At 70.1% G+C, this 56,724-nt stretch carries 51 protein-coding genes, 2 tRNA genes and 1 pseudogene (1 of these 54 only partly in view); 22 read left to right on the top strand and 32 right to left on the bottom strand.

The features are described from left to right. The 3 genes in view from AQJ91_RS08675 to AQJ91_RS08665 are tightly spaced (at most 6 nt apart) and all read right to left on the bottom strand, a layout consistent with a single transcriptional unit that may run on beyond the window. Window positions 1-966, bottom strand: partial view of a cystathionine gamma-lyase gene (locus AQJ91_RS08675; RefSeq protein WP_067018169.1) — the 5' portion only. 189 nt of this gene lie to the left of the window's left edge; 966 of the gene's 1,155 nt are visible here — the first part of the coding sequence; its start codon is at window positions 964-966; its stop codon lies beyond the left edge, outside the window. After that, on the bottom strand, window positions 963-1,451 hold the full coding sequence (locus AQJ91_RS08670; RefSeq protein ID WP_067018167.1) for a low molecular weight protein-tyrosine-phosphatase: 489 nt from the start codon (window positions 1,449-1,451) through the stop codon (window positions 963-965). Before AQJ91_RS08670 ends, AQJ91_RS08675 begins: the two co-directional genes overlap by 4 nt. A 6-nt stretch (window positions 1,452-1,457) precedes the next feature. Beyond that, window positions 1,458-1,835 (bottom strand): phage holin family protein, encoded by a 378-nt coding sequence (locus AQJ91_RS08665; protein WP_067018165.1) that lies wholly within the window; start codon window positions 1,833-1,835, stop codon window positions 1,458-1,460. Between the two features lie 60 nt (window positions 1,836-1,895). On the opposite strand from AQJ91_RS08665, the gene AQJ91_RS08660 reads away from it, so the two are divergent. The 4 genes from AQJ91_RS08660 (at window position 1,896) to AQJ91_RS08645 (ending at window position 4,292) form a co-directional block, all read left to right on the top strand. Continuing rightward, the gene (locus AQJ91_RS08660; RefSeq protein ID WP_067018163.1) at window positions 1,896-2,213 is read left to right on the top strand and encodes a cupin domain-containing protein; all 318 of its coding nucleotides are present in this window, start codon (window positions 1,896-1,898) and stop codon (window positions 2,211-2,213) included. 164 nt (window positions 2,214-2,377) lie between these two features. Then, window positions 2,378-2,590, top strand: coding sequence for a DUF5326 family protein (locus tag AQJ91_RS08655; RefSeq protein WP_067018161.1), 213 nt, complete (start codon window positions 2,378-2,380; stop codon window positions 2,588-2,590). 355 nt (window positions 2,591-2,945) lie between these two features. Next, complete coding sequence (locus AQJ91_RS08650; RefSeq protein WP_234381933.1) at window positions 2,946-3,755, top strand: IclR family transcriptional regulator; 810 nt, start codon at window positions 2,946-2,948, stop codon at window positions 3,753-3,755. A 99-nt stretch (window positions 3,756-3,854) separates the two neighbouring features. Next, window positions 3,855-4,292: an SsgA family sporulation/cell division regulator gene (locus tag AQJ91_RS08645; RefSeq protein ID WP_067018159.1), complete on the top strand. Its 438-nt coding sequence runs from the start codon at window positions 3,855-3,857 to the stop codon at window positions 4,290-4,292. 176 nt (window positions 4,293-4,468) lie between these two features. Here the strand turns inward: AQJ91_RS08645 and AQJ91_RS08640 are convergent, their stop codons facing one another. After that, window positions 4,469-6,259, bottom strand: a complete 1,791-nt coding sequence (locus tag AQJ91_RS08640) for a YibE/F family protein (RefSeq protein WP_079084778.1) — start codon at window positions 6,257-6,259, stop codon at window positions 4,469-4,471. A 253-nt stretch (window positions 6,260-6,512) separates the two neighbouring features. On the opposite strand from AQJ91_RS08640, the gene thiC reads away from it, so the two are divergent. Next, window positions 6,513-8,321 carry a phosphomethylpyrimidine synthase ThiC gene (thiC, locus tag AQJ91_RS08635; protein ID WP_067018157.1) on the top strand — a complete coding sequence of 603 codons (1,809 nt, stop codon included), beginning with the start codon at window positions 6,513-6,515 and terminating at the stop codon, window positions 8,319-8,321. Window positions 8,322-8,430: 109 nt separating this feature from the next. Here the strand turns inward: thiC and AQJ91_RS08630 are convergent, their stop codons facing one another. The 3 genes from AQJ91_RS08630 to AQJ91_RS08620 form a co-directional block, all read right to left on the bottom strand. Next, window positions 8,431-9,297 carry a hypothetical protein gene (locus tag AQJ91_RS08630; RefSeq protein WP_067018155.1) on the bottom strand — a complete coding sequence of 289 codons (867 nt, stop codon included), beginning with the start codon at window positions 9,295-9,297 and terminating at the stop codon, window positions 8,431-8,433. 193 nt (window positions 9,298-9,490) lie between these two features. Further along, window positions 9,491-10,582 (bottom strand): metallophosphoesterase, encoded by a 1,092-nt coding sequence (locus AQJ91_RS08625; protein ID WP_067018153.1) that lies wholly within the window; start codon window positions 10,580-10,582, stop codon window positions 9,491-9,493. A gap of 257 nt (window positions 10,583-10,839) precedes the next feature. Beyond that, window positions 10,840-11,952 (bottom strand): LacI family DNA-binding transcriptional regulator, encoded by a 1,113-nt coding sequence (locus tag AQJ91_RS08620; RefSeq protein ID WP_067018152.1) that lies wholly within the window; start codon window positions 11,950-11,952, stop codon window positions 10,840-10,842. A 402-nt stretch (window positions 11,953-12,354) separates the two neighbouring features. Here AQJ91_RS08620 and hisC point away from each other — a divergent pair, with 402 nt between their 5' ends. From hisC to AQJ91_RS08590, 6 genes and pseudogenes are all read left to right on the top strand, one after another. Next, window positions 12,355-13,434, top strand: a complete 1,080-nt coding sequence (gene hisC, locus AQJ91_RS08615; RefSeq protein ID WP_067018150.1) for a histidinol-phosphate transaminase — start codon at window positions 12,355-12,357, stop codon at window positions 13,432-13,434. Window positions 13,435-13,705: 271 nt separating this feature from the next. After that, window positions 13,706-15,214: a cytochrome ubiquinol oxidase subunit I gene (locus tag AQJ91_RS08610; protein ID WP_067018148.1), complete on the top strand. Its 1,509-nt coding sequence runs from the start codon at window positions 13,706-13,708 to the stop codon at window positions 15,212-15,214. 20 nt (window positions 15,215-15,234) lie between these two features. Further along, on the top strand, window positions 15,235-16,245 hold the full coding sequence (gene cydB, locus AQJ91_RS08605; RefSeq protein ID WP_067018146.1) for a cytochrome d ubiquinol oxidase subunit II: 1,011 nt from the start codon (window positions 15,235-15,237) through the stop codon (window positions 16,243-16,245). A 63-nt stretch (window positions 16,246-16,308) separates the two neighbouring features. Continuing rightward, on the top strand, window positions 16,309-19,806 hold the full coding sequence (gene cydD, locus AQJ91_RS08600) for a thiol reductant ABC exporter subunit CydD (RefSeq protein WP_234381931.1): 3,498 nt from the start codon (window positions 16,309-16,311) through the stop codon (window positions 19,804-19,806). A 95-nt stretch (window positions 19,807-19,901) separates the two neighbouring features. Further along, window positions 19,902-20,403, top strand: a pseudogene (locus tag AQJ91_RS08595) (GAF domain-containing protein); the annotation flags it as partial. Between the two features lie 237 nt (window positions 20,404-20,640). After that, the gene (locus AQJ91_RS08590) at window positions 20,641-21,687 is read left to right on the top strand and encodes a M23 family metallopeptidase (protein WP_067018705.1); all 1,047 of its coding nucleotides are present in this window, start codon (window positions 20,641-20,643) and stop codon (window positions 21,685-21,687) included. A gap of 71 nt (window positions 21,688-21,758) precedes the next feature. Here AQJ91_RS08590 and AQJ91_RS08585 read toward each other — a convergent pair whose 3' ends face one another. The 7 genes from AQJ91_RS08585 to AQJ91_RS08555 form a co-directional block, all read right to left on the bottom strand. After that, window positions 21,759-22,646: an HAD hydrolase family protein gene (locus tag AQJ91_RS08585; protein WP_199847878.1), complete on the bottom strand. Its 888-nt coding sequence runs from the start codon at window positions 22,644-22,646 to the stop codon at window positions 21,759-21,761. A gap of 79 nt (window positions 22,647-22,725) precedes the next feature. Further along, the gene (locus AQJ91_RS08580; RefSeq protein ID WP_067018143.1) at window positions 22,726-23,628 is read right to left on the bottom strand and encodes an LLM class flavin-dependent oxidoreductase; all 903 of its coding nucleotides are present in this window, start codon (window positions 23,626-23,628) and stop codon (window positions 22,726-22,728) included. A gap of 118 nt (window positions 23,629-23,746) precedes the next feature. Then, window positions 23,747-24,295, bottom strand: coding sequence for an RNA 2'-phosphotransferase (locus tag AQJ91_RS08575; protein WP_067018141.1), 549 nt, complete (start codon window positions 24,293-24,295; stop codon window positions 23,747-23,749). Window positions 24,296-24,416: 121 nt separating this feature from the next. Beyond that, the gene (locus tag AQJ91_RS08570) at window positions 24,417-25,355 is read right to left on the bottom strand and encodes a MerR family transcriptional regulator (protein ID WP_067018139.1); all 939 of its coding nucleotides are present in this window, start codon (window positions 25,353-25,355) and stop codon (window positions 24,417-24,419) included. Next, window positions 25,352-26,218 carry a metal-dependent hydrolase gene (locus AQJ91_RS08565; RefSeq protein ID WP_067018137.1) on the bottom strand — a complete coding sequence of 289 codons (867 nt, stop codon included), beginning with the start codon at window positions 26,216-26,218 and terminating at the stop codon, window positions 25,352-25,354. Before AQJ91_RS08565 ends, AQJ91_RS08570 begins: the two co-directional genes overlap by 4 nt. Next, window positions 26,215-27,978, bottom strand: a complete 1,764-nt coding sequence (locus tag AQJ91_RS08560) for an SDR family oxidoreductase (protein ID WP_067018135.1) — start codon at window positions 27,976-27,978, stop codon at window positions 26,215-26,217. Before AQJ91_RS08560 ends, AQJ91_RS08565 begins: the two co-directional genes overlap by 4 nt. Beyond that, a complete protein-coding gene (locus tag AQJ91_RS08555; RefSeq protein ID WP_234381924.1) occupies window positions 27,975-28,853 on the bottom strand; it encodes a M24 family metallopeptidase in 879 nt (292 codons plus the stop codon). Before AQJ91_RS08555 ends, AQJ91_RS08560 begins: the two co-directional genes overlap by 4 nt. A gap of 254 nt (window positions 28,854-29,107) precedes the next feature. Here AQJ91_RS08555 and AQJ91_RS08550 point away from each other — a divergent pair, with 254 nt between their 5' ends. The 6 genes from AQJ91_RS08550 (at window position 29,108) to AQJ91_RS53430 (ending at window position 33,338) form a co-directional block, all read left to right on the top strand. Further along, window positions 29,108-30,073 (top strand): ABC transporter ATP-binding protein, encoded by a 966-nt coding sequence (locus tag AQJ91_RS08550; protein WP_067018133.1) that lies wholly within the window; start codon window positions 29,108-29,110, stop codon window positions 30,071-30,073. After that, the gene (locus AQJ91_RS08545; RefSeq protein WP_067018131.1) at window positions 30,063-30,989 is read left to right on the top strand and encodes a hypothetical protein; all 927 of its coding nucleotides are present in this window, start codon (window positions 30,063-30,065) and stop codon (window positions 30,987-30,989) included. Before AQJ91_RS08550 ends, AQJ91_RS08545 begins: the two co-directional genes overlap by 11 nt. Next, on the top strand, window positions 30,986-31,897 hold the full coding sequence (locus tag AQJ91_RS08540; protein ID WP_067018129.1) for an ABC transporter ATP-binding protein: 912 nt from the start codon (window positions 30,986-30,988) through the stop codon (window positions 31,895-31,897). The genes AQJ91_RS08545 and AQJ91_RS08540 overlap by 4 nt, the downstream gene beginning before the upstream one ends. 10 nt (window positions 31,898-31,907) lie before the next feature. Further along, complete coding sequence (locus AQJ91_RS08535) at window positions 31,908-32,627, top strand: ABC transporter permease subunit (RefSeq protein ID WP_067018126.1); 720 nt, start codon at window positions 31,908-31,910, stop codon at window positions 32,625-32,627. 91 nt (window positions 32,628-32,718) lie between these two features. Continuing rightward, the gene (locus AQJ91_RS08530) at window positions 32,719-32,958 is read left to right on the top strand and encodes an SGM_3592 family protein (protein ID WP_067018124.1); all 240 of its coding nucleotides are present in this window, start codon (window positions 32,719-32,721) and stop codon (window positions 32,956-32,958) included. 274 nt (window positions 32,959-33,232) lie between these two features. Continuing rightward, window positions 33,233-33,338, top strand: a tRNA-OTHER gene (locus AQJ91_RS53430). A 40-nt stretch (window positions 33,339-33,378) separates the two neighbouring features. On the opposite strand, the gene AQJ91_RS08525 is transcribed toward AQJ91_RS53430, so the two are convergent. The 9 genes from AQJ91_RS08525 to AQJ91_RS08485 all read right to left on the bottom strand — a co-directional run bounded on the left by AQJ91_RS08525 (window position 33,379) and on the right by AQJ91_RS08485 (window position 43,154). Then, on the bottom strand, window positions 33,379-34,185 hold the full coding sequence (locus tag AQJ91_RS08525) for an HAD family hydrolase (protein WP_067018122.1): 807 nt from the start codon (window positions 34,183-34,185) through the stop codon (window positions 33,379-33,381). Continuing rightward, the gene (gene serS, locus AQJ91_RS08520) at window positions 34,182-35,459 is read right to left on the bottom strand and encodes a serine--tRNA ligase (protein WP_067018120.1); all 1,278 of its coding nucleotides are present in this window, start codon (window positions 35,457-35,459) and stop codon (window positions 34,182-34,184) included. The genes AQJ91_RS08525 and serS overlap by 4 nt, the downstream gene beginning before the upstream one ends. Before the next feature lie 553 nt (window positions 35,460-36,012). Beyond that, on the bottom strand, window positions 36,013-36,945 hold the full coding sequence (gene pheA / locus AQJ91_RS08515; protein ID WP_067018118.1) for a prephenate dehydratase: 933 nt from the start codon (window positions 36,943-36,945) through the stop codon (window positions 36,013-36,015). 70 nt (window positions 36,946-37,015) lie between these two features. Continuing rightward, complete coding sequence (efeB, locus tag AQJ91_RS08510; protein ID WP_067018116.1) at window positions 37,016-38,314, bottom strand: iron uptake transporter deferrochelatase/peroxidase subunit; 1,299 nt, start codon at window positions 38,312-38,314, stop codon at window positions 37,016-37,018. Between the two features lie 8 nt (window positions 38,315-38,322). Further along, a complete protein-coding gene (locus tag AQJ91_RS08505) occupies window positions 38,323-40,275 on the bottom strand; it encodes a copper resistance CopC/CopD family protein (protein ID WP_067018114.1) in 1,953 nt (650 codons plus the stop codon). A 14-nt stretch (window positions 40,276-40,289) separates the two neighbouring features. Beyond that, a complete protein-coding gene (locus tag AQJ91_RS08500; protein WP_067018112.1) occupies window positions 40,290-40,739 on the bottom strand; it encodes a copper chaperone PCu(A)C in 450 nt (149 codons plus the stop codon). Then, window positions 40,736-41,389 (bottom strand): SCO family protein, encoded by a 654-nt coding sequence (locus AQJ91_RS08495; protein WP_067018110.1) that lies wholly within the window; start codon window positions 41,387-41,389, stop codon window positions 40,736-40,738. The genes AQJ91_RS08500 and AQJ91_RS08495 overlap by 4 nt, the downstream gene beginning before the upstream one ends. Window positions 41,390-41,484: 95 nt before the next feature. Continuing rightward, window positions 41,485-42,219, bottom strand: coding sequence for a YcnI family copper-binding membrane protein (locus tag AQJ91_RS08490; protein ID WP_067018108.1), 735 nt, complete (start codon window positions 42,217-42,219; stop codon window positions 41,485-41,487). Between the two features lie 140 nt (window positions 42,220-42,359). After that, window positions 42,360-43,154, bottom strand: coding sequence for a hypothetical protein (locus AQJ91_RS08485; protein WP_067018106.1), 795 nt, complete (start codon window positions 43,152-43,154; stop codon window positions 42,360-42,362). Window positions 43,155-43,356: 202 nt separating this feature from the next. Between AQJ91_RS08485 and AQJ91_RS08480 the strand changes: the two genes are divergently transcribed. Then, a complete protein-coding gene (locus tag AQJ91_RS08480) occupies window positions 43,357-43,803 on the top strand; it encodes an ATP-binding protein (RefSeq protein WP_067018104.1) in 447 nt (148 codons plus the stop codon). 32 nt (window positions 43,804-43,835) lie between these two features. Here AQJ91_RS08480 and AQJ91_RS08475 read toward each other — a convergent pair whose 3' ends face one another. The 3 genes from AQJ91_RS08475 to AQJ91_RS08465 form a co-directional block, all read right to left on the bottom strand. Then, on the bottom strand, window positions 43,836-44,369 hold the full coding sequence (locus AQJ91_RS08475; RefSeq protein ID WP_067018102.1) for an ATP-binding protein: 534 nt from the start codon (window positions 44,367-44,369) through the stop codon (window positions 43,836-43,838). Window positions 44,370-44,608: 239 nt separating this feature from the next. Continuing rightward, window positions 44,609-46,108, bottom strand: coding sequence for an aminopeptidase P family protein (locus AQJ91_RS08470; RefSeq protein ID WP_199847877.1), 1,500 nt, complete (start codon window positions 46,106-46,108; stop codon window positions 44,609-44,611). Window positions 46,109-46,201: 93 nt separating this feature from the next. After that, window positions 46,202-47,713, bottom strand: coding sequence for a PP2C family protein-serine/threonine phosphatase (locus AQJ91_RS08465; protein ID WP_199847890.1), 1,512 nt, complete (start codon window positions 47,711-47,713; stop codon window positions 46,202-46,204). Window positions 47,714-48,216: 503 nt separating this feature from the next. On the opposite strand from AQJ91_RS08465, the gene AQJ91_RS08460 reads away from it, so the two are divergent. Together AQJ91_RS08460 and AQJ91_RS08455 are read left to right on the top strand one after the other, a co-directional pair. Further along, window positions 48,217-48,882 (top strand): bifunctional DNA primase/polymerase, encoded by a 666-nt coding sequence (locus tag AQJ91_RS08460; RefSeq protein ID WP_067018097.1) that lies wholly within the window; start codon window positions 48,217-48,219, stop codon window positions 48,880-48,882. Window positions 48,883-48,938: 56 nt separating this feature from the next. Then, entirely contained in the window at window positions 48,939-49,505 is a 567-nt protein-coding gene (locus AQJ91_RS08455) for a hypothetical protein (protein ID WP_067018095.1), read from the top strand. A 243-nt stretch (window positions 49,506-49,748) separates the two neighbouring features. On the opposite strand, the gene AQJ91_RS08450 is transcribed toward AQJ91_RS08455, so the two are convergent. From AQJ91_RS08450 to AQJ91_RS08440, 3 genes are all read right to left on the bottom strand, one after another. Further along, on the bottom strand, window positions 49,749-50,714 hold the full coding sequence (locus tag AQJ91_RS08450; RefSeq protein WP_067018092.1) for a DUF5926 family protein: 966 nt from the start codon (window positions 50,712-50,714) through the stop codon (window positions 49,749-49,751). Between the two features lie 120 nt (window positions 50,715-50,834). Further along, entirely contained in the window at window positions 50,835-51,395 is a 561-nt protein-coding gene (locus AQJ91_RS08445) for an ATP-binding protein (protein ID WP_234381922.1), read from the bottom strand. Window positions 51,396-51,671: 276 nt separating this feature from the next. Further along, on the bottom strand, window positions 51,672-52,499 hold the full coding sequence (locus AQJ91_RS08440) for a glycerophosphodiester phosphodiesterase (protein WP_067018088.1): 828 nt from the start codon (window positions 52,497-52,499) through the stop codon (window positions 51,672-51,674). A gap of 256 nt (window positions 52,500-52,755) precedes the next feature. Here AQJ91_RS08440 and AQJ91_RS08435 point away from each other — a divergent pair, with 256 nt between their 5' ends. Together AQJ91_RS08435 and AQJ91_RS08430 are read left to right on the top strand one after the other, a co-directional pair. Further along, window positions 52,756-54,270, top strand: a complete 1,515-nt coding sequence (locus AQJ91_RS08435; protein ID WP_067018086.1) for a S1C family serine protease — start codon at window positions 52,756-52,758, stop codon at window positions 54,268-54,270. A gap of 62 nt (window positions 54,271-54,332) precedes the next feature. After that, window positions 54,333-54,419 (top strand) — tRNA-Ser (locus AQJ91_RS08430). A gap of 228 nt (window positions 54,420-54,647) precedes the next feature. On the opposite strand, the gene AQJ91_RS08425 is transcribed toward AQJ91_RS08430, so the two are convergent. The 3 genes from AQJ91_RS08425 to AQJ91_RS08415 form a co-directional block, all read right to left on the bottom strand. Then, on the bottom strand, window positions 54,648-55,064 hold the full coding sequence (locus tag AQJ91_RS08425) for a hypothetical protein (protein WP_067018084.1): 417 nt from the start codon (window positions 55,062-55,064) through the stop codon (window positions 54,648-54,650). Window positions 55,065-55,179: 115 nt separating this feature from the next. Then, the gene (locus AQJ91_RS08420) at window positions 55,180-55,845 is read right to left on the bottom strand and encodes a nitroreductase (RefSeq protein WP_067018082.1); all 666 of its coding nucleotides are present in this window, start codon (window positions 55,843-55,845) and stop codon (window positions 55,180-55,182) included. A gap of 114 nt (window positions 55,846-55,959) precedes the next feature. Continuing rightward, window positions 55,960-56,385 carry a hypothetical protein gene (locus AQJ91_RS08415; protein WP_067018079.1) on the bottom strand — a complete coding sequence of 142 codons (426 nt, stop codon included), beginning with the start codon at window positions 56,383-56,385 and terminating at the stop codon, window positions 55,960-55,962. Between the last annotated feature and the right edge of the window lie 339 nt (window positions 56,386-56,724).

The raw sequence follows: 56,724 nt of genomic DNA, 5'->3' as shown, positions 1-56,724 counted from the left end.
ACGGTCGGCACGCGCGCGCGTGGGCAGCGTGAAGGACACCACGCAGCCGAAGCGCCGCATCTGCCGCGCGGCGATCATGTGCGAGGCGTCGTCAGGCAGCCCCGGATAGCGCAGCCCGGTCACCTCGGACCGCCCCCGTAGCGCCTCGGCGACGGCCAGGGCGGTGGCGCTCTGCCGGTCCACGCGGAGCTGGAGGGTGGCGAGGGAACGGTGCGCGAGCCAGGCCTCCATGGGCCCCGGGATCGCCCCGACGATCTTGCGCCAGCGGCGTACGGCGGCCATGGCCTCGGCGTCGCCGCCGACGACGTAGCCCAGGAGGATGTCGCCGTGTCCCGTGAGCTGCTTGGTGCCGCTGGCCACGGAGAAGTCGGCGCCGAGCTCCAGCGGACGCTGGCCGAGCGGTGTCGCGAGGGTGTTGTCGACGGCGACGCGGGCGCCACGCGCGTGTGCCGCCTCGACGAGCCGCCGGATGTCACACACGTCGAGGCCGGGGTTCGACGGCGTCTCGATCCACAGCAGCCCAGCGCCGTCGAGGACGTCGAGCTGAGCGTCACCGCCGGTCGGCGCGGTGCGCACCTCGATGCCGTACGCCTCCAGCTGCGCGCGTACCAGGGGCAGCGCCTGATAGCCGTCGCTGGGCAGCACGACCGCGTCTCCGGCGCGCAGCTGCGAGAAGAGCACCGATGAGACGGCGGCCATGCCGGAGGCGAACACGAGCGTCTCCACGCCCTCCCGCCCCGGCGCCTCCAGCTCGCCTACGGCGCGTTCCAGCAGCGTCCAGGTCGGGTTCTCGTCGCGGCCGTAGGTGTACGGGCCCGTGGGCTCGCCCGGCAGGTGGTAGTGCGCGGCGAACACCGGCCCCGGCAGGGTCGGCTCGTGCCTGACCGGCTCGGGCAGCCCGGCCCGTACCGCGCGCGTGCCCTCACCGCCGCCCGCAGGCCGCCCCTGCGGGCCCGTACTCCTCATACCGGTCCCTCCACCTGGTCGCGTACCGCGGCGAGCAGGCCCGTGCTCGCCGCCTCCACCATCGCGAGGCACTCCTCGAAGCCGTCCCTGCCCCCGTAGTACGGGTCGGGTACGTCCAGGTCGTCGCCTGCGGCGGGGTCGTAGGAGCGCAGCAGCCGCACCTTCTCCGCGTCCTCGGGGGAGGGCGCGAGACGGCGCAGGGCCTTGAGGTGGCCGGCGTCGAGGGCGATGACGAGGTCGAGGCGGGAGAACCAGGACGGCTGGAACTGCCGGGCCGTGTGACCGCCGTCGTAGCCAGCCTCCTTCAGGACGGAGACGGTGCGCGGGTCGGCGCCGTCGCCCTCGTGCCAGCCGCCGGTGCCGGCGCTGTCGGCCTCGATCAGGCCGTCGAGCCCGGCCTCCGCCGTACGGGCGCGGAAGACGGACTCGGCCATCGGGGAGCGGCAGATGTTGCCGGTGCAGACGAAGCAGACGCGGTAGGTCATCGGTGCTCAGTCCCTGTCGGGCAGGACCATGTTGAGGGCCCAGGACACGATCGAGATGATCAGGCCGCCGAGGACGGCGGTCCAGAAGCCCTCCACGTGGAAGCTCAGGTCGAGCTTGTCGGCCAGCCATGAGGTCAGCATCAGCATCAGCGCGTTGACGACCAGGGTGAACAGGCCGAGCGTCAGGATGAGCAGCGGGAGGCTCAGCAGCTGCACGATCGGCTTGACCAGGAAGTTCACCAGGCCGAAGATCAGTGCAACGAGAAGCAGCGTGCCGACCTTCTTGCCCGTGCCGGCACCGGTCAGGGTGATCTTGTCGAGCAGCCATACGGCGACTGCCAGGGCGCCCGCGTTGGCGATCGTCTTGACTAGGAAATTCATCATGTGTCTGATCGTGGCAGACGAGATCGGCCAAGAGCAGCGGCACAAGAGCGGAAGAGGGCGATGAAGGCATTCCGTTTGGACGAGCTGGAGGCGGAACGCGCCGCCAATGAGGGCGCCTACCTGCAGTTTCTGCGTGAGCGGAACATGTCGGTCGGTCTGTACGCGCTCAATGCGGGTGAGCACGATCCACAGAAGCCGCACAACCAGGACGAGGTCTACTTCGTTGTGAGCGGCCGCGCCGCGATCACCGTCGGCATGGAGACCACCCAGGTGGCGCGCGGCAGCGTGGTGTACGTGCCGGCCGGCGTTGCCCACAAGTTCCACCACATCAGCGAGGACCTGCGGGTACTCGTGGTGTTCTCTCCGCCCGAGAGCTGAGCTTGTGCCCCGGGATTCCCTAGGGGATCGATCAGGGGAGGACAAGGGGTGCGAGACCCCCGCCGGGGCACCTGCCGACCTAGCATCGATGGCAGGGATCAGAAGATTCCGAGAAGTCGACCGGACCCGGCACAGCGGCGGGCAGAGAGGCAAGGACGAGGGCGATGCGAGAGATCTTCGCGGGACTGCCGTGGTGGGTGAAGTGGATCGCGGTGCCGGTCATCGCCCTGGTCGTGTTCGGCGGGCTGATAGCCAGCGTCGTCGGATTCGTCATCGGGCTGCTCTTCAAGCTGCTGGTCTTCGTGGCACTGGTCGGCGGACTGATCTACGTCGTACGGAAGTTCACGTCGAGCTCTTCGTCGCGCGACGACTGGTGAGCGTGGCGGGGGCCGGGAACCGGTAACAGGAATCACCGGTTCCCTCGGGCGAGGGAAGTTTCCCGGACAGGCCGTCTGTGAGCGGTGACAGGCGAATAGAGTCCGGAAATCGACGCGGGGACGACCCCGCGAGCGGCGTACACCCCCTCCCGTGTTCCCCCGCACGGGCAGCCCCCTCGCGCTTCGGGAGTGACCCTTGGCCACGGTTGACACCGCACCCTCAGAATCCCAAGCACCGCCGGCCCGGGCCGCCTTCTCCACCCCGGGAACGACAACACCCCCCGCACAGCCGACCGCGACGACGGCGACACCCCCGTCCGTGCGGCCGCATCGCACGACGGCACCGCCCCCGTCCGTGCGGCCGCATCGCACGACGGCACCGCCCCCGCCCTCGACGGAACCCTCCGGCCAGCCGCACAACGCCACCCTCATCGGATCCGTCCAGCGCGCGATGCGCCTGCTGGAATGCGTCGCCGGACACGAACACGGCGCCCCCGCCAAACAACTGGCCCGCGAGACCGGCCTGGCGCTCCCCACGGCGTACCACCTGCTGCGCACCCTCGTGCACGAGGGCTATCTGCGGCGCGACAAAGGGCTGTTCTTCCTCGGTGAGGCGGCCGAGCGGCTGAGCAGCAGTGGAGCCCAGCAGAAACGTCGCAGCACGATCGCCGACACCCTGGCGCACTGGCGCGACGCGCTAGGCGTCCCCGTGTACTACGCCGTGTACCGCGACGGTGAGATCGAGCTCCTCTGCGTCTCCGACACCCCGGCGAACCCCGCGGTCCAGGAATGGGCCGACTTCCGCGAGACGGGGCACGCGCACGCCATCGGCCAGTGCCTGCTGTCCCAGCTGGACGACGACGCCCGCCGCGACCACCTCGACCGCTACCCGGTGCGGTCCATCACCCCGTACACGGTGCGTGACAACCAGACCCTGCTCCGGCGCCTCGAACGGACCGGGCGGATGGAACCGGTGATCGAGCGTCAGGAGTACGCCCTGGGCACGGTCTGCGCGGCGATTCCGATCACGCTGGGCACCACGGCGGCGACAATCGCCATCTCGCTGCCCGTCCATCAGGCCGAACGGCTGATGTCGGCGACACGGCAGCTGCAGACCGAGGTCGGGCGGTTGCTGGGGTCGCTGGCGCTCTCTATCAGTATCTGAAAACTCACTCCTTGTGATCTCCCGTGTACGTTCAGCAAGATTCCATCAGTGTCGGGCGACCGGTTCCCGGCCACTCGACGGCAAACGACGGGGTAGGCGATGCGCGAGTCCGTGCAGGCAGAGGTCATGATGAGCTTTCTCGTCTCCGAGGAGCTCTCCTTCCGCATCCCGGTGGAGCTCGGCTACGAGACGTGTGATCCCTATGCCGTACGGCTGACCTTCCACCTGCCCGGTGACGCCCCGGTGACGTGGGCATTCGGCCGCGAGCTGCTGATCGACGGGGTGGGCCGGCCGTGCGGGGAGGGGGACGTGCATGTCGCGCCGGCCGATCCCGACACGCTCGGCGATGTGCTGATCAGGCTTCAGGTCGGCAGCGACCAGGCGCTGTTCCGCTCGTCGGCGGCGCCGCTCGTGACCTTCCTCGACCGCACCGACAAGCTGGTGCCGCTGGGTCAGGAGGGCGCCCTCGGCGACTTCGACGCCCATCTCGACGAGGCGCTGGACCGCATCCTGGCGGAGGAGCAGAGCGCGGGATGAAGCGTTACGGCAGCCGGGGAGCGGCCATGGCGTAACGCTTCAGCGCGGTCCCCGGAGTTATGCAGGAACGCTTCTGCTCGCCCTGCCTCCGTCGATGTGAGGCGCTTCCGAGCGGGAACGGGCGGGCCAGGGTCGCTGGCTCGGCCCAGGAGCCGACCGCCCCGCTCGGCGGCCCTTCACCGCTTGCGCCGCCGTCCCCGCCCCCCGCTCCGCGCCGGAGCAGGAGCCGGCCCCGCACCCGCCGGCACCGGCTCCTGCTCGGGCCGGTCGGCCGAGACCACGAGGGCCGCGAGGGCCGTGGTGACCGGCACCGAGGCGACCAGGCCGATCGAGCCGACCAGCGTGCGCACGATCTCCTCCGCCACCAGCTCACTGTTGGCGACCGTGCCGACGCTGCTCTGCGCGATCGAGAAGAGCAGCAGCAGCGGCAGCGCGGCGCCCGCGTAGGCGAGGACCAGCGTGTTGACGACGGACGCGATGTGGTCGCGCCCGATGCGGATGCCCGCGCGGTACAGCCCGCGCCAGCCCATCGTGGGATTGGCCTCGTGCAGCTCCCAGACCGCCGACGTCTGCGTGACCGTCACGTCGTCGAGGACACCGAGCGAACCGATGATGACGCCGGCCAGCAGTAGACCGCTCATGTCGATCGACGGATACAGCCCGTGGATCAGCCCGGTGTTGTCGTCCGTGTTGCCGGTGAGCGCGGCCCAGCCGATGAACAGCGAGCCGAGGACGCCGATCAGCAGCAGCGAGATCAGCGTGCCGAGCACCGCCACGGACGTACGGGCCGACAGGCCGTGGCACAGGTAGAGGGCCGCCAGCATGATGGCGCTCGCCCCGATCACTGCCACGACCAGCGGGTTCGAGCCCTGCAGGATCGCGGGCAGGATGAAGAGGGTCAGCACCAGGAAGCTGACGGCCAGCGAGACCAGCGCCATCACACCCCGCATCCGGCCCACCGCCACGACGGCGAGCGCGAAGATGCCGGCGAGCAATGCCATCGGGAACCTGCGGTTCACGTCGGTGACCGAGTACTGCAGATCCCTGGGCGCGGAGGGCTCGTAGGCGACCACGACCTCCTGGCCCTCGTGCAGCTGCCGCGACTGGTCGGGCTGCACGATCTCCGTGAACGTACGGCCCTTGTCCTTGCCCGTGTCGACGCGGATCGTCGCCTTCTTGCAGGTGCCGTTCTCCTGCTGCTGCGCCGAGGAGCCCTCCGCGGTGGAGGTGTCGCCGGTCGGAGGCACTCCCGAGGCGTTAACGTCCTTGCAGCTCACCTCGTCCACCTTGGTGACCGTGGCCTGCTGCGTCTGCCGGTCGAACCCGACTCCGGTGCGCTCGTGCGGCGGCGCACCACCGGGCCACAGCACCGCGAGCCCTACGACGACCGCCGCGGTGAACGGGATGAGAACCGCCGCGATGACCTTGCGCAGATGCTTCGAGACCGGGGCCGCCGGACCGTGGGCGTGACTGTGCGAGTGACCGTGCCCGCCACCGCCGCTGCCACCGTCGTGGCCGCCGGGACCATGTCCACGCCCGCCGCTGCCACCGTCGTGGCTGCCCCCTGGCCCGTGTCCGTGCCCGCCGCCGGGACCAGGGCCGTGGCCGCCCCCGGAGCCACCGCCGTGTCCCTCACCGGAGCCGGGCCCGCTGTCGTGCCGACCTCCGGACCCGGCCGCAGGCCCGTGCCCGAACCGGTCAGCCGTCCCTGTCCCCTGCCCGAACCGGCCACCGTTCCCTGGCCCCTGCTCGAATTGACCACCGCCGTTGCCGGGCCCGCGCTCGTGCCAGCCGCCGGAGCCGGATCCGGATCCGGCTCCTGAGCCTGACCCGGCCCCGATGCCGCCCTGTTCGCCCGCGGAACCGCGGCCTTCTCCGCGGCCGTTGCCGCGTCCGGGGCCGTTTCCGGAGCCAGGGCCGCGGGGCGGCTCGGGCGGTGGGTACGGGGGTTCATGCGTCGTGGTCACCGACCGATCATCGCAAGAACGACAGGGGCCCTCTGTTCACCGCGCCCAAATTGCCGCTAGCGTGGAGGCACCTTTGTACACGCGGGAGCTCGGAGCACCGGGCTGAGAGGGCGCTGACCTCCGTCCCAGCGATGTTTCACGTGGAACGTCATCGGAAGCGAGTGATGTTTCACACGAAACGTCGACAGACGGAAGCCGCTGCGTCGACCGCCGAACCTGTTACCGGGTAATGCCGGCGTAGGGAGTAGGTCTCATGACCATCAAGGACGCACGCACGCCTGCCTCCACGCAGAACGCGACGAACGGACCGGCGAACGGTTCGTCGGACGCGGAGGCCGGGAAATCCATCGGCTGGCACAAGGCGTACGTCGAGGGCACCCGCCCCGACCTGCGGGTGCCGGTCCGTCAGGTGCACCTCACCAACGGGCGGTCGGTCACGCTGTACGACACATCAGGCCCGTACACCGATCCGCTCGTCGAGACCGACGTCCGCAGGGGCCTGTCGCCGCTGCGGGAGAACTGGATCACCGCCCGCGGCGACACCGAGGAGTACGCGGGCCGTCCCGTGCGCCCCGAGGACGACGGGATCAAGCACACCTCGCCGCGCGGCGGCCTGCGCAACCTCGACGCGGTCTTCCCCGGCCGACCGCGCCAGCCGCGCCGCGGCCGGGACGGACAGGCGGTCACTCAGCTTGCCTACGCGCGCCGGGGCGAGATCACGCCCGAGATGGAGTACGTGGCCATCCGGGAGAACGTCTCGCCCGAGGTCGTCCGCGAGGAGATCGCGGCGGGCCGGGCCGTGCTGCCCGCCAACGTCAACCACCCGGAGATCGAGCCGATGATCATCGGCAAGCGGTTCCTGGTGAAGGTCAACGCCAACATCGGCAACTCCGCGGTGACGTCCTCCATCGAGGAGGAGGTCGAGAAGATGACCTGGGCGACCCGCTGGGGCGCCGACACGGTCATGGACCTGTCCACCGGCCGCAACATCCACACCACCCGCGAGTGGGTGCTGCGCAACTCCCCCGTCCCGATCGGCACGGTGCCGCTCTACCAGGCGCTGGAGAAGGTCGACGGCCGCGCCGAGGAACTGACCTGGGAGATCTACAAGGACACGGTCATCGAGCAGGCCGAGCAGGGCGTGGACTACATGACGGTCCACGCGGGCGTCCGCCTCGCGTATGTGCCGCTGACCGCCAACCGCAAGACCGGCATCGTCTCCCGGGGCGGGTCGATCATGGCCGCGTGGTGCCTCGCGCACCACCGGGAGAGCTTCCTGTACGAGAACTTCGAGGAGCTGTGCGAGATCCTCGCCGCCTACGACGTCACGTACTCGCTGGGCGACGGTCTGCGGCCGGGTTCGATCGCGGACGCCAACGACGAGGCGCAGTTCGCGGAGTTGAAGACGCTCGGGGAACTCAACCGGATCGCGAAGCGTTTCCACGTACAGACCATGATCGAGGGCCCGGGCCATGTCCCGATGCACAAGATCAAGGAGAACATCGACCTTCAGCAGGAGATCTGCGATGAAGCTCCGTTCTATACGCTCGGCCCGCTGACCACGGACGTCGCGCCGGCGTACGACCACATCACCTCAGGCATCGGTGCCGCGATGATCGCCTGGTGGGGCACCGCGATGCTCTGCTATGTCACGCCCAAGGAACACTTGGGCCTGCCCAACCGGGACGACGTCAAGACCGGCGTCATCACCTACAAGATCGCCGCCCATGCGGCCGACGTCGCCAAGGGCCACCCGGGTGCGCAGGACTGGGACGACGCGCTGTCGGACGCCCGCTTCGAGTTTCGGTGGGAGGACCAGTTCAATCTGGCCCTCGACCCGGACACGGCACGGGAGTTCCACGACGAGACGCTGCCGGCCGAGCCCGCCAAGACGGCCCACTTCTGCTCGATGTGTGGGCCCAAGTTCTGCTCGATGAAGATCTCCCAGGACATCCGGCGCGAGCACGGCGCGTCCCGGGAGGAGATCGAGGAGGGCATGGCTCAGAAGTCGCAGGAGTTCGCGGCGGCGGGCAACCGGGTGTACCTGCCGATCGCGGACTGAGCCGACGTTCTGACCCAGGTCGCCATGCCCGGCTGTCCGGCTTGCGCTCCCCCGATGAGGAGGGCCCCCTCGACCGGGGCCCCCTCGAAGCGGGGGCGCGGGCCGGGGGTTACTCCGGCTGGTGGTCCGGTCCCCCGAAGTCCGGGCTGGTGTAGTCCGGGCTGGAGAAGCGCGGGCGCGAACCCGGGGCGCCGTCGTCGGGGCTGCTGAAGCCGGGACGGTCGTAGCCGAGGTGCGGCATCCGGCCGGCCGGTGACGACGGTGCCGTCTGGTGCAGTGCCGTGGCCGTGCCGGGGTCGGCGAGTGCCTCCCGCAGGAAGGGGAGGATGCCGCGCTCCAGCAGTGCCTCGCGCCAGGCCTCCCTGGCCCGGGCCACCTCCCCGCCCAGTTCGCCGTACGGCCCACTGTCGAGCGACGGCCTGTTGCGCAGGGCGGTGAGCAGGAGTCCGACGGCGGCGACCAGGATCGCGGCCGCCGTGACGGCACCGAACACCCAACCGGTGTTGAGCATCGTCTGGGCGAACGCCGGCTCGGGGTCGAGCATCTTCAGGATGTAACCCACGAGCAGGAAGATCGCCGCGGCGGTTCCGGCGAGGACGGGAGCGAGGACCGCGACGACGGCGACGGCGCCCGCGCCGGTCTCGGCGGTGACTTCTCCCATGGTGGCAGCGAGCCCCATGCCGCCCGCACCCGGTTCCGAGGAGCCGGATTCGCGGACGGACGACGGGGTGGACGGCGCCGGCCGGCGCAGTTCCTCGCGGACCTTCACGTAGTGCTGGTACTCGGTCGCCGCGGCCGCCGTGACGAGTGCGGTGGCGTTGAGCGCCATGGTGCGCAGCTGTTCGGGGTTGAGCCGCTGTCCGACAGCGGCCAGTTCCGGGCGGTGTGGTGCGGAGCGCAGCGCCTCATCGAGGATCCGCTCGTATTCCTGGCGGTCCTCGCTGTGCAGGTGCTGCGGAACGCTGTTCATGTGCATCCCCCGATGCTCCGTAGGGCTTGGGGCTCGCACGCTGACGAGCCGTCGGGCAGAAACGGAGGGGAGCCTGCTACGGATAAGCCGATGGTAGAGCGGTGACGGCACACGGTGACAGGGGGTTTACCGAAATTGGGCCCTGGCCTGCGTCGTCTCCGGTCCGTCCGTCATGGGGGATCGTCTGCCCTGTGAACGTTCAGATATCCAGGGGAAGTTGCTGGACCAGCAGCTTTCCGGCCATGGTCACTCCGCCGTCCATCGCGATGGCGAGTCCGTCGGCGTAGACGTGCGGTCCCTCGACCAGGGGGCCTGTCTCGTCCTCGCCCTCCTCGGAGCCGACTTCACCCAGCAGGTACGGAATGGGGCTGTGACCGTGAACGATGCGGGTGCCGCCGTACGTATCGAGCAGGGAGCGGACATGGTCGGCGCCGCCCTCGTCGCGGAAGGAGAAGCGCTTGGTGAACTTGCGGAACAGATCCCAGACTTCGTCGGCGTCGTTGCGGGTGAGCGTCTCGCGGACAGTGTCGTTGACCGCCTCGATCGAGTCGCCGTAGTCGAGATAGGCGGTGGTGTCGGAGTGGACGAGTAGATGGCCGTCGACCTCCTCCATGGCGTCCAGCCGGGCCATCCACTGCAGGTGGTGGTCCTGGAGACGGTCCATGTCGGTCTTCTGGCCGCCGTTCAGCAGCCAGGCCGCCTGGAAGGTGGCGGTGCCCGCGCCGGAGTTGACCGGAGTGTCGCCGAACCGCTTGGCGCCGAGCAGCAGCAGTTCGTGGTTGCCCATCAGGGCCTTGCAGTAGCCGCCGGCCGCGGCGGCCTCGGCGGACAGCCGCATCACGAGATCGATGACGCCGATACCGTCCGGGCCGCGGTCGGTGAAGTCGCCGAGGAACCACAGGCGGGCGGTGCCCGCGCTCCAGTTCCCGGCGGAGTCGATGAGGCCCTTCTCCTGGAGCGCGGCCACCAGTTCGTCGAGATAGCCGTGCACATCACCGACGACGAACAGTGGACCGGGACCGGCCGCCGTCAGGGGTTCCGCCACGGACGCGGGGTCGACGGCGACCTGAACGGTGTCACCCCGATTGATGACGGGCAGATCGCGCTGTGTGGGCGTGTACCCCTCGGGATAGTCCACGGGCGCACCCGTCTCCTCGGCCGGTCCGGCGACATCGCCGGGGTGCATGCTGTGGACGTACGGACCGGTCTCGTGGACGTAAGCGGGTACCCGGAAGTCGCGCAACGTCGCCGTCCGCTCCACCTCGGGTCCCTGACCGGCCCCCTGAGTCATCAGACCCCTCCACCATCGCGCCGCAGCTGCACCGCGTCGGACTGCCTGGTCGCAGCGGCCCGCGGTGTCGTGGGCCCATCATAGGAATGCCGATCGCGCCATGTGATGACCCAGGGGTGGTGAATCGGCGCAGGACTCCGGTTCACCGCGGCTTTCGCCCCGATTGGGCAGGGCTTCGTCCGTGCGGTGGCCGGACCTTGTGACGGGATTGCCGGGCCGTCCACCGTAAAGGCTTTCTGTGAACGCTCCCCCGCGGCCTACTGGTCCTCGGAGGACCGCGGCGGGCTGACGGTCGTGCGCGGCGGTCGTCGCTGGGACGAGGTACGCACGATCAGTTCGGTCGGTATCACCTGCTCGACCGGCTGGTCCGACTCGACCCCCTCGATGGCGTCGATGAGGAGCTGGACCACCGCGGTGCCGATGCGGCGCGGCTTCAGCGAGAGCGTGGTGACGGGCGGCTCGGTGTTGGCGTACAAGGTGGACTCGCTGCAGCAGACCAGAAGCAGGTCGTCCGGTACGCGCAGTCCGTAGCGGCGGGCGGCGGCGAGCAGGTCGGTGCCGTTCGGGTCGCACAGACCGTAGACGGCGTCCGGCCGGTCCGGGCGGGCGAGCAGCCGGTCGGCGGCGACGGCGCTGGCGCACGGATCGTGCGCCGGGTAGGCCTCGTACACCGGATCCTGGCCGACCCGCTCGCACCAGCGCAGATACGCCGTGGTCGACAGGCGGGTGTACGTGTCCGTCGTCGTCCCGGTCAGCAGGCCGATGCGGCGGGCCCCGGCGTCGGCCAGGTGGTCGAGGATGCCGAGGACGGCGGCCTCGTGGTCGTTGTCGACCCACGCGGTGACCGGCAGCGAGCCGGCCGGGCGCCCGTCGGAGACGACCGGCAGTCCTTGCCGGACCAGCTCGCTGACGACCGGGTCCTGGTCGGACGGGTCGATGACGACCGTGCCGTCGAGGGCGACGTTCGACCACACGTCGTGGCGCGAGGTCGCGGGGAGGATGACGAGGGCGTAGCCGCGGGCGAGCGCGGCCGAGGTGGCGGCGCGGGCCATCTCCGCGAAGTACGCGAACTCGGTGAAGGTGAAAGGTTCATCCCCGTACGTCGTCACGGTCAGGCCGATGAGTCCTGACTTGCCGGTACGGAGGGTGCGGGCGGCGGCCGAGGGGCGGTAGCCCAGTCGGTCGGCGACCTCGCGGACATGGCGTCGGGTGGCCTCCGGGAGCCGGCCCTTGCCGTTGAGGGCGTCGGAGACGGTCGTGATGGAGACTCCGGCGGCTGCGGCGACGTCTCTGATGCCCGCTCTGCCTGGCCGGTTGCCTCGTCGGGTGGTCTCCGCTCGGCTCACCTGGTGCTTCCCTGCTGCTGTCATGGCGAGCCGATAGTAGGGCTCATGCGGTGGGGTAGTGCGGACGCATATGCACTCGTTGACAGGCACGTTTCTGCAAGGTCATGGAGCGTCAAATTCCTTTGAATGCAAGGTAGTTGAGCGATCCAATGGCAGGACGTGACTTGTCGGCGCGTACGCGCCTGCCAAGTGGCCGATGTTTCGAAGAGGTCTCAACTCACCTTCACGAGGGATGCGCGCCACGGCGCGAGCCACCGGCGCATAGATATATCTGTGGTGCGCCCCCCGATTCGCGCGCGTTCGTGCTGTGATGCCCCTGATGCGCATGTGACGGATGCGGTCTGTCCTCACCTGTACGCAGCGGCGCCGAATCCTCATAAGGTGAGAAGTATTGAAAGCCTGGTGGTGGTCATGAGGAGGACTGCGGTGAGCGAGACGAGCCCGAAGCTGCGCGCCGAGCTGGACGGTATCCCCACCTACAAGCCGGGCAAGCCCGCCGCGGCCGGCGGGCCGGTGGCCTACAAGCTGTCCTCCAACGAGAACCCGTATCCGCCGCTGCCCGGCGTGATGGAGACCGTCACCGCGGCCGTCTCGTCCTTCAACCGCTACCCGGACATGGCCTGTACGGGCCTGATGAACGAGCTGTCAGAGCGCTTCGGGGTCCCCGTCTCCGATCTCGCCACCGGCACCGGCTCGGTCGGCGTCGCCCAGCAGCTGCTGCAGGCCACCTCCGGCCCCGGTGACGAGGTCATCTACGCCTGGCGGTCCTTCGAGGCGTACCCGATCATCACGCAGATCAGCGGCGCGACCTCGGTGCGGGTGCCGCTGACACCGGGCGATGTGCACGACCTGGACGCGATGGCCGACGCCATCACCGACCGGACCCGGCTGATCTTCGTCTGCAACCCCAACAATCCGACCGGCACGGTCGTGAAGCGGGCCGAGCTGGAGCGGTTCCTCGACCGGGTGCCCGGCGATGTGCTGGTGGTGCTCGACGAGGCGTACCGCGAGTTCATCCGTGACGCCGAGGTGCCGGACGGTGTGGAGATCTATCGCGAGCGGCCGAACGTCTGCGTCCTGCGGACCTTCTCCAAGGCGTACGGCCTCGCCGGTCTGCGCGTCGGCTTCGCGATCGCCCATGAGCCGGTGGCCGCTGCGCTGCGCAAGACGGCGGTGCCGTTCGGCGTGAGCCAGCTCGCGCAGGACGCGGCGATCGCCTCGCTGCGTGCCGAGGACGAGCTGCTCGGCCGGGTCGGCTCCTTGGTGTGTGAGCGCAACCGCGTGGTGGACGGGCTGCGCGCCCAGGGCTGGACGGTGCCCGAGACGCAGGCCAACTTCGTGTGGCTGCGGCTGGGGGAGCGCACGGTCCCGTTCGCGGCGGCGTGTGATCAGGCGGGCGTGGTGGTCCGGCCGTTCCCGGGTGAAGGTGTGCGGGTGACGGTCGGGGAGACCGAGGCGAACGACATCTTCCTGAAGGTGGCGGAGGGCTTCCGTAAGGAGCTGTAGAGCTGCCGCCCCGAGGGGGCGGCAGCCGGGCGCCTTGGTTTCACGTGGAACCAAGGCGCCCTTCTCATGCCATGGGCCGACCGGTCCAGGCCTGGTGGGGCCGGTCGGTCGCGTTGGGGGACCCCCCGCCTCTCACGCCTCGAACGGCCATGCGTCATAATTCCTTGTGAATGTGAACGCGTTCACAAGCGTGTCCCAGTTGCTCCAGTGATGTGTGTGGCATAAGGGGCAAACTGCCGCTGTTCCCACGGCGACGTAAGGAGACTGCGACGTGGAATTGGCTTTGGCGCCGGAGACGCTGGCGCGATGGCAGTTCGGTATCACCACCGTCTACCACTTCCTGTTCGTCCCTCTGACGATCTCGCTGGCCGCCCTCACGGCCGGCCTGCAGACCGCCTGGGTACGGACGGGCAAGGAGAAATACCTCAGAGCGACGAAGTTCTGGGGCAAGCTTTTCCTGATCAACATTGCGATGGGTGTCGTCACCGGTATCGTGCAGGAGTTCCAGTTCGGCATGAACTGGTCCGACTACTCCCGCTTCGTCGGTGACATCTTCGGCGCTCCGCTCGCCTTCGAGGCACTGATCGCCTTCTTCTTCGAGTCCACCTTCATCGGGCTGTGGATCTTCGGCTGGGACAAGCTGCCGAAGAAGATCCATCTGGCCTGTATGTGGATGGTCTCCATCGGCACGATCCTGTCGGCGTACTTCATCCTCGCGGCCAACTCGTGGATGCAGCACCCTGTCGGCTACAAGATCAACGAGGCGAAGGGGCGGGCCGAGCTCACCGACTTCTGGCTCGTGCTGACCCAGAACACCACGCTCGCCCAAGTCTTCCACACCCTCTCCGCGGCCTTTTTGACCGGCGGCGCCTTCATGGTCGGCATCGCCGCCTTCCACCTGCTTCGCAAGAAGCACATCAGCGACATGAAGACCTCGCTGCGGCTCGGCCTGGTCACCGTCGCCATCGGCGGTCTGCTCACCGCGGTCAGCGGCGACGTCCTCGGCAAGATCATGTACGAGCAGCAGCCGATGAAGATGGCCGCGGCCGAGGCGCTGTGGGACGGCGAGGAGCCGGCGCCCTTCTCGATCTTCGCCGTCGGTGACGTCGACAAGGGCCACAACAGGGTCGCCATAGAGATTCCGGGGCTGCTGTCCTTCCTGGCCAAGGACGACTTCAGCTCGTACGTCCCCGGCATCAACGACGTCAACAAGGCCGAGCAGGAGCAGTACGGGCCCGGCGACTACCGGCCCAACATCCCCGTCGCCTACTGGGGCTTCCGCTGGATGATCGGCTTCGGCATGGCGTCCTTCGCCATCGGCCTGGCCGGACTCTGGCTGACCCGCAAGAAGTTCATGCTGCCGCAGCACCTGAGGGTGGGTGACGACGAGGTGCCGCATCTCGTGCTGCTGCCCAAGAAGGCCCTCGGCCCGAAGCTCACCAAGTGGTACTGGCGCATCGCGATCCTGACCCTGGGCTTCCCGCTGATCGCCAACTCCTGGGGCTGGATCTTCACCGAGATGGGCCGCCAGCCGTGGGTCGTCTACGGCGTCCTGCAGACCCGCGCCGCGGTCTCCCCCGGCGTCTCCCAGGGTGAAGTCCTCACCTCGATGATCGTCTTCACCGCGCTCTACGCCATCCTCGCCGTCGTCGAGGTGAAGCTGCTGGTGAAGTACGTCAAGGCCGGTCCGCCCGAGCTCACCGAGGCCGACCTCAACCCGCCCACGAAGATCGGCGGCGACACCCGTGACGCCGACAAGCCGATGGCCTTCTCGTACTAGGCCAAGGGAGCTGCACAGTCATGGAACTTCACGACGTCTGGTTCGTCCTGATCGCCGTCCTGTGGATCGGCTATTTCTTCCTGGAGGGCTTCGACTTCGGAGTCGGCATCCTCACCAAGCTGCTCGCCCGTGACCGGCCCGAGCGGCGGGTGCTGATCAACACCATCGGGCCCGTTTGGGACGGCAACGAGGTGTGGCTGCTCACGGCGGGCGGCGCGACCTTCGCCGCATTCCCCGAGTGGTACGCCACGCTCTTCTCCGGCTTCTATCTGCCCCTGCTGATCATCCTGGTCTGCCTGATCGTCCGGGGCGTCGCCTTCGAGTACCGGGCGAAGCGGCCCGAGGAGAACTGGCAGCGCAACTGGGAGCACGCGATCTTCTGGACCTCGCTGATCCCGGCGTTCCTGTGGGGCGTGGCCTTCGGCAACATCGTGCGGGGCGTGAAGATCGACCAGGATCTCGAGTACGTCGGCAACTTCTGGGACCTGCTCAACCCGTACTCCCTGCTCGGCGGCCTGGTGACGCTGACGCTGTTCACCTTCCACGGGGCGGTGTTCACGGCGCTCAAGACCGTCGGGGACATCCGGGAGCGGGCGCGGACGCTGGCCCTGCAAGTCGGTCTCGCCACGGCCGTGTCGGCGCTGATCTTCCTGCTCTGGACGCAGATCGAGAACGGCGACGGCAAGAGTCTGGTCGCCCTGGTCGTGGCCGTCGCGGCGCTGGTCTCGGCGCTCGTGGCGAACCAGGTCGGGCGCGAAGGATGGTCGTTCGCCCTGTCCGGCGTCACCATCGTGGCCGCCGTGGCGATGCTCTTCCTGACGCTCTTCCCGAACGTCATGCCGTCCTCGCTCAATGACGAGTGGAGCCTCACGGTCACCAACGCCTCGTCGAGTCCGTACACCCTGAAGATCATGACGTGGTGTGCGGCGATTGCCACGCCGGTCGTCCTGCTCTACCAGAGCTGGACCTACTGGGTGTTCCGCAAGCGGATCGGTACGCAGCACATCGCCGACACCGCTGCCACTCACTGAGTCCACCGCGGAGGGGTGCTTCACGATGTTTCACGTGAAACACCCCTCTCTGGGCCGAAGGGCATGTTTCACGTGAAACCCATCGATCCGCGTCTCCTCCGCTACGCCCGAGCCACCCGCCTCTTCCTGATGGCGGTCGTCGGCCTGGGCGCCGTCGGCGCGGGGCTGATCATCGCGCAGGCCATGCTCATCGCCGAGATGGTGGTGGGTGCGTTCCAGCAGGGGCTGTCGGCCGCCGAACTCCGCACTCCCCTGCTGCTGTTGGTGGCCGTCGCCTGCGGTCGTGCCCTGGTCAACTGGCTCACCGAGCTCGCCGCCCACCGGGCGAGCGCGGCGGTGAAGTCGGAGCTGCGGGGCCGGCTGCTGGAGCGTGCCGCCGAGCTCGGTCCAGGCTGGCTGAGCGGGCAGCGGACCGGATCGCTGGTCGCCCTCGCCACGCGGGGCGTTGACGCCCTCGACGACTACTTCTCGCGCTATCTGCCACAGTTGGGGCTGGCGGTGGTCGTGCCGGTGGCCGTGCTGGCGCGGATCGTGACCGAGGACTGGGTCTCAGCGGCCATCATCGTCGGCACCCTGCCGCTCATCCCGGTCTTCATGGTGTTGATCGGCTGGGCCACGCAGTCCCGGATGGACCGTCAGTGGCGGCTGCTGTCACGGCTGTCCGGGCACTTCCTGGACGTCGTCGCGGGGCTGCCGACGTTGAAGGTGTTCGGGCGGGCCAAGGCGCAGGCCGAGTCGATCCGGCGGATCACCGGCGAGTACCGGCAGGCGACCATGCGGACGCTGCGGATCGCCTTCATCTCGTCGTTCGCGCTGGAACTGCTTGCGACGATCTCGGTGGCCCTGGTCGCCGTGACCATCGGTATGCGGCTCGTCCACGGCGAGATGCATCTGTACGACGGGCTCGTCGTCCTCGTCCTCGCGCCCGAGGCGTATCTGCCGCTGCGCCAGGTCGGGGCGCAGTACCACGCGGCGGCGGAGGGGCTGGCCGCGGCCGAGGAGATCTTCGAGGTGCTGGAGACGCCCGTGCCGGAGTCGGGCAGCGCGCCGGTGCCGTCCGAGGCGGTGTCCTTCGAGGGCGTGACGGTCCGGTATCCCGGGCGTTCCGGGGACGCCGTGACGGACGCGTCCTTCGCCGTCGAGCCCGGGGAGACGGTCGCGCTCGTCGGGCCGTCCGGGGCGGGCAAGTCGACGCTGCTGAACGTCCTGCTGGGGTTCGTGCGGCCGACCGAGGGGCGGGTACTGGTCGGGGGAGCCGATCTCGCCGAGGTCGACCTGGAGCAGTGGCGGTCGCGGATCGCGTGGGTGCCGCAGCGGCCGCACCTGTACGCCGGGACGATCGCCGAGAACGTACGGCTGGCGTGTCCCGACGCGGACGACACCGCCGTACGAAGGGCGCTGGAGGACGCGGGCGCGCTGGAGTTCGTGGCCGCGCTTCCGCAGGGCGCCGACACCCTGCTCGGCGAGGACGGGGCCGGGCTGTCCGCCGGGCAGCGGCAGCGGCTGGCGCTGGCCCGGGCGTTCCTCGCGGACCGGCCCGTACTGCTGCTCGACGAGCCGACCGCCGCGCTCGACGGGGCCACCGAGGCCGAGGTCGTGGAAGCGGTACGGCGGCTGGCCGTGGGGCGGACCGTGCTGCTCGTGGTCCACCGGCCGGCGTTGCTCGGGGTGGCGGACCGGGTCGTGCGGCTGGCGGAGGCGATCGCGCCCGCTCCCCCGGAGGGCACGGCGAAGGTGGCCGCGGCGCCCCTGATCGAGGAGCAGGCCACCGTCGAGGCCGCTTCCGACGAGCCGGCCGAGACGGCGGCCCCCCGCGGCGTCCTGGCCCGCGTCCGCGCCATGTCCGGCGCCCGGCGCGGACGGCTCGGCCTCGCGCTGCTGCTCGGGAGCCTCGCGCTCGGCAGTGCCGTCGGGCTGATGGCCACCTCCGGGTGGCTCATCTCGCGGGCCTCGCAGCAGCCGCCCGTGCTGTATCTGATGGTCGCCGTGACAGCCACGCGGGCCTTCGGCATCGGGCGGGCCGTCTTCCGGTACGCGGAGCGGCTGGTGTCGCACGACGCGGTGCTGCGGATGCTCGCCGACACCCGGGTCGCCGTCTACCGGCGTCTGGAGCGGCTGGCGCCCGCCGGGCTGCGCACGACCCGCCGGGGTGACCTGCTGTCACGGCTCGTCGCCGATGTGGACGCCCTGCAGGACTACTGGCTGCGGTGGCTACTGCCCGCCGGTGCCGCAGTCGTCGTGTCCGCCGGGTCCGTCGGCTTCACCGCCTGGCTGCTGCCCGAGGCCGGTGCCGCGCTCGCGGTCGGGCTGCTGGCGGCAGGCGCCGGTGTCCCCGTCGTCACCGGTGCCGTCGCCCGGCGGGCCGAACGCCGGCTGTCCCCCGCCCGCGGGGTACTGGCGACGCGCGTGACCGACCTGCTCACCGGCACCGCCGAACTGACCGTCGCCGGTGCCCTGCCCGCCCGCACCGCCGACACCCGGCGGGCCGACGGGACCCTCACCCGGATCGCCTCGCGTGCCGCCACCGCCACCGCGCTCGGCGACGGGCTCACCGCCCTCGTCTCCGGGCTGACCGTCGCCGCCACCGCCCTCGTGGGCGCCCAGGCGGTCGCCGACGGGCGGCTGAGCGGCGTGGCCATGGCCGTCGTCGTACTCACCCCGCTGGCCGCCTTCGAGGCCGTCCTGGGGCTGCCGCTTGCCGTGCAGTACCGGCAGAGGGTGTACCGGAGTGCCGAGCGCGTGCACGAGGTGCTGGACGCGCCCGAGCCCGTACGGGAGCCGGAGCGGCCCCGGCAGGCGCCCGCGTCCCCCTTCCCGGTCGCCGTCAGGGGCCTGACCGCCCGTCACGCCGGGCAGGACCGGGACGCCCTGGCAGGGCTCGACCTGACCCTGGAACAGGGGCGCCGGATCGCCGTGGCCGGGTCGTCCGGCTCCGGCAAGACGACACTGGCGCAGGTGCTGCTGCGGTTCCTGGACGCGGACGCCGGCTCATACACGCTGGGCGGCGTGGACGCGTACGCCCTGGACGGCGACGACGTACGACGGCTCGTCGGGCTGTGCGCGCAGGACGCGCACCTCTTCGACAGCTCCGTGCGCGAGAACCTGCTCCTCGCCAAGAAGGACGCCACCGAGGACGAACTGCGCGACGCCCTCAAGCGCGCCAGGCTGCTCGACTGGGCCGACGGTCTGCCCGACGGGCTCGACACCCTCGTCGGCGAGCACGGGGCACGGCTGTCCGGCGGACAGCGGCAGCGGCTCGCACTGGCCCGCGCGCTGCTCGCCGACTTCCCCGTCCTCGTCCTCGACGAGCCCGCCGAACACCTCGACCTGCCGACCGCCGACGTGCTCACCGCCGACCTGCTGGCCGCCACCGAAGGCCGCACGACGCTGCTCATCACCCACCGGCTGGCCGGGCTGGACGCCGTGGACGAGGTGGTCGTGCTGGACGGCGGGCGCGTGGTGCAGCGTGGCTCTTATGCCGAGCTGACCGCCGTGGACGGGCCGCTTCGGGGGATGGCGGAGCGGGAGGAAGAGGCGGATCTGCTGGTGGGGGTGCGGTAGGGCCATGGGGCGTGCTCGGCTTTCGGTGGCGGACCGGTTCGACTTTCGGTGAGCCGGCCGACCCGGCCGCGCGGCTGCCGCAGTTGCTGGAGGCGATGCGGTCCGTCGGCAGCGGGCTCGAGCTGCACGCCACGCTGGACCGGATCGGCGAGACCGCCGCCGCGCTCACGGACGCCCGCTACGCGGCCATCGGCGTCGTCGCCGAGGACGGGGACGGGCTCGCCGACTTCGTCCACCACGGCGTCGACGAGGGCACCGCGCGGCGGATCGGACGGCTGCCCGACGGGGACAAGGGGCGGCTCGGCGCCCCCAGAGGACCCGTGGTCCTGCGGCTTCCCCGAGCACCATCCGCCGATGCGCGGCTTCCTCGGCGTCCCCATCCGGGTGCAGGGGGAGATCTTCGGGAACCTGTACCTGACCGAGAAGCGGTGCGGGCAGCCGTTCGACGACTGCGACCTCGCCATGGTCCGCGTGCCGGTCACCGAGGCCGGGATCGCCATCGGCGACGCGCGCCTGTACGAGGCCGCCCAGCAGCGCGAGCGCTGGATCGACGGATCGGTCGCCGTCACCACTGCCCTGCTGTCCGGCGGGGACGCCGGCCCACGCATCGCCACCGGGTTCGCACGCGACTTCGGACCGGCCATGATGCTGCCGCTGCCGCCGAGCTGCGGTCGGGCCCGGTCGACACCTTGGTCGGCGACCTCACCGGCAAGAACCTCATCGCCGCCCCTGCGCGTGTGGCAGGCACCGCACTGAGCCATCCGCAGCAACCGTTCCCCCAGGCGTACGACTTGAACAGGACCGCGACCCCCAGTGCGGGCCACGATCGCTGACATGCGATCACTTCGCCGTCACCCGCTGTTCGTTCCGGTGCTGCTGTGCGCGCTCGCCGTGCTCGCGGCTCGTCCGACCGAAGCCGCCGACGGCGGTGGCGACTCCGACATCAGTGCCCAGGTGGCCCGGCTGTACGAGGACGCCGCCGTGGCGACGCAGCAGTACGAGGCGGGGCGGCAGGAGGCCGAGGCGCAGCGGGGGAAGGCGGAGCGGATCGAGGGGCTGCTCGACCGGGAGCGGCGGGAGATCGCCGTGATGCACGAGGACCTGGGCCGCATCGCGCGCGCCCAGTACCGCACCAGTGGCGGGATGCCGCTCACCGCGCAGATCGTTCTCGCGCGCAGCCCGGACGAGCTGATGCGCGGTCAGCATGTCTTCTCGCAGGCGAATCTGGCCGTCAGCAACGCCATCGACAAGAGCCGCCGGGCCGAGGCGAGGCTCGCCGCGGACGAGGCGAAGGCCGCGGCGGCCTGGCAGATGCTGGAGAAGCGGAACGCCCAACTCGCCTCGCTGAAGAAGGACATCGAGCAGAAGCTCGAAGAGGCGCGGGGGCAGCTGCAGGGGCAGGCCGACGCCTCCGTCGCGGCCGGCGCGTGCCGCGGTGCCGTCCGGCTCGACCAGCCGCGAACGAGCTTCACCCAGACCTGGGTCGCGCCCGTGGAGACGTACGAGCTGTCCGCGGGGTTCGGCAACGGCGGGGCACGGTGGGCGAACCGGCACACCGGGCAGGACTTCGCGGTGCCGATCGGGACGCCGGTGCGGGCGGTCGGCGCGGGCCGGGTGGCGAAGGTGTCGTGCGGCGGCGCTTTCGGCATCGAGATCGTCGTCCAGCACGCGGGCGGCTACTACACGCAGTACGCCCATCTCGCCGCCGTCAGCGTCGATCAGGGCGAGCGGGTGAGCACCGGCCAGCGGATCGGCCAGTCGGGCACCACCGGCAACTCCACCGGCCCGCACCTGCACTTCGAGGTGCGGGTCACCCCGGAGTTGGGGTCGGGGGTGGATCCGGTGCCGTGGCTGACGGCACGAGGGGTGCCGCTCGGATAGCTGCCCGGCCGGCGCGTCTGTAAGGGGCGCGCTCCATGGGCGGCGCGCCACTTACATCCGTACGGCGCCTCTCACATCCGGTCCGCCAGCATCCGCTCGATCACGACCGCCACCCCGTCCTCGTTGTTGGCGACCGTCCGGCCCGACGCGGCGGCGATCACATCGGGGTGCGCGTTGCCCATCGCGTACGACTGTCCGGCCCACGTCAGCATCTCGACGTCGTTCGGCATGTCCCCGAAGGCGACGACCTCCTCGTGGGAGATGCCGCGCTCGGCGCAGCACAGGGCGAGCGTGCTGGCCTTGGAGACGCCGGGGCCGCTGATCTCCAGCAGGGCGCTGGGGCTGGAGCGGGTGACGTTGGCGCGCTCGCAGATGGCGAGGCGGGCGAGGGTGAGGAAGGCGTCGGGGTCGAGCGTGGGGTGGTAGGCCAGGATCTTCAGCACCGGCTCGTCAGTGCCCGGCGCGTCCGGCCCCAGCAGCCACTCGGCGGGCGCGAGGTCGTCCGGTATCTCCATGTGCAGCTTGGGATAGTCCGGCTCCTGGTAGAAGCCGTACGTCTGCTCGACCGCGTACACCGTGCCCGGCGCGGCCTCGCGCAACAGCCGTACGGTGTCCAGGGCGTTCGCCCGCGCCAGCTCTCGCACCTTCACGAACTTGTGGGCGCCGGGGCCGCCGTGCAGGTCGACCACGGCGGCGCCGTTTCCGCAGATCGCCAGGCCGTGGCCGTGGACATGGTCGCTGACGACGTCCATCCAGCGGGCCGGGCGGCCGGTGACGAAGAAGACCTCGACACCCGCCTCCTCGGCCGCGGCCAGTGCGGCCACCGTGCGCGGGGACACCGACTTGTCGTCCTGTAGCAGCGTGCCGTCGAGGTCGGTGGCGATGAGCCGCGGGCGGACCGCGGCGGCCGGGGTCTGGGGCTGTCGAGTCGCTGAGGTCACCCCGCCATTCTCCCGCATATGCCCGCACGGGCGTGCGGCAGTCCGCACATGTGAGGAGACGCATGAGGAGATACCACCCCCCACCAGGACCGCCGGCTCAGCGCAGCTGCGCGGCCGCCTCCATGGCGATCTGCTCGAAGATCTTCTCGTCCACCGCGAAATCCGAGTCCGGGATGGGCCAGTGGACCACGATCTCGGTGAAACCCAGCTCCTGATGGCGCCCCGCGAAGTCCACGAACGCGTCCAGCGACTCCAGCGGGCGGCCCTGGTCGGGGGTGAAACCGGTGAGCAGGATCCTGTCGATTCCGGCCGCGTTCCGGCCGATCTCGTCGCATGCGTCGGTCAGCTGCTCGACCTGCTCGCGAATGGCCTGAATCGACTGTTCGGAAGTGCCGTTCTCGTACAGCTTGGGGTCGCCAGTGGTCACCCACGCCTGGCCGTAGCGCGCGGCGAGCCGGAATCCGCGCGGCCCGGTCGCGGCCACCGTGAAGGGCAGCCGGGGGCGCTGCACACAGCCCGGGATGTTGTGCGCCTCGTGCGCGGAGTAGAAATCGCCCTCGTACGACACCGAACCCTCGGTCAGTAGCCGGTCGAGCAGCTGCACGAACTCGGCGAACCGGTCGGCACGCTCGCGCGGCGTCCACGGGTCCTGCGCGAGCACGGTGGCGTCGAACCCGGAGCCGCCCGCACCGACGCCCAGCGTGAACCTGCCGCCGCTGATGTCGTCGAGGGAGATCAGCTCCTTGGCGTAGGGCACCGGATGCCGGAAGTTCGGCGAGGTCACCAGGGTGCCCAGACGGAGACGGTCGGTGATGGCCGCGGCGGCGGTCAGCGTCGGCACGGCACCGAACCACGGGCCGTCCCGGAAGCTGCGCCAGGACAGGTGGTCGTATGTGTACGCGGTGTGGAAGCCGAGCTGCTCCGCCCGTTGCCACGCCTCACGGCCACCTTCGGACCAGCGGCGATACGGGAGGATCACGGTGCTCAGGCGCAAGCTCATGCTTCGAGCGTATGCGCCCGAATGGGTTTCACGTGAAACAGTCACCGTGCGCGGCCGCTCAGCCACGGGCTGAGCGTGATCACCTCGTGGGGCGGGGGGCCCGCCGATCACGCCGCCGTCAGTGGCCTGCTGGAAACCGCAGGTACTCCGACGGCACCGCCTTCGTCAGCCACACCCCATTGGCGCTGACATGGAAGACATGGCCGTCGCGGTGCATGGCGCCGGCGTCCACGGAGAGCACCACGGGGCGGCCACGCCGGGCGCCGACCCTGGTCGCCGTCTCGCGGTCGGGTGAGAGGTGTACGTCGTGCCGGTTCATGGGCCGCAGGCCCTCGGCGCGGATCGCGTCCAGGTAGCGGGCCACGGTGCCGTGGTAGAGGTACTGCGGGGGTGTCGCCGGGGGCAGTCCGAGTTCGACGTCGATGCTGTGGCCCTGGCTGGCGCGGATGCGGGTTCCTTCGATCGCGAAGCGCTTCTTGTCGTTCGCGGCGACCACGTGGTCCAGCTCGTCCCGCGTGAACCGGAAGCCGTGCGCGGCGGCCGCGGCGATCAGTACGTCGATCTCGACCCAGCCGCCCTCGTCGAGGGCGAGCCCGATCCGCTCGGGCTGGTGGCGCAGGTGTTTCGAGAGATACTTCGACACCTTTACGGCGCGTCTTTCATCCATGCCCTCAGGGTGCGGGAGAGACGTGGATCACGCGAATGATTTCGAACCGGATGTTTGATCCACAGCCAAGTACTGTTATCCACAGGGGAATTGGCGATTCTGTGGACAACTGACCTTCAAATCAGGGTGTTTGATCAAGATCAGCTGATGTGGCGTGACTTGCGGCGAGCCGGTCCAAAGCGCGTGCCCTCACCTCCCGTTCGGCGGCCAGCGTGATGAACGCCGCGACCTGGTCCGGGCCAACCAGCCTCTCCACAGCCTGCATCGTCTCGGCGGGCAGGGCCACGGAACGCGTCTGGTTCCGCTCCTCCGCCGCTTCTCCCGTGCCGAGCTGCCGGCGCAGCTGCCGTACCGCCAACAACCGCATCGCGCGGGCCAGTTCCGCGTCCACCGTCTGCTGCGCGAGCGGTCGCAGTCGGCGGACGAGAGAGGCCGCCTCGGCCGCGTCCGCGTCGGTCGGACGGTGGGGTCCGTCGAGGTAGCGAGCGAAGACGTGCTCGGTGGTGAACTCCAGGAAGCGGGCGGCGATGTGCTCGACCTGTCCCCTCAACTCCCGTAGGTGGCCGGAGATCGCGGACAGCGGCACTCCGGCCGCGTGCAACTCGACGGCCACGGCGAGTTCTTGGGGGCTCGGGACGAGGAAGGAGTCCTCGTCGCCGGAGACCGGTTCCAGTATCCCGAGCTCCACGCCGTCGGCGACCGCCGCGTCGTCCGGGGTGCCGCCGAACCGTTCGTCCAGCTCGGCGCGTGAGATCCGTACCGCCTCCTCGTCGGTCCACGGCCCGTCCACCTCGGCGACCAGCCCGAGCACCCCGCCGAGACCGCGGCCCGCGTCGTAGGCGTCCAGGAGTTCCTTGATGGAGGCCAGGGTGTAGCCGCGGTCGAGGAGGTCGGCGATCTGGCGCAGCCGGACGAGATGGGCGTCGGAGTAGAGGTTGGCGCGGCCGTGGCGCTCTGGGCGGGGGAGCAGGCCGCGGTCCTGGTAGGCGCGGATGGTGCGGACCGTGGCGCCGCTGAGGTGGGCCAGGTCCTCGATCCGGAGGCAGGGTGTGTCGCTCACGCGGCCGCCCTCGCCGCCGGTGACCTCCGCAGGTACTCCACCGCCCGGCTCAACGACCCTTCCCGCGACGGGTGGTACGACCGCCGGACGTACCGGGGTATCGCCGCGCCCAGTTCTTTCCACGCGGGCAACAGGCCCTTGCGCACAGCCCTGTCGTGCTCGGCGAGAGAGCAGCGGATGCGGCCCGCCAGCTGGGGATCGTGCCGGATCGGATACGCCGTTCCCCACATCCACATGTCGAGCATCACCGGCGCAGTGACCGCCATGCCCGCGATCCGGCGGGCGTACCGGGATCTCCCGGGGCCGCCGCAGTGCTGGTACATGTCGAAGACGACCGCGCGGTGTTCGACCTTCTCGGCGCCGTGCCGGCGCAGCAGGTCGAGCATGACCTCGTCGGCGCCGGCCCGGTCCAGGCCGTCGGCGGCCAGGACCCAGTCGCCGAGGACCGCCGTGAACTGCTCGATCGCCGCGACGACCGCCAGCCGCAAGCGCAGCCACTCGCGGTCGGCTATCGGCGCGCCCAGCGGGGGACGCTCGCCGAGCAGCCGTTCGAAGAGGAAGTCGACGTGCCGGGTGAAGTCGGCGGTGTCGAGCTTCTCGGCCGCCAGGTGGTCCAGCACGTGCGCGTGCTGGACGCTGTGCGTGGCCTCCTGGCCCATGAATCCCTTCACGTCATCGAGGAGTCCGGGGTCCCTGACCAGCGGCAGTCCCTCCTTGAAGACCTTCACGAACCATCGCTCCCCCGCCGGCAGCAGCAGGTGCAGCACGTTGATGACATGGGTCGCGGTCGGCTCGCTCGGGATCCAGCGCAGCGGCGTGCGCGACCGGTCGAACGACACGCGGCGGGGAGCGATCCCGGTCACAGGGGTGGCTCCAGCCGCGCGATCGCCCGCAGCGCCCGCGGCGTGAAGCGGGACATGAGGTGGGCGCCCCGGGCCTCCGGCGTCACCGGGACGACGGCCTGGTTGCGTACCACCGCCCGCAGGATCGCGTCGGCGACCTTCTCCGGCGGGTAGTTCCGCAGCGCGTACAGCCGCGCCGACTTCTTCTGCCGCCGCTTCTCCTCCGCCGCGTCGACGCCGGCGAAGCGCGCGGTCGAGGTGATGTTGGTGTTGACGAAGCCGGGGCAGATCGCACTCACGCCGATGCCCCGGCCCGCCAGTTCGGCGCGCAGGCACTCGCTCAGCATCAGCACCGCCGCCTTGGAGGTGCTGTAGGCGGGCAGCGCCCGGGAGGGCTGATAGGCGGCCGCCGACGCGGTGTTGACGATGTGGCCGCCCTGGCCGCGCTCGGCCATCTGCTTCCCGAAGAGGCGGCAGCCGTGGATGACGCCCCACAGGTTGACGTCGAGGACCTCCTTCCAGTGCTCCGGCGTGGTGTCGAGGAAGGCGCCGCCCAGGCCGATCCCGGCGTTGTTCACCAGGACGTCGACCACGCCGTACTCGGCGGCGACCTTCGCGGCGAGCTTCTCCATGGCCTGCTCGTCGGAGACGTCGACGGTCTCCGCCCAGGCCTCGGGGGCGCCGATCAGCCGGGACATCTCGGCGGTGCGGGCCGCGCCCTCCGCGTCCCGGTCGACGGCCACCACGCGCGCGCCGGCCTCGGCGAACGCGTACGCCGTCGCCCGCCCGATGCCGCTGCCCGCGCCGGTGACCAGCACGAGCTGCCCGCCGAACCGGTCGGCGTACTTCCCGGTCGCTGTCACCGCCCGCGGCCGTCCGCCCTCGACGGACGTGACGAACTCGGTGATCCAGGCGGCCAGTCGGTCGGGTCGGGTGCGCGGGATCCAGTGCTTGGCCGGGAGGGTGCGCCGGGTCAGCTGCGGGGCCCACAGCTCCAGTTCGTCGTAGAGCTTCTCGGAGAGGAAGGCGTCATCGAGGGGCGTGATGAGCTGCACGGGCGCGTGCGCGTACGCATCGGTGCGCGGGCGACGCAGCCGGGCCCGTACGTTGTCCCGGTACAGCCACGCCCCGTGCGCCGCGTCTGTGGGCAGCGACGAGGTGGGGTAGCCGCCGTTGCCGGGGACCTTCTCGACGCGCTCCAGGATCTTCGGCCAGCGCTTGCCGAGGGGGCCGCGCCAGGCCAGTTCGGGCAGCACGGGCGTGTGCAGCAGACAGATGTACCAGGACTTGGCGCCCTGCCCGAGGAGCTGGCCGACCCGGCGTGGTGTGGGGTGCTTGAGGCGCTTGTTGATCCAGTGGCCGAAGTGGTCGAGGGAGGGGCCGGACATCGAGGTGAAGGACGCGATGCGGCCCTCGGTGCGCTGGACCGTGGCGAACTCCCAGGACTGCACCGAGCCCCAGTCGTGCCCCACCAGATGCACCGGCCGGTCCGGGCTGACCGCGTCCGCGACGGCCAGGAAGTCGTCCGTCAGCTTCTTCAGCGTGAACCCGCCCCGCAGCGGCCGCGGAGCCGTCGAGCGGCCGTGGCCCCGGACGTCGTACAGCACGACATGGAAGCGCTCCGCCAGCCGCGGTGCGACCTCGGACCACACCTCCTTGCTGTCCGGATAGCCGTGCACCAGGATCACCGTCGGCTGTCCGGGGTCCCCCAGCTCGGCGACGCACAGCTCGACCCCGCCGGTCCGCACCCGGCGCTCACGCGCACCCGTCAGCACCGTCACTCGTCCTCCGCCCAGCGCCGCTCTCCGCCACGCTCGAACGACCTCGCGCGGGGGGACCCCCACGGCAGATCGTCGTCCAGCCAGAAGGCGCTCTGCTCGGGGTCCCTGGAGTCGGTGACGACGAGGATCTCCTCGAACTTCGCGCCGGTACCCCGGAAGCCGAGGTGCGGTTCGACCGCCCACAGGCCCGGCTGCGGCGGGTGGTCGGAGGAGCGGTACGGCGACCACAGCGGCGACCAGCCCTCGCGGTGGCCGTGGAACGCGTCGCTCGCCAGGCCCTTCAGGGACTGGGTGCCGAACCCGAAGACATGCGGTGACCAGCGGCGCTGCCGCACCCGGTCCACCTTGTGCGCGATCACGCCGAACGGATACGCGCGGTGCCGGTTGGCGTAGCCCTGGCGGACCATCAGACGGTCCACGTCCTCGTAGATCTCCCGCAGCGACCGCCGCTCGCGCACCTCGCGCAGGATCAGCTCGCGGTGCGCCTCCAGGTCGGCCATCAGCTTGTTCTGCACCGGGTTGATGCCGAGCGAGCCCGAGTAGCCGATGTCGGCCGTGAAGCCGTCGTAGACCGGGGCCATGTCCAGGATGAACGGCATCCCCGGCTCCAGCCGGCGGTGGGTGGGGAAGAACTGCAGCGGGAGACGGAAGTTCACGAACGCCGTGCGGTCCCCGAACCAGGCGAAGGGCAGATGGAACCAGTCCCGCACCCCGCGCTCGCGCAGCCACTCGCGCTGCATCCGCGCCGCCTCGCGCTCGGTGATCCCCGGCTCCAGCCGCGCCGCGACGGCCTCGGCGCACTCGTACGCCAGCCGCTGGACCACCCGGAACCCCCGCAGATCCTTGGAGAGTTCGCCTGTCACCGCCGTAGTCATGCCACCGCCCCACTCGTCCACACTGACTGCGGTACGTGCCCGTAACTTGACACTGGCGAATGTGACAGTTGTTAGAGGCTGCGTCAATAGACCTGCTTCGGCCTGTGGAAAACCTCGCGGATGTGGAAAACCACGGCCGCGTTGTTCGACCTCAGGGTGACCCCTAGGGCCCCGTACGTCTTGAGTCTGACGTCAAGACAGCTCTGCGGGGTGACGACCGGCGTGGCATGGGTCACTACCTTCGAAGCGTGACTGTGATCGCGACCGAAAGCCTGAGCAAGCGGTTCCCCCGGGTGACCGCGCTTGACCGGCTCTCCGTGGATGTCGGGCCCGGTGTGACCGGACTCGTCGGAGCCAATGGAGCCGGCAAGTCCACACTGATCAAGATCCTGCTGGGTCTGTCCCCCGCCACCGAGGGCCGCGCCGAAGTGCTCGGCCTCGATGTCGCCACCAAGGGCGCCGACATCCGCGAGCGCGTCGGGTACATGCCGGAGCACGACTGTCTGCCGCCCGACGTCTCGGCCACCGAGTTCGTCGTCCACATGGCGCGCATGTCCGGCCTGCCGCCCACCGCGGCCCGCGAGCGCACCGCGGACACCCTGCGCCACGTCGGCCTGTACGAGGAGCGTTACCGCCCCATCGGCGGCTACTCCACCGGCATGAAGCAGCGCGTGAAGCTCGCGCAGGCACTCGTCCACGACCCCCAGCTGGTCTTCCTGGACGAGCCGACCAACGGCCTCGACCCGGTCGGCCGCGACGAGATGCTCGGCCTCATCCGCCGCATCTACACCGACTTCGGCATCTCGGTCCTGGTCACCTCGCACCTGCTGGGCGAACTGGAACGCACCTGCGACCACGTGGTCGTCGTCGACGGCGGCAAGCTCCTGCGCTCCAGCTCCACCACCGACTTCACCCAGACCACGACGACCCTCGCCATCGAGGTCACCGACACCGACGAGCACCCGGACGGCACGCGCGCGGTGCGTGAAGCGCTGCACGCGCGCGGTGCGGACGTCGTCGACGGCGGCGGAGGCCTCCCGGGCGCCGGGCACGTCCTGTTGCTCACCGCGCAGGGCGAGGAGACATACGACCTGGTGCGCGACGTGGTCGCCGACCTCGGCCTCGGCCTGGTGCGCATGGAACAGCGCCGGCACCACATCTCAGAAGTCTTCAAGAGCGAGGACGAGCAGCGGAAGGAGGCGGTCGGCCATGGCAGTTGAGCACCCCGTAGCGACCCCGGCGGGTGACCAGACCCGCATCCACAACATCGGCTACCGCGCCTACGACGGCCCTCGCCTGGGCCGCGCCTACGCCCGCCGCTCCCTCTACTCGCAGTCCCTGCGCGGCTCCTACGGCCTCGGCCGCTCGGTGAAGTCCAAGGTGCTGCCGATGCTGCTGTTCGTGGTGATGTGCGTGCCCGCGGCCATCATGGTCGCCGTCGCGGTCGCCACGAAGGCCAAGGACCTGCCCCTCGACTACACGCGCTACGCGATCGTCATGCAGGCCGTCATCAGCCTGTACGTCGCCTCGCAGGCACCCCAGTCGGTCTCCCGCGACCTGCGCTTCAAGACCGTCCCGCTGTACTTCTCGCGGCCCATCGAGACCGCCGACTACGTACGGGCGAAGTTCGCGGCGCTGGCCTCCGCGCTGTTCGTCCTCACCGCCGCCCCGCTTCTGGTGCTCTACGTGGGCGCACTGCTGGCCAAGCTCGACTTCGCCGACCAGACCAAGGGATTCGCACAGGGACTCGTGTCCGTGGCACTGCTCTCACTGCTCTTCGCCGGCCTCGGCCTGGTCATCGCGTCGGTCACCCCGCGCCGTGGCTTCGGCATCGCGGCCGTGATCGCCGTCCTGACCATCTCCTACGGCGCGGTTTCCACACTCCAGGCCATCGCCGACGCCCAGTCCCTCGGTGACGGTGGGGGCAGCAGCGGCGCCATCGCCTGGATCGGCCTCTTCTCGCCGGTCACGCTCATCGACGGCGTGCAGTCCGCCTTCCTGGGCGCGAGCTCCGCGTTCCCCGGCGGGGTGGGCCCGAGCAACGGCGAAGGGGTCGTCTACGTCCTCGTCACCCTGGGCCTGATCGCCGCCTGCTACGGCCTCCTGATGCGCCGCTACCGAAAGGTCGGACTGTGACCACACTCGCCCTCGACCACGTCTCCCGCTGGTTCGGCAACGTGGTCGCCGTCAACGACATCACCATGACGATCGGCCCCGGCGTCACCGGCCTCCTCGGCCCCAACGGCGCCGGAAAGTCCACCCTCATCAACATGATGGGCGGCTTCCTGGCCCCCTCCACCGGCACCGTCACTCTCGACGGCCGGCAGGTGTGGCGCAACGAGTCGATCTACCAGCACATCGGCATCGTCCCCGAGCGTGAGGCGATGTACGACTTCCTCACCGGCCGCGAATTCGTCGTCGCCAACGCCGAGTTGCACGGCCTGGGCGCCAAGGCCGCCCAGCGGGCACTCGCCACCGTCGAGATGGAGTACGCGCAGGACCGCAAGATCCAGACGTACTCCAAGGGCATGCGGCAGCGCGTGAAGATGGCGTCCGCCCTGGTCCACGACCCGTCGCTGCTCCTGCTCGACGAGCCCTTCAACGGCATGGACCCGCGCCAGCGCATGCAGCTCATGGACCTGCTGCGGCGCATGGGCGACGAGGGCCGCACCGTGCTGTTCTCGTCCCACATCCTCGAAGAGGTCGAGCAGCTCGCCCGCCACATCGAGGTCGTCGTCGCCGGACGGCACGCGGCCAGCGGCGACTTCCGCCGGATCCGCCGTCTGATGACCGACCGGCCGCACCGCTACCTGGTGCGCTCCAGCGACGACCGAGCCCTCGCGGCCGCGCTGATCGCCGACCCGTCGACGTCCGGCATCGAAGTCGACCTCACGGAGGGTGTGCTGCGCGTCCAGGCCGTCGACTTCGGCCGGTTCACGGCCCTGTTGCCGAGGGTGGCCAGGGACCACGGCATCCGGCTGCTCACGGTCTCGCCGTCCGACGAGTCCCTCGAGTCCGTCTTCTCGTATCTCGTCGCGGCGTAGGAGGCCGAAGATGTACGACCCCACAGTCGCCCGACTCACCTACCGAGCCCTGCTCGGCCGCCGCCGGGCCCTCATCCTGGGCGCCCTGCCACTGCTGCTCATCGTCATCGCCGTGGCCGTGCGCGGCCTCGCCGGCGCCGACGACCAGACGGCCGCCGACGTCCTGGGCGGCCTCGCGCTCGCCACCATGGTGCCGATCATCGGCGTCATCGCCGGCACCGGCGCGATCGGCCCGGAGATCGACGACGGCTCCGTCGTCTACCTGCTGTCCAAGCCCATCAAGCGGCCCACGATCATCTTCACCAAGCTGATCGTCGCGATCGCCGTCACGATGGTCTTCTCGGCGGTGCCCACACTCGTCGCGGGCCTCATCCTGAACGGCAACGGCCAGCAGATCGCCGTCGCCTACACGGTGGCCGCCCTGGTCGCCTCCATCGCCTACGCCGCGCTCTTCCTGCTGCTCGGCACGGTGTCCCGGCACGCGGTGGTCTTCGGCCTCGTCTACGCCCTGGTCTGGGAGGCCCTGTTCGGCTCGCTGGTGGAGGGCGCGCGCACGCTGAGCGTCCAACAGTGGGCGCTGGCCGTGGCGCAGAAGGTCTCCGGAGGAGACATGGTGACGTCCGACGTCGGACTGCCCACCGCGACCGTGCTGTTGGCGGCGGTCACCGTACTGGCGACCTGGTACGCGGGGCAGAAGCTGCGGTCGCTGACGCTGGCCGGGGAGGAGTAGGCAACTCGGATCTTGACGGGGGCTTCACCTCTGTCCAGGCACACTGGGCAACAAGGGACGGGGGGACGGCTGGACGGCTAGGAGGACGGGGATGGCAGGCGAGACGCCGCAGTACGACGACCGTGAGCAGTCCGGGGGCGGGTGGGACGACCTGGTCCTGGACGAGGACTTCATACGGTCCGCCGAGACCTCCGAACCGTCCGCCCGGGCCCGCATGCTGGCCGCGCGCTGGCGCGACACCGAGCCCGAGCCGCAGCCCTGGCGCTCCGACGAGCCGCCCGCCGGGTGGTTCTTCAGCAAGGGACGCCGTCGCAGGTGGCGGCGCCGGTAGGACGTCGTACGGCCGCTCTTTAATCGGTGGCGCCCAACTCCTCGTACAGGCACAGTGGTTATGTCCACACAACGCCGGACGTACGGGGTCGGCGCCACACACCGGGAGAGGAGCGGGACGATGTCCATGCACGGCAGTACGTCCAGCTCCCTTCAGGGCAGCCCGCGGCGGACTCCGGAGTAGCTACCGCTCCGAAGAGCCCGCTCCGCAGGGGGAGCTGCCCGGGGCGGCCGCTTCGAGCACGCGACTCGCTCTCGCGTGAGGCCGCCCACCCGGAGGATTGGCCGAGTGGTAAGGCACTGGCTTGCGCTGTGCTCAATCAGAAGCAAGTCATGGTCGGGCCTGGAAAGCCCGCGCACGTTCGATTCGTGCATCCTCCGCACACCGTGAGTGCTCACAGCCGCAGGGCACTTGCGAAGCTCAGCCCAGCAACCGCTCCACCACCACCGCGATTCCGTCCTCCTCGTTGGAGGACGTCACCTCGTCCGCCACCGCCGTCAGTTCCACATGGGCGTTGGCCATCGCCACGCCCCGGGCCGCCCAGGCGAACATCGGGATGTCGTTGGGCATGTCGCCGAAGGCGATCGTGCCGGCGGCCTTGAGACGCAGGCGGCGGGCCGCCAGGGACAGGCCCGTGGCCTTGGAGAGGCCGAGGGGGAGGAGCTCCACGATGCCCTCGCCGGCCATGGTGACCGTGACGAAACCACCGGCGGCGCGCTGGGCCACCTCGGCGAGCTCGTCGTCCGTGAGGGTCGGGTGCTGGATGTAGAGCTTGTTCAGCGGCGCGGTCCACAGGTCGGCCGCGTCCGTGAACGGCGTCGCCGGGAGCGTGCCCTGCACCTCGTAGCCGGGCCCGACCAGCACGTCACCGTCCAGGCCGTCGCGGCTCGCCGCCAGGAACAGCGGGCCGGTCTCCGCCTCGATCTTGGCCAGGGCCACACCCGCGAGCTGCCGGTCCAGGGTGACCGAGGTCAGCAGCCGGTGCTCGCCCGCGTGGTACACCTGCGCGCCCTGCCCGCAGACGGCGAGGCCCGCGTAGCCCAGGTCGTCGAGGATGTGCCGGGTCCACGGGACGGAGCGCCCCGTCACCACGATGTGCGCGGCGCCCGCCGCGGTGGCCGCGGCGAGCGCGTCACGGGTGCGCCGCGAGACCGACTCGTCGGAGCGCAGGAGCGTTCCGTCGAGGTCGGTCGCGATCAGTCCGAAGGGGAAGCCGTCGGCCGTCACTTGGCGACCGGCTCCAGGACCTCCCGGCCACCCAGGTACGGGCGCAGCACCTCGGGGACCCGGACGGAGCCGTCGGCCTGCTGGTGGTTCTCCAGGATCGCCACGATCGTGCGCGGTACGGCGCACAGCGTGCCGTTGAGCGTGGCCAGCGGCTTGACCTGCTTGCCGTCGCGGACGCGGATCGACAGCCGGCGGGACTGGAACTCGGTGCAGTCCGACGTCGAGGTCAGCTCGCGGTACTTGCCCTGGGTCGGGATCCACGCCTCGCAGTCGAACTTGCGGGCGGCCGAGGAGCCGAGGTCACCGGAGGCGACATCGATGACGCGGTACGGCAGCTCCAGCGACGTCAGCCACTGCTTCTCCCACTCCAGCAGGCGCTGGTGCTCGGCCTGCGAGTCCTCGGGGGAGACGTAGGAGAACATCTCGACCTTGTCGAACTGGTGCACGCGGAAGATGCCCCGGGTGTCCTTGCCGTGCGAGCCGGCCTCGCGGCGGAAGCAGGGCGAGAAGCCCGCGTAGCGCAGCGGCAGACGGTCGGCGTCGATGATCTCGTCCATGTGGTACGCCGCGAGCGGGACCTCGGACGTGCCGACGAGGTACAGGTCGTCCTTGTCGAGGTGGTAGACGTCCTGGGCCGCCTGGCCGAGGAAGCCGGTGCCGGCCATCGACTGCGGGCGGACCAGCGCCGGGGTCAGCATCGGCGTGAAGCCGGCCGCCGTGGCCTGGGCGATCGCCGCGTTGACCAGGGCCAGCTCGAGCAGGGCGCCGACGCCGGTGAGGAAGTAGAAGCGGGAGCCGGAGACCTTGGCGCCGCGCTCCACGTCGATCGCGCCGAGGATCTGGCCGAGCTCCAGGTGGTCCTTGGGCTCGAAGCCCTCGGCGCCGAAGTCGCGGATCGTGCCGTGCGTCTCGAGGGTGACGAAGTCCTCCTCGCCGCCCACGGGGACGTCCGGGTGGACGAGGTTGCTGAGTCGGAGGAGGAGCTCCTGGGTCTCGGTGTCGGCCGCGTCACGCTCGGCGTCGGCGGCCTTGACGTCGGCGGCGAGCTGGCTCGCCTTCTTCAGCAGCTCGGCCTTCTCGTCTCCGGAGGCCTTGGGGATGAGCTTGCCGAGCGACTTCTGTTCGGCACGCAGCTCGTCGAAGCGGACGCCGGACGACCTGCGCCGCTCGTCGGCAGACAGGAGGGAGTCGACGAGCGCGACGTCCTCTCCACGGGCGCGCTGGGAGGCGCGCGCACGGTCGGGGTCCTCACGGAGCAGGCGAAGGTCAATCACGCGGTCAAGGCTACCGGTGCGGGGTGAGAGCTCACGACTCACTATTCCGGACTGCACCTTACGTACCGTTATGAAGGAATTGCGGCGGGTGTCAATAAAAAGGTGCCTCACTCACCGGAACGGGTCGGGTGCCAGGGGTCCGGTTGACTCGATTTCCTTGTGGGGAACGGGACTTGGGGCCGCCCCGTCCACAGGGATCCACAGCCCCGGAAAGTTATCCACAGGCTGTGCGAAAGATCTGTGGATGCCGGAAGTGATCATTCCGAATCGGGGTGTGCGGGGCGAAGAATTCCCTAGCCAAACCCTCTGTGTGCCCACTTTCGAGTGGAAATGGGTCACCTCAAAGGATTGATCAAAGGAAACGAGTGGACGAAGGGTGACCTGTGGGGCTGTGGACGAACTTGGGGGCCGCAGGACGATTTGTCGACTGAGTGGTACTTCGTTGTCGACTTGTCCCCACGTCGAGAAGCCAACCTGTGGATAACGCCTGTGGATAACGAAAATATGCAGGTAGGAGCAGCAGGAAACGCCCCAGAAACCCAAGGGGAACGCCCTAGAAACGGCCGTCCTGGCACCGCGCCACCCAGTCCGAGGCCGCGACGAACTCCTCGTCCGACGTCCCCGGCAGCGGAGCACGCACGTCCGCCACGCTCGCGTCCGCACGCGGGTACGAGCCCAGGAACCGCACCTGGCGGCAGATCCGCTTGAGCCCCATCAGGGCCTCGGCCACCCGGCGGTCGGAGATATGGCCCTCGGCGTCGATGCAGAAGCAGTAGTCGCCGATGCCCGCGCCGGTCGGCCGGGACTGCAGCAGCATCAGGTTGATGCCGCGGGTGGCGAACTCGCCCAGCAGGTCGCGCAGCCCGCCGGGATGGTCGTCGCGCTGCCACAGCACGATGGACGTCTTGTCCGCGCCGGTCGGCGCCGCGGGCCGGGCGGGCCGGCCGACCAGCACGAACCGCGTCTGCGCGTTCTCGGCGTCGTGGATCTTGGTCTCCAGGGCCTCAAGGCCGTACCGGGCGGCCGCGAACTCGCCCGCGAAGGCGGCGTCGTACTGGCCCTCCTGGACCAGCCGCGCGGCGTCCGCGTTCGAGGCGGCCGACTCCCAGAGGGCGTCCGGGAGGTTCTTCTTCAGCCAGTTGCGCACCTGCGGCTGGGCGGCGGGGTGCGCGGAGACCGTCTTGATGTCCGAGAGCTTCGTACCGGGCCGGACCAGCAGTGCGAAGGTGATCGACAGCAGGACCTCGCGGTAGATCATCAGCGGCGCGCCCGCGACCAGCTCGTCGAGCGTGGTGGTGATCCCGCCCTCGACGGAGTTCTCGATCGGCACGAACGCGGCCTCGGCCTCGCCGGTGCGCACCGCGTCGAGCGCGGACTGCACGGACACGTACGGGATCAGCTCCCGGGTGGCCGTCTCGGGAAGAGTGCGCAGGGCGACTTCGGTGAAGGTGCCTTCGGGACCGAGATACGCATAGCTCGCTGGCATGACCTCACCCTAATGGGGCTTGCGAAACCCGGCGTACACAGCTCGCCGCAGCCCCTCCAAGGGATGCCCCTCACCCCTCCAGCAACCGCTGCCCCACATACTCCCCCTCTGCCGCCCCGCCCGGCACCGCGAACAGGCCGCTCGCCTCATGGCGGATGAACTTCGACAGCGCGTCCCCGCGGTCGAGCTTGCGCTGGACCGGGACGAAGGCGCGCAGGGGGTCGGCCTGCCAGCAGACGAAGAGGAGGCCCGCGTCGGGCACGCCGTCCGTGTCGAAGCCGTCGTGGTAGGAGAAGGGGCGGCGGAGCATTGCCGCGCCGCCGTTCTGGTCGGGGCGGCTGATGCGTGCGTGGGCGTTGATCGGGACGATGAGATTGCCCTGGGTGTCGGTCTTCTCCAGGTCCATCTCGGTCGTCTCGGTGCCCCCGGACAGCGGTGCGCCGTTGGACTTGCGGCGCCCGACGACGTCCTCCTGCTCCTTGACCGAGAGCTGCTCCCAGTCGTCGAGGAGCATCCGGATGCGGCGTACGACGGCGTAGGAGCCGTTCGCCATCCAGGCCGGGTCCTTCGAGCCGGAGGCGGGCACGAAGATCCGCTGGTCGAAGTCGGACTCCGTCGGCTTCGGATTGCGCGTGCCGTCCATCTGGCCCATGAGGTTGCGGGCCGTCATGGGCTGGGCGGTGGCGCCAGGCGAGCGGTTGAAGCCGTTCATCTGCCAGCGGATCCGGGCCGCGCTGCCCGCGTCCTTCTGGATGGCGCGCAGGGCGTGGAAGGCGACCAGCGCGTCGTCGGCGCCGATCTGTACCCACAGGTCGCCGTTGCTGCGGGACTTGTCGAGCTGGTCGGAGGAGAAGTCGGGCAGCGGGTCGAGCGCGACCGGGCGCTGCTTCTCCAGGCCGGTGCGGCCGAAGAAGCTGTGCCCGAAGCCGAAGGTGAGAGTCAGGGACGAGGGTCCCGCGTCCCGGGCGACATCGGTGTCGTCCTGCTTTGCCGCCTCGCCCGCCATCAGCCGTCGGGCTGTTTCCGACCAGCGGCGCAGCAGTGCGGCCGCTTCCTCGCGGCCCGAGCCCGCCGCCAGGTCGAAGGCGACGAGGTGGCCGCGGGCCTGGAGGCCCTGGGTGATGCCGGGCTGATGTTTCCCGTGAAACATCGACTGGCCGGTGCCGAGTGAGGCGAGCGGTGTGGCTTCGGCGGGCCGGGCGGCGTACCCCACGGCTCCGCCGGCCGCGCCGAGTACGAGCCCGGTGGCGCCGGCGGTACCGAGCAGTCGTCGCCGCGAAACGCCCTCTTCAGGGGATGAGTTTTCGGAAACGCCCGCATTGAGTGCCGTCTCGGGGGTGCGGGCCTCCGGAATGGACTGGTCAGCCATGGTGTGGTTCAGCCGATCTGCGCGTTCTTGGAGACAGTGGTCTGGTCGATGTCGGAGGTCCGGACGGTCACGGCGATGCTCCATTCGCCCGCCATGGGGATCTGCACTCCGGTCGCCGTCCAGTGTCCGGTCGTGATGTGGTCGGGGACGACGGGCAGCGGCCCGATGTCCTGGGACTCGAGGGTGAAGGCGACCTTCACCTCGGGGATGTCGAAGGCGCGGCCGTTGGGCCGCTCCACGTAGACGTGCATCTCGTTGCCGCCCACGCGCGCGGGGTCGAGGTCGATGCGTACGAGTCCCTTGCCGTCCTCGCCGCCGGTGTCGAACGACATGTCCAGGGTCAGTGCCCCGGAAGACGTGTCGGCGGAGGCGGAGGCGGACGACGAGGTGGCCGCCCGGGCCTCCTCCTCCGTACGTCCCGGTTCGGTCGACGTGAGGATGGTGGTGACGGCGAGGAGGACGACGGCGACGCCCGCTTCGGCGAGCACCGAGCGGCGCAGTCCGAAGCGGTTGGGGTCGGCGTCCCGCTGCCGTTTCTGGCGTGCGGTGTCGATGGCGGCCCGCTGTCGGGCGAGTTGGGCGGCGCGCTTGGAGTCGCCGGCCGCGGCATGCTCGGAGTCACCGGCGGTGGCGCCCGCGTTGACGTGTTCCTTCTCGGGCTCACGCGCGCGCGTGGCCGTGGTGTCCGCCAGCCGGGCCGTCCACCGCCGTGAGATCCACGCGACGCCGACCAGCAGCAGCACGAGCCCGATCTTGAGGAGCAGCAGCTGTCCGTACCGGGTGCCGGTGAACGCCGACCACGAGCCGAGCTGGCGCCACGACTGGTAGACGCCGGTCGCGACCAGCGTGAGCACGCTGCCGAAGGCGACACGGGAGAAGCGCTGTACGGCTGCCGAGTCCACCGGCACGTCGGCTGATCGGTACAGGGCGACGAGCAGTGCGGCGAGCCCGCCGAGCCAGGCCGCGACGGCGAGCAGGTGGACGATGTCGACGGGCATCGCGAGCCCTGCCTGGAGCCCGGTCGAGGCGTGCTCGGACATGGCCCAGCTCGCGGCGAGCCCGGCGGCCACGACGGTCCCGCCGATCCCGAGCCCGAAGGTCAGGTCCCGCTTCTCCTCGTCCTCGCTTGAATCAGGCAGTCGGCGCGAAGCGCCGTCGTTCACGGTGGTGGTGGGAGACGGGCGGGCGTAGGCGCCGAACAGCACGGCGACGAACAGCGCCGCCGCGGCGAGCAGCAGCAGCCGGGAGACGAGTGCCGCGCCGGTCTTGGTCTGCAGCACCTGTCCGAGCAGGGTCAGGTCGAAGACGTCGGCGAGCTTGGCGGTGCTGGTGTACGCGCCGCGCAGCAGGAGGAGTCCGAGGGTGGCCGCGGTGAGCGCGAGCCATCCGGAGACGACGAGCCGCTGCAGGGCGCGCACCCCGGAGCCGCGCTGCCAGCAGGCGAGGACGAAGGCGCCGCCGCCCACCATGACGATGAAGCCGGCGTACGACACGTACCGTCCGAACCCGTAGAGCACGCCGACGACCCCGCCGCCCGCGCTCTGGTCGGTCACCGAGACGGAGGTGGCGGAGGGAGCGCCGATGGAGAAGGTGTAGGCGCCGGCGACGGGGTGGCTGTCCTCGGAGACGATCTGGTAGCTGACGGTGTAGGTGCCGTCGGGCAGGCCGCTGTGGAGTTTCACGGCGTACGTGGTGCCGCCGGCGTTGGCCGGTTTGCCGTCGTCGACGCGCTTGCCCTTGGGGTCGAGCACGCGCAGGGCGTCGTCGGACATCGCGACCGACTCGGAGAAGGTGAGCGAGATCCGCGTCGGGGCCTTGTCGACCACCGCCCCCTGCCGGGGGTCGCTGCCGGTCAGCGCGGCGTGCGCGGAGACCGGTCCGGCGCCGGCGAGGAGCAGGCCCGCCGCGGTCAGGAGCAGCAGCACCAGGGTGCGGACGCGGGGGGCGATGGTCGGCGTCAAGGGTGGTCCCTCCGTCAGTGTCCGGTCTTCGGGTCGTACGTCGCCGACTTGACCGGCATCTTGACGGTGACCGCTGCGGACTCGGCGAAGTGCAGTTCCAGGGACACCGTGTCGCCCCGCTTCGGCTTCCGCTTCAGCTTCTCGAACATCAGGTGGTTGCCGCCACTGCTGAACACGAGTTGACCGTGGGCGGGGACGGCGAAGTGGGTGACCTCGCGCATCGTGGCGTTCACGGTCTCGTGGACGGTGACCTCGCCGAGGTCGCTGGTGACGGAGGTCAACTCGTCCTTCGTACCGCCCTGGTTGGCGATCGTGAGGTAGCCGGCCGCCATGGTGTCGGAGACGGGCTGCGGCATGTAGGCGGCGCTGACGGACAGGTCCGCCTGCGCGTCGTCGGAGCCGCCGCAGCCGGCCAGTGCCAGGGCACCGGTCAGCACCAGGGCGGCCGGGGCGAGCCGCCTCACGGGTTCTCGCCCTTGATGAGCTTGGGGAGGTCCTTGATGTAGTCGTCGACGACGGCGTCCTCGCCGTAGAGGACGTACCCGGCGTCGGTCTTCGGCGAGAAGGCGATGACCTGGGTGCCGTGCATCGAGACGGTCTTGCCGTTCTTGTCCTTGCTCGGCGGCTCGATGGAGATGCCGACGGTGCGGGCGCCGGCCTGGATGGTGGCGAAGTCGCCGGTCAGGCCGACGACCTGCGGGTCGATGCCCTTGAGCCACTTGCCGAGCGCCGCGGGGGTGTCGCGCTCCGGGTCGGTGGTGACGAACACGATCCGCAGCTGGTCCTGGTCGGCCTTGGACAGCTGCTTCTTGGCGACGGCGATGTTGCTCATCGTCGTGGGGCAGATGTCGGGGCAGTTGGTGTAGCCGAAGTAGATCAGCGTCGGCTTGCCCGCGGTCTGCTCGCGGAGGTCGTACTTCTTGCCGTGGGTGTCGGTGAGCACCAGGTCGGGCTTCTCGAACGGTTTGTCGAGAACGGTGGCGGCCTTCTCCGAGCCGGCCTGCTCGGACACCACGGTGACGGGTGAGCCGCTGTCGGCACTGCTGCCGCAGGCGGAGAGGGTCAGGGTGGCGGCGGCGAGCAGGGCGGCCGCGGCGATGGTGTTCTTGCGCATAGAAAAATGTCCCAGATGTGAGTGCTCCGGCGTGCACCGGGGGCCGTGCGGATTGCATGATGCGCCCCCGGTTGCACGGCGCGGACGGGTGGGCCTCAGGCGTCGGTCCGCCGGCGGCCGACGAGCACGCCGTACGCCACGCCCAGCGCGCCGATGACGATGCCGACCACGGCGAGGACGCGGGCGGTGGTGTCGCTGCTGTCGGCGGGTTCGGCGGCGGTGGAGGCGGCGGAGTTCTGAGCTGCCGGCTCGGAGGTCTCTTCGCTCGCCTCCGAGCCGTGCGCGTGGCCGTCCTCGGCGGCGGACAGGGCGAGCACCGGCGCCGGGTTGTCGGGCTCCTCCTGGCCCTCCTGCGGCACCTCGATCCAGCGGGCGACCTCCTTGTTGGAGTACGTCTGGATCGCCTTGAAGACGAGCTCGTCGGTGTCCTCGGGGAGCGCGCCGATAGAGACCGGGAACTTCTCGAAGTAGCCGGGCTCGATGCCCTTGCCGTCGGCGGTCCAGGTGATCTTGGTGACGGCCTCGCTGATCTTGTTGCCGTGCAGTTCGACGGGCTTGTCCAGCTTGGACTTGGTGACCTCGATGTCCCAGCCGGCCATCGGCGCCGGCATCGCGGAGGCGAGCGGGTGGTCGGTCGGGAAGTTGACCTCGAGCTTGGTGGTCGAGGCGTTGTCGCGCTCGTTGGGGACCTTGAAGTCGACGACCGCGTAGCCGCCCTTGGCGGCGGTGCCCTCCGGTTGCACGGAGACGTGCGCGAAGGCGGGGGCGGACAGGGCGAGTACGGCCGTACCGGCGAGGGCGCCGACGGCGGCGATACGAGAAGCCTTCATGAAAGGAGCACTCCACTTTCGAGAGAGGTTTGGAGAGGCGCGCGTATCCACAGGTGCTCCCTTCGGGCGGGAACACGTGCACGCGCGTGTGCCGCGCGACGGCGGCCCCTCTTCTCCTACGGAGTGGTGGTCGCGTCGTGTCAGGCGGCGAGTGCGAGTGCGCCGGCGGCCGGCGGGCCGCGCCTGATCACGGTGTGCTGGAGTGCGGTGGTACGGGGCTCGGACGGCGCGAGCGGAGCCGTACGCGGCGGACGCGGGCCCTCCTCGGGCGCACCCGGCAGTCCGGCTCGCAGGGCGCGCACCAGCGCGAGCGCCCCGCGCAGGGACCGCACGAGGGCCCCCTCGGCGACCGAGGACGCCGAGAGTTCGAGGAGCCGCAGCAGCGCCATGTCACCGCGGCGCAGCAGCCATCCGGTGACGATCGCCGCGAGGACGTGGCCGGCCAGCATCGGCAGGGACGGCAGCAGCGACGCGGACGACAGGGCGTCCGCCGGCGGGTGCGTGGCGTGCGTGCCGGTGGCCGGATCGAGCCGTGCGTCGGCGAGGATCCGCTGTGCCTGGGCCGGGCTGAGTGCCGCGGCGGTGGTCCCGCACGCGATCCGCGCGGCCCGTTCGACGAGCGAGGCGTCGGCCATGGCGGACGCGGCGGCGGCCGTCCCGTGCTGGCCCAGCCCGAACAGCGCGTGCAGCACGGTCTGTCCGACGGCGAGCAGCGCCGCGATGCCGGGCAGTGCGCGTTCGCGTCCGGCGAACGGCACCGCGACCACGACGACCCCGAGGAATCCCGCGCTCAGTGTCCACAGCGGAATCGACGCGTAGGAACCGAGCGCGTGCCCGGCCGCGGCCAGCACGACGCAGACCGCGGCGAACACCGCGGCCCGCAGCACCCGGAGGTCACTTCCGGAGTGCGCCGTGCGTGGGCGGGGGGCAGTCATGGCGGGCTCATCATCGCACTGGCCTTATTGCCGCCATACGGCAGGTCCGCAAGATGAGGTACGAGCTGTACGCCCCCACATACACCGATTCCTGGCCAGACGCATCGACCATATGGGCAGTATCACATCAGTGGTGTGCTTACAACCGGGCACTCGTGGCAATACGTAACGGTATGTCGAGCCGCGGCCTGGAGGCTGGAGCATGAGCATCTGGTGGTCACTCCATCTGCGCCGCGAAGCTGCGAGCGTTCCGCTCGCCCGGCGGCTGCTGATCGGCACCATGGAGACCGCGGGGGTCGACCCCGACGTGTCGTACGACCTCTCCGTCGCCCTCAGCGAGGCCTGCGCGAACGCCGTGGAGCACGGCGGGGACACCGCACCCGACGGCGCCTCGGAGGCGTACCGCGTCACGGCCTATCTGGACGGCGAGAAGTGCCGCATCGAGGTCGCCGACTCCGGTCCCGGCTTCCGCCCCCGTCCCCCGCTGCGCCCCGTGTCCGCGGACGCCGAGAACGGCCGCGGCCTGTGTCTCATCCAGGAACTCGCCGATCACGTCCACATCGGCAACAAGCCGGGGCGGGGTGGCGCGGTGGTGAGCTTCGACAAGATCCTGAAATGGCGGGAGGACGCGCCGCTGATGGCGGTGTAGCGCTGTGGCGAGCGCCGCGTCCAGCGCGGGGATCAGAAAAACGCGGCCTGGTTCTTGCCTGCGTTCTTGGCCCTGTACAGAGCCGTATCGGCGTCCCACAGCGCTTGCGTGGGCGTGGGCGTGGGCGTGGTCGGCTCGGTGATGATCCGTGCTCCGATGCTGGTGGTGACGTGGACGGAATGGCCCGGGGCCAGGGCGAACGGGTTTGGCCTCGGTGAGCCTGCGGCAGATGGCCAGGCCCAGACCGGTGCCTCCGTAGCGGCGGGTGTGGAGGCGTCCGCCTGGGAGAAGGCGTCGAAGATCCGCTCCTGGTCGGCGTCGTACATGCCGATCCCGGTGTCGGCCACCTCGAAGAGCAGCCACGGCAGGGTTTCCGAGGGGGGCCGTGCCGGGGCCGGCCGGGCGTGGATGACGACCTCGCCGGATTCGGTGAACTTCACCGCGTTGGACGCCGGGTTGAGCAGGATCTGCCGCAGTCGGCCCGCGTCCCCGAGCATCATCACGGGCAGGTCGGGATGGCAGTCGCCGATCAGCTCCAGGCCCTGGGCCTGGGTGGTCTGCGCCACCAGCGAAATGACCTCCTCCACCGGCGAGCCGCCGGGTAGCGGGCAACCGCGCCCCAGGTGTAAGCCGCCCGTCCCGCACGGCATCCCGCAGAGCCCGCTCAAGCCCCGCGCGACGCCCATCACAACGTCAGTTTCCAGATGCAGGTCCACGGTGACGTGCCTTCAGGGGCGCGGGGCTGTGACATATGCGGCTCCGCCGCGTGGGCGCGACCACCCACGAACGACCCGCAGCCGAAAGATCACCCCTTGAGCGCCGCCATCCAAGCCTCGACCTCATCAGCCCGACGAGGAAGCCCAGCCGACAGATTCCGGTTCCCTTCCTCCGTCACCAGAATGTCGTCCTCGATCCGCACCCCAATGCCCCGATACTCCTCGGGCACGGTCAGATCATCGGCCTGGAAGTACAGCCCCGGCTCAACCGTCAGACACATGCCGGGCTCCAGAACACCCTCCACATACGTCTCCGTCCGAGCCGCGGCACAGTCATGGACGTCCATGCCGAGCATGTGCCCCGTACCGTGCAACGTCCACCGTCGCTGCAACCCCAGCTCCAGCACCCGCTCCACAGGCCCCTCGGCAAGCCCCCACTCGACGAGCTTCTCGGCGAGCACACGCTGGGCCGCGTCATGGAAGTCCCGGTACTTCGCCCCCGGCTGCACGGCCGCGATCCCGGCCTCCTGCGCCTCGTACACGGCGTCGTAGATCTGCTTCTGGATCTCACTGAACCGCCCGTTGACCGGCAGCGTGCGCGTGACGTCGGCGGTGTAGTACGTGTGCGTCTCGACGCCCGCGTCGAGCAACAGCAGGTCACCCGACCGCACGGGCCCGTCGTTCCGCACCCAGTGCAGCGTGCAGGCGTGCGGCCCGGCCGCGCAGATGGAGCCGTAGCCGACGTCGTTGCCCTCCACGCGCGCGCGGAGGAAGAACGTGCCCTCGATGTACCGCTCGCTGGTCGCCTCGGCCTTGTCGAGGACCTTCACGACGTCCTCGAAGCCGCGCACCGTCGAGTCGACGGCCTTCTGCAGCTCGCCGATTTCAAACGTGTCCTTGACCAGCCGCGCCTCGGACAGGAACACCCGCAGCTCCTCGTCGCGCTCGGCGGTGACCTTGTCGGTCAGCGCGGCCTCGATGCCGGCGTCGTAGCCGCGCACGACCCGCACCGGGCCGGTGGCCTCGCGCAGTCGGTCGGCCAGTTCGCGGACGTCGGAGGCGGGGATGCCGTAGAGCTTCTCGGACTCGGTGAGCGAGTGGCGGCGGCCGACCCACAGCTCGCCCTGGCCGGACAGCCAGAACTCACCGTTCTCGCGGTCGGAGCGCGGCAGCAGGTAGATCGTCGCCTTGTGGCCGTCGGCGACCGGTTCCATGACGAGGACGCCGTCCGCGCTTTCATCGGGCCGGCCGCCCGTGAGGTACGCGTACTCGACCGAGGCCCGGAAGGGGTAGTCGGTGTCGTTCGAGCGGGTCTTGAGATTGCCCGAGGGGATCACCAGCCGCTCGCCCGGAAAACGCGCCGACAGCGCGGCACGCCGCGCGGCGGTCTCGGCGGCCTGGGGGATCGGCTCCAGGTCGTGCAGCTCGGTGTCGGCCCAGCCGGACTTCATGCTCTCGGCCAGCTCGTCGGACACGCCCGGGTACAGGCCGTTCTTCCGCTTCTTGATCGGCTCTTCGGTCTCTTCCGGGCCCGCTGCGGCAGCAGCAGAATCGGAAACCGCCGGTGTGAGCTCGTCGGCCACGGTCATCCTCCTCGATACGGCACTGGACCCCCTCCATCGTACGGTCGTGCAGAAGGGGGCCCAGGGGCGGAAGACCTGTTACCGCAGGCTCAGGCGGAACTACTCGAAGCGAGCCGCCAGGAGCACGACATCCTCCTCGGAGTCCGCGGCGTCCAGCCCGTCCGGCAGCACCGTCCGCAGCACGTGGTCGGCGATCGCCTCCGGGTCGTGCCGCAGCGCCCTGGGCACCCCGGCGGCCGCCGCGTGCAGCCGGGCGAAGGCGCGGTCGGTGGGGTCGCCGCTGCGGTGCAGCAGGCCGTCGGTGTAAAGCAGAACCGTCTCTCCGGCCTCCGCCTCCAGCTCCACACTGGGCGCCTCCCAGCAGGCCAGCATGCCCAGTGGCGCCGACACGGACGTCTCCACGAACTCCGTTCGCCGCTCGCCGACCAGCAGCGGCGGGCAGTGCCCGGCCCCGGCAAGGGTGATCTTGCCCAGGGCGGGCTCGCAGTAGGCGAACAGGGCGGTGGCGGAGCGCGCGGGCTCGGTGAGTCTGAGCAGCAGCTCCAGGTCGGACAGGACCGCGACCGGGTCCTCGCCCTCCATCACGGCGTACGCCCGCAGGGACGCCCTCAGCCGTCCCATCGCGGCGACCGCGCTGGGTCCGGAGCCGGTCACCGAGCCGACGGCGAGGCCGAGCGCGGCGTCGGGCAGGGGCAGCGCGTCGTACCAGTCGCCGCCGCCGCGCGGTCCGGTGCGGTGCCGGGCGGCGAGCTGCACTCCGGCGACGCGGGGGAGCCGGGACGGCAGCAGCTCCTCGGACATCGTCGCCATGCACGCGCGCGTGCGCTCGACCTCGACGAGCCGCGTCAGGTGCTCGGCGGCGTAACGGGCGTACAGGCCGACGAGGTGGCGTTGGCGCTCGGTCGGCTCGGCGGGCTCGTCGTAGAGCCACACGGCGGCGCCCAGGCGGTCGGCGGCGTCGGTGCACAGGGGGAGCGTGTAACTCGCGGCGTAGCCGAGGCGCGCGGCCACCTCGCGGTGCCGCGGGTCGAGGCCGTCCTCGGCGAACAGGTCGGGCTGGGCGATCTCGCCCTCGCCGCCGGGCAGGCCGTCCAGGATCCGGCCGTAGGAGGTGGCACCGCGCGGCACGGTCTCGATGTGACCGAGATCGGCCCGGGCGAGCCCCAGCCCGACGGTCGTGTCCGGTCCCAGTCCGTCCCCGGGTTCCAGCACCACGAGGCCGCGCCGGGCGCCCACGAGGGCGGCTCCGGCGCGCAGCAGTTCCTGGAGGGCCTCGGTCAGTGCGTCCGTGCGGGCCAGGCGTTCGGTGAGTTCATGGAGTGTCGTGAGGTCCGAGACCCAGCCGGCGAGACGGTCCTGAAGCAGCGCCCCTGGTGCGTTTGGTGGCGGGACCGGTGAGGTACCCGAGGCCGGGGGCGCGGGCGCGACAGTGTGTGCGGGCGAGGGAACCGTTGAATCGATTCCGGCCACTTTCGAAGGGTGAGGGGCATTCATGGCGTCCGGCTTTCCGACCGGTGCGTATTGCTCAAAAGCATCGCAAACCCCCATGTCATTCTGCGCCGCTGGCAGTGTCTCCACATGTACACGCACTCGTGAGGAGATGTCCAGCATTGTCCTGCCGGGATTCCTGGTGTCCGTGGGTAACCAGTTCACTTCTGGTGGACCCCTTGCGAAAAGGCAAAGTTGGCTTAAAACTGCCTCGGGTAACGGCTTATTGCGGTCGACTGGGCTTGCTCCACGGAGCGTCACAACGGTCGCGATGGGTACGTACTCGGTAAGGGCCAGGGGTGGTTGACAGCCACCCGGAACCTGGTGACCGACCCGGGCGTCTTAGCCACCGACGATCGTGCCCCATCCTCCCGTGGCGGAGGCGAAGAGAAATACGCGCGACGCAAAACGCCAGACTTCGCCACCCCACGCCACGCCCATGCTTTAGATAGACGCGGTATGGGCGAGGCTGCCGCGGAAGCAGTCCCACGTTCGGCCCATAGGGGTTTCCCTTGCCCATGGCAGGGGTGTGATGCGCCAACAGGTACGCACAGTGAAGTGATCGACACATGGTGTGATGTGGACCACGGTGTTGCCAGCGGTGCAACGGAAAGGAACGAGCGCTCATGCGCGAGATCCTCGGAAGGCGACGCAGGCTCCTGTCCCAGCAGAGCGACGGGAAGCCTGAGTTGATCAGCGCGGCCCTGGCCTTCGCTACGGAATGGCAGTGGCCCGTTCTCCCGGGTGTGGCGACCGACCCGCAGGGGCGCTCCCGCTGCGGCTGCCCCGACCCGGACTGCACGGTTCCCGGCGCACACCCCTTCGACCCCGGCCTCCTCGCCGCCACCACCGACGAGCGCATGGTGCGCTGGTGGTGGACCAACCGGCCCGCGGCCCCGATCGTCCTCGCCACCGGCGGCACGGCCCCCTGCGCGGTCAGCCTGCCCGCCCTGCCGGCCGCTCACGCCCTGGCCGCGCTCGACCGCAAGGGCATGCGCCTCGGCCCGGTCATCGCCTCGCCCACCCGCTGGGCGCTGCTCGTGAAGCCGTACTCCATGGAGCAGCTGGGCGAACTGCTCTACGCCCAGGACTTCGTCCCCGGCTCCCTCCGCTTCCACGGTGAGGGCGGCTACCTCGCCCTGCCCCCGTCCGAGACCGGCCAGGGCGCCGTCCGCTGGGAGCGCGCCCCGCTGCCCGGCTCGGCCGCCCCATGGGTGCCCGACGTCGAGGCAGTGGTGGACGCCGTCGTCGAAGCCCTCACTCGTACGGGTGTGAGCGCACCCGAGTTGTAGGGCCGCCCGGCGCGCGCGGAACGTGACACGTGCGCGTGGTCGTTATCTTCCCGCCTATGAACCTTCGTCTCCTTGCCCTCGCGGGCGTCGCGGCGTGCGCGGTCGCGCTGCCGCTGGCCGTGGCGTCCGCGGGCCCGGTGGATGACGAGGAGCGCGCCGACGTACACACGTCACGCACGTCTGTACGCCCTTCTGTAAGTCCTTCCCCGCCCGCCGACGCCAAGGCGCCCTCCGCCGCACCCGGCCGCTCCCCGCTGCTGCTCGGCCTGGGACCCGCCGCCGCCGCCCGCTGCGGCCCCGAGCTCACCTCCCCCGAGGGCATCGAGGCGCAGACGTGCGTCCTGACGCAGGGTGAGGAGACCTGGGCGCGCACCTACTACCGCAACGCCACCGGCAGCACCCTGGACTCCGTACTGAGCCTCATGGGGCCGGCCGGGCGCACCGTGCAGATGCGGTGCGTGGTGGACGCCGAGGACGAGCCCGGGACGTGTGAGACGCCCCGCGAGCGCACCCAGGGAGACCTGGCCGCCTACACGGCGGTCGCGGAGTTCGCGGCACACGCCGGGCAGGGGCCGCTGCTGCTGCGCTCGGGGAGCAACTCCCCTGTACCTACGGGCAGTTGACGCACGACGCCATTCTGTGAACGGCCGCGGACATGGAAAGACCCGGTTGCTGGCGACGGGGGATGCACCAGCAACCGGGCTATTGGAACGGTAACAAGAGATCCGCCGTTCGCAAATTCGATCCGGGCTTTCCAGTCACGGATTCCCTTGCTCCGCACGGGAGTTGTGATCGGATTCACCTCTCCCGGGGCCCACGGTGCGGCTGACCGGTCGGTCAGCCGCAGTGGATCTCCGTGTCCCGCGTCAGCTGAGCGTGACCTGCCGGTTGGTCAGGCCGCCCCGCGCGCGACGCTCGTCCGCGGTGAGCGGAGCGTCCGTGGCCAGGGCCGCGGTGAGGCGCTCGGCGAACTCGGCGGCCGGCTTCTCCACGTCCTCCGCGCCGACGTCGCTCGGCAGGTCCCAGACCGGGACCGTGAGGCCGTGCGCGCGGAAGGAGCCCACCAGGCGGGTGCCCTCGCCGAGGTGGGACCGCCCGGCCGCGTGCAGCCGCGCGAGGGCGTCCAGAAGCTGCTCCTCGGGATAGGGCATGACCCAGCGCAGGTGGTTCTTGTCCGGGGTCTCGCACCAGTACGCGGCGTCCACGCCGGTCAGCCGCACGGTCGGGATCGCCGCGGCGTTGGCGCGCTCCAGGGAGGCGGACACCTCCGGCGTGGCGTTCTCCGGGTCCGGGACCCAGAACTCGAAGCCCGGGTGCACAACTGGCTCGAACGTGCCTTCGGGGTTGAGCAGATCCTGCAGCCGGGGACCGTCGGCCGGGGCACGGCGGCCCTGGACCGGAGTGCCGGGCTCCGCGGTGAGGGCGCGCTGGAGGGTGTCGGCGAGGTCGCGGCTGATGTCGCCCGACGCCGTGTCGTTCTGCAGGCCCAGCAGCACCGAGCCGTCGTCGCGGCGCAGCGCCGGCCAGGCCATCGGCAGCACCGTGGCCAGGGTGACCGACGGGACGCCTTCGGGGAGGCCGCCCTTCAGGGGCAGTTCGACGGTGGCGGCCGGCACCAGCTCGCGCAGGGCCACCCAGTCGCACTCGCCCGGCAGGCCCTCGAACGGGCGCTGCACCAGCTCGGTCACCGCGTGCGCGGCGGCCCGGCCGTGGCAGGCCTTGTAACGGCGGCCACTGCCACAGGGGCAGGGCTCGCGTGCGCCGACAACCGGGATCTCTCCGTCCGTGAGCTGCGGGCGCTTGGCCTTCGTCTGGGGTCGCTTCTTGGCCATCGTGGGTGTCTCCCGGTTACGGCTCGTCTCGTACGGCGGGAGCCTAGCCGTTCACGCCATGACTGACGGGAGCCTGTGGACATTGCGGCCAACGTGCCGCGTTGCCCCGGAACCGGTGCGTCAGTCCAGGTCGTCGAACGCGTCCGCGAAGTCCAGGTCGGGTACCTCGGGGATCACGGACACCGCCGGCGCCGTGACGCGCGTGGCGAAGTCGTGGCGCCGGTGTCCCGCATCCGGGTCGTACACGTCGTGGTGGACCACCACCCACACCGTGACCTCGCCCCGGGTGTCGTCCCGTACGCCCCAGTCGTCGGCCAGCGCGGTGATGATGTTCAGCCCGCGGCCACCGTGTGCGGTGACCGAGGGCGTGGCCGGAGCCGGGCGGGTGGGTCCACCGCCGTCCGTGACCTCCACCGTGAGCCTGCCGCTCGAGTCCACGCGCCAGGCGGCCCGGACGTCGCCGTACCCGGCCAGGGCTTCGCCCAGTGGCCGGCCGTGTTTGCACGCGTTGCTCAAGAGTTCGGAAAGAATCAGTACGGCGTCGTCGATGACCGATTCCGCCACACCACCCATGCGCAACTGATCACGCATCCGGTGTCTCGCTTCCCCCACGCCCGCAGGGCCATGGGGTACGGCCATGCTCGACGACGTGGGCACCTCCTGTGCCACCACCAACGCCACCCCCGAGACCTCCTTTGCCCCACGCCACGGTGTGGATGCCCCATTGGCCTGTACCGGAAACCGGCCACACCATGTGCCGTGACGCACTCGCAACGATCGAATACGGACCGAACGCGCCGGAGCACTCCCCGTAATCGCCGGGCGGTCATATGGCTGGAATTCGACGGTTGGCTGAGAGGGGAGGATGGGGCTGGAGTGACTGTCGGGTCAAGAGGTCGTAGCGGGACTTTGCGGACTCATGGCTAAGCCGACGCCCTGCGCACGCGTGCCCAGGGGTCAGCCGCCGAGCTGATCCAGCACCGCGCGCGGGCGGTTGGTGATGATGGCGTCGACGCCCAGGTCGGCGCAGAGACCGACGTCGTCGGGGTCGTTCACGGTCCACACGTGCACCTGGTGGCCGGCCCGCTTCAGACGCTCGATGTACGCCGGGTGATTGCGCACGATCCGGATCGAGGGGCCCGCGATCCGGACACCCGCGGGCAGCCGTCCGTCGCGCAGCCGGGGCGAGACGAACTGCATCAGATAGACCGTCGGCAGCGTCGGTGATGCGGCACGCACACGATGCAGTGAACGCGCCGAGAAGCTCATGACCCGCACCGGCGACTCGGCGGCCGAGACCGGCGCGTCCAGCCCGAACCGCTTCAGCAGGTGCAGCAGCCGCTCCTCGACCTGCCCCGCCCACCGTGTGGGGTGCTTTGTCTCGATCGCCAGCTCCACCCGCCGCCCCGCGTCCGCCACGAGCTCCAGCAGCCGCTCCAGGGTCAGCACGGAGGTGTCCTCCGGGTCCTCCGGTCGGAACTCCCAGTCGGGCTCCTCGGCCCGGTTCTTCCAGGAGTCGCGGTTCTTGCGGGAACCGAAGTCCAGGGCGGCCAGCTCGGCGAGCTCCAGCGCCGAGACCGCGCCGCGGCCGTTGGACGTCCGGTTGACGCGTCGGTCGTGGACGCAGACGAGATGGCCGTCCGCGGTGAGGCGTACATCGCATTCGAGGGCATCCGCACCGTCCTCGATCGCCTTCTTGTACGCGGCCAGGGTGTGCTCGGGAGCGTCTTCGGAGGCTCCGCGGTGGGCGACGACTTGAATCCGGTGCTGCCGTACGTGGGTCACCGCGTCATGGTGCCACCGCGCGCGGGTACGCGTGCGATCGGAGGCGCTTGGATTGCGACCGTTTAGTCTGGAATGGCCTATGTAAAGGATGGCCTCGGACGCACAGGCACCGCTTATGGTGCTCTGACGGCCTGTGGGAAAAGCTGACGGCATACAAAACACATGCACAGCTGAAGCGCGCGGGACCGTCAACAAGCGTGAACGGGCGTGACCGAGTGCGACCGACAACGACAGCCGTGGATCGAGGAGAAAAGCTGTGAGCACCGAGAACGAGGGCACCGCGGTACCCCCGGCCCCGTCCGCACCTCCCGTGCCGGTGGACGCTCCTGCTGCTCCGGCGCCCCAGGAGCACACGGCTCCCGACAGCGGTGCCGCCCCGACCGCACCGCTCCCGCCGGTGCCGCCAAGCGCCCCCGGCGCACAGGAGCAGCAGCCGGCGTACGCGGGCCAGGCCCCCCCGCCCAGCGCTTCCCAGACGGGCCCCCACGGCCCTCAGGGCCCCGGTACTCCGGGCCCGGACCCCGCCGCCCAGGGCTCCGCCCCCGACGGCTCGTGGCCGCCTCCGGCGCCGCCCGCCGTCCCGTCGTACGCCGGCTCGGGCGCCGGCGGTGCGAGCGGGGCCGGCTGGGGTGCGGCCTACCAGCCCCCGGCGCCGAAGTCCGGCCGCGGCGGTCTGCTCGCCGCGATCCTGATCGCCGCGCTGGTCGCGGGCGGCCTGGGCGGCGGCCTCGGCTACACCCTGGCCAAGAACGAGGACAACACGTCCTCCACGACCGTCTCCGCCTCCGGCAGCGGCGGCAACGTCAAGCGCGACCCCGGCACGGTCGCGGCCGTGGCCGCCAAGGCGCTGCCCAGCACCGTCACCATCGAGGCCGAGAGCAGCAGCGGCGAGGGCGGCACCGGCACCGGCTTCGTCTTCGACACCGAGGGCCACATCGTCACCAACAACCACGTGGTGGCCGACGCGGTCGACGGCGGCAAGGTCACGGCGACCTTCCCGAACGGCAAGAAGTACGACGCCGAGGTCGTGGGCCACGCCCAGGGCTACGACGTAGCGGTGATCAAGCTCAAGAACGCCCCGTCGGACCTCAAGCCCCTCACCCTGGGCGACTCCGAGAAGGTGGCCGTCGGCGACTCGACGATCGCGATCGGCGCCCCCTTCGGCCTCTCCAACACGGTCACGACGGGCATCATCAGCGCCAAGAACCGCCCGGTGGCCTCGAGCGACGGCACCGGCAGCAACGCGTCCTACATGAGCGCCCTGCAGACCGACGCCTCGATCAACCCCGGTAACTCCGGCGGCCCGCTCCTCGACGCGCAGGGCAATGTCATCGGCATCAACTCCGCGATCCAGTCCGCCGCCAACGGCCTGGGCGGCACCAGCCAGTCCGGCTCGATCGGCCTGGGCTTCGCCATCCCGATCAACCAGGCCAAGTACGTCGCCCAGCAGCTGATCAAGACCGGCAAGCCCGTCTACGCCAAGATCGGCGCCTCCGTCTCCCTGGAGGAGTCCGCCGGCGGCGCCAAGATCACCGAGCAGGGCGCCAGCGGCACCGACGCGGTCGAGCCGGGCGGCCCCGCCGCCGACGCAGGCCTCAAGCCCGGCGACGTCATCACCAAGCTCGACGACCGCGTGATCGACTCCGGCCCCACCCTGATCGGCGAGATCTGGACCCACCAGCCCGGCGACAAGGTCAAGATCACCTACGAACGCGACGGCAAGACCCGCACGGTCGACCTCACCCTCGGCTCCCGCACAGGCGACAGCTGACCCCCACACGCGCGTGCCCACCCGTTACTCTTGTCCCGCGCCGCCGGTGACGGGGGTGCGGGGGAGGCGTGCCCGAGCGGCCTAAGGGAACGGTCTTGAAAACCGTCGTGGCAGCGATGTCACCGTGGGTTCAAATCCCACCGCCTCCGCAGGTCAGAGACGTGCTGGTCAGATGGGGTGTCCCTCAGTGAGGGGCGCCCCTTCTGCATGGGGCCTGTCTCACCTTGATCCAGCTCTGTTGCGTTGTGGATCAGCGCGTGTGGAGCAGGCGTGGACCAGATCTTGGAGCGCCATACCTGCATTGACCTGGAGATCTGCTGTCGCGCATCCTCGACGAACTGGAGTTCTGGAAGCTTGTCCGCGGCCATTGACTGAGACTACGTCCTGGCGATCTCTTGCCGGAGCTGATGGGTGAAGCGGCGAAGCAGATCCAACGTCTCCTTGTGCTGGGCCCTGCGGTCGTCTCTGCCCTCGCTGGGCCGGGAGCTCCAAACTCGACGCGCGAGAGCATTGGCGAGATCGACGGTGTCGTCCGCGCACAGTAGGTAGAGGGCTGACCGGGCTTCCTGCATCCGGCCCGCCAGCTCGTTGCCGCCGGCGCCGTCGTCACTCAGCTGTGTTTCGCGAAGGTAGTCGATGAGCTGAGTCACGGCCGTGTTGAAGGCGACCCCGGCTTTCAGCTTCTGTTCGCGCAGCCACATGCGGTCCTGCCGGCGCGCAGTGAACCAAGAGCCGAACGCGACCCCTATGAGGCCGATACCGGCCCCGATGGCCACAGACAGGATGTTCTCCATGCTCAGCTCCCCCCGCCACACAGCTGGCAGCAGGCTACCGAAGCCGCGGAGGGCGCCCAACTCGATGAGCGACTCACACCAAGGATTCGGTGATCCGAACGGAGCGTCCCAGTGGTCACACCCCGATGAAGCTCACTGTTTCTGCCATGCCCGCCCGCCCGGTACGCAGCGATGGCACGCCTTCCTTCTCGAATCCCACCGAGACACCACAGAACAGCACGAGCCCGTCATCGACCCCGACCATTTGGCTGACGGTCTTGCGGTACATGGTCCACATCACTTGGGGGCAGCTGTGCAGCCCTTCCGCCCTCAGCAACAGCATGACCGTCTGCAAGTACATCCCCGCGTCCCCCCACTGTCCGGGCCCCATTGTCCGGTCGAGGTAGCAGAACAGTACGACGGGTGCCCCGAACGCCTCTGAGTTCAAGGCGGCAATCTTCATGGGTCTGTCGGGGTCGTCGCGCTCGATTCCCAGTGCCTTGTACCGCTGGGCGGCTGCGGCGGAGATGCGGTCCAGATACGGCGAGGTCAGATCGGCCGGGTACATCGGGTACTCCCGCTCATCACCGGGGTCTCCCGCCAACGCCCTGGCCGTTGCACGCCTCTTCAGTTCGACCAAGGGTTCGCCGATCACGACATACAGATGCCACGGCTGGAGGTTCCCACTCGACGGAGCCCGCGTCGCTGCCGCCAGCACTCGTTCGAGTACCTCTTTGGGTACTGACTCATCGCTGAACGCCCGCACGGCCCGACGACTGTCCACAGCCTCGTACACATCCACGTCTTCTCGTCCTCTCACCTGGCGACAGCCAGTTATGCACCGTCTTCAGCGTGTCAGAGGGCGACAACGTGATCCGGATCGCACTCGATGCGTTGCTAGAGGGCCCAAGATGGATCAGGCGATTGCTTGGCGCTCGGATACGGCACGACTCGCCGTCTCCATGAACGCGTCATGCAACTCGCCCAGTTGGATTCTTAGCCGCTCCTCCTCGGCCCGCTCAGAGGCCGCCGAGGAGCCTTGCACGGAGAGGACATCGTCCATCCACCGATCCGTACAGTCCTTGTGATCTTCGAGGTGCGTTCGTAGTCGCGACGCGTGCTCGCGCACGTCAGGGGAGCCCACGAGGCGAACCTGCCAGTAAGCGTTCCTGAACGCCGAGACCGCCCGCCCGAAAGCCTGCCCAACGTCCCTGGGTCCATCAGCTTCCCTCTCAAGCACTCTGGTCAGCATCGACGCAGCTATCGCGTACTCGTCGTACGCCGTGAGTAAGACGCGGCACGCTTCGAGGCGTTGCCCGCGAAGCCAGTGGTCGTGGTCCACGGTTGCTTGAACGTGTACTTGCTGGTTGGTCGCTCGGGCCGTCGTCTCCGCCCCAAGTCGTGCTCCTCTCGCAGCGGCTGCACCGCCGATGGCTGCGCCACCGATCGCACCCAAGAGGCCAACACCCGCAGACACCAGTGCTACAAGTCCTTGATCCATGAAGGCAGGATGCAGGCAGACGCTCGGCCCTCATTCGCGAGTTGGCTGCGGCAACCGCGCCCGCAACAGCCGCACCCGCCCGATCTCCGCCACGTTCTTCATCTGATCCCTAAGCTGCGATTCGCCGCCAAGGCGGATCGCAGTGCCGTAACCCGCAGGTTTGATCTTCACGTGTGGTCC

The sequence above is a fragment of the Streptomyces dysideae genome, assembly GCF_001514305.1.
GTDB lineage: Bacteria > Actinomycetota > Actinomycetes > Streptomycetales > Streptomycetaceae > Streptomyces > Streptomyces dysideae.
This window is presented reverse-complemented; position numbering and strand designations above follow the sequence as displayed.

Coding starts and splice junctions, on each gene's coding strand:
- AQJ91_RS08535 (WP_067018126.1), top strand. CDS start 31,908: ATGTACGACCCCACAGTCGCCCGACTCACCTACCGAGCCCTGCTCGGC.
- pheA (WP_067018118.1), bottom strand. CDS start 36,945: ATGCCAGCGAGCTATGCGTATCTCGGTCCCGAAGGCACCTTCACCGAA.
- AQJ91_RS08490 (WP_067018108.1), bottom strand. CDS start 42,219: ATGAAGGCTTCTCGTATCGCCGCCGTCGGCGCCCTCGCCGGTACGGCC.
- AQJ91_RS08580 (WP_067018143.1), bottom strand. CDS start 23,628: ATGAGCTTGCGCCTGAGCACCGTGATCCTCCCGTATCGCCGCTGGTCC.
- AQJ91_RS08630 (WP_067018155.1), bottom strand. CDS start 9,297: ATGCACATGAACAGCGTTCCGCAGCACCTGCACAGCGAGGACCGCCAG.
- AQJ91_RS08645 (WP_067018159.1), top strand. CDS start 3,855: ATGCGCGAGTCCGTGCAGGCAGAGGTCATGATGAGCTTTCTCGTCTCC.
- cydD (WP_234381931.1), top strand. CDS start 16,309: ATGTTTCACGTGAAACCCATCGATCCGCGTCTCCTCCGCTACGCCCGA.
- AQJ91_RS08585 (WP_199847878.1), bottom strand. CDS start 22,646: ATGCGGGAGAATGGCGGGGTGACCTCAGCGACTCGACAGCCCCAGACC.
- cydB (WP_067018146.1), top strand. CDS start 15,235: ATGGAACTTCACGACGTCTGGTTCGTCCTGATCGCCGTCCTGTGGATC.
- thiC (WP_067018157.1), top strand. CDS start 6,513: ATGACCATCAAGGACGCACGCACGCCTGCCTCCACGCAGAACGCGACG.
- AQJ91_RS08575 (WP_067018141.1), bottom strand. CDS start 24,295: ATGGATGAAAGACGCGCCGTAAAGGTGTCGAAGTATCTCTCGAAACAC.
- AQJ91_RS08530 (WP_067018124.1), top strand. CDS start 32,719: ATGGCAGGCGAGACGCCGCAGTACGACGACCGTGAGCAGTCCGGGGGC.
- AQJ91_RS08470 (WP_199847877.1), bottom strand. CDS start 46,108: ATGACCGTGGCCGACGAGCTCACACCGGCGGTTTCCGATTCTGCTGCT.
- AQJ91_RS08455 (WP_067018095.1), top strand. CDS start 48,939: ATGAACCTTCGTCTCCTTGCCCTCGCGGGCGTCGCGGCGTGCGCGGTC.
- AQJ91_RS08425 (WP_067018084.1), bottom strand. CDS start 55,064: ATGGAGAACATCCTGTCTGTGGCCATCGGGGCCGGTATCGGCCTCATA.
- AQJ91_RS08460 (WP_067018097.1), top strand. CDS start 48,217: ATGCGCGAGATCCTCGGAAGGCGACGCAGGCTCCTGTCCCAGCAGAGC.
- AQJ91_RS08655 (WP_067018161.1), top strand. CDS start 2,378: ATGCGAGAGATCTTCGCGGGACTGCCGTGGTGGGTGAAGTGGATCGCG.
- AQJ91_RS08495 (WP_067018110.1), bottom strand. CDS start 41,389: ATGCGCAAGAACACCATCGCCGCGGCCGCCCTGCTCGCCGCCGCCACC.
- AQJ91_RS08670 (WP_067018167.1), bottom strand. CDS start 1,451: ATGACCTACCGCGTCTGCTTCGTCTGCACCGGCAACATCTGCCGCTCC.
- AQJ91_RS08480 (WP_067018104.1), top strand. CDS start 43,357: ATGAGCATCTGGTGGTCACTCCATCTGCGCCGCGAAGCTGCGAGCGTT.
- AQJ91_RS08625 (WP_067018153.1), bottom strand. CDS start 10,582: ATGACTCAGGGGGCCGGTCAGGGACCCGAGGTGGAGCGGACGGCGACG.
- efeB (WP_067018116.1), bottom strand. CDS start 38,314: ATGGCTGACCAGTCCATTCCGGAGGCCCGCACCCCCGAGACGGCACTC.
- AQJ91_RS08555 (WP_234381924.1), bottom strand. CDS start 28,853: ATGACTACGGCGGTGACAGGCGAACTCTCCAAGGATCTGCGGGGGTTC.
- AQJ91_RS08660 (WP_067018163.1), top strand. CDS start 1,896: ATGAAGGCATTCCGTTTGGACGAGCTGGAGGCGGAACGCGCCGCCAAT.
- AQJ91_RS08620 (WP_067018152.1), bottom strand. CDS start 11,952: ATGACAGCAGCAGGGAAGCACCAGGTGAGCCGAGCGGAGACCACCCGA.
- AQJ91_RS08450 (WP_067018092.1), bottom strand. CDS start 50,714: ATGGCCAAGAAGCGACCCCAGACGAAGGCCAAGCGCCCGCAGCTCACG.
- AQJ91_RS08465 (WP_199847890.1), bottom strand. CDS start 47,713: ATGCTGGACATCTCCTCACGAGTGCGTGTACATGTGGAGACACTGCCA.
- AQJ91_RS08590 (WP_067018705.1), top strand. CDS start 20,641: ATGCGATCACTTCGCCGTCACCCGCTGTTCGTTCCGGTGCTGCTGTGC.
- AQJ91_RS08485 (WP_067018106.1), bottom strand. CDS start 43,154: ATGACTGCCCCCCGCCCACGCACGGCGCACTCCGGAAGTGACCTCCGG.
- AQJ91_RS08665 (WP_067018165.1), bottom strand. CDS start 1,835: ATGATGAATTTCCTAGTCAAGACGATCGCCAACGCGGGCGCCCTGGCA.
- AQJ91_RS08545 (WP_067018131.1), top strand. CDS start 30,063: ATGGCAGTTGAGCACCCCGTAGCGACCCCGGCGGGTGACCAGACCCGC.